The 55975-nt window shown below is 48.4% G+C and carries 57 protein-coding genes (2 of these 57 only partly in view); 32 read left to right on the top strand and 25 right to left on the bottom strand.

Going from position 1 to position 55975, the window contains the following annotated elements; genetic code table 11:
* Nucleotides 1–286, top strand: the 3' portion of a protein-coding gene (locus ACQ4MZ_RS16115; protein ID WP_430846191.1) for a helix-turn-helix domain-containing protein. Its footprint begins 50 nt before the window's first position; the window shows 286 of its 336 coding nt (coding positions 51–336); the start codon falls outside the window, past its left edge; the stop codon is at nucleotides 284–286.
* A 102-nt stretch (nucleotides 287–388) separates the two neighbouring features.
* Nucleotides 389–859 (top strand): hypothetical protein, encoded by a 471-nt coding sequence (locus ACQ4MZ_RS16110; protein WP_430846189.1) that lies wholly within the window; start codon nucleotides 389–391, stop codon nucleotides 857–859.
* 8 nt (nucleotides 860–867) lie between these two features.
* Here ACQ4MZ_RS16110 and ACQ4MZ_RS16105 read toward each other — a convergent pair whose 3' ends face one another.
* Nucleotides 868–1482: a deoxynucleoside kinase gene (locus ACQ4MZ_RS16105; protein WP_430846187.1), complete on the bottom strand. Its 615-nt coding sequence runs from the start codon at nucleotides 1480–1482 to the stop codon at nucleotides 868–870.
* 196 nt (nucleotides 1483–1678) lie between these two features.
* Here ACQ4MZ_RS16105 and ACQ4MZ_RS16100 point away from each other — a divergent pair, with 196 nt between their 5' ends.
* On the top strand, nucleotides 1679–2665 hold the full coding sequence (locus tag ACQ4MZ_RS16100) for a rhodanese-related sulfurtransferase (protein ID WP_430846185.1): 987 nt from the start codon (nucleotides 1679–1681) through the stop codon (nucleotides 2663–2665).
* A 5-nt stretch (nucleotides 2666–2670) separates the two neighbouring features.
* Here ACQ4MZ_RS16100 and ACQ4MZ_RS16095 read toward each other — a convergent pair whose 3' ends face one another.
* Nucleotides 2671–3165 carry a GNAT family N-acetyltransferase gene (locus ACQ4MZ_RS16095; RefSeq protein ID WP_430846183.1) on the bottom strand — a complete coding sequence of 165 codons (495 nt, stop codon included), beginning with the start codon at nucleotides 3163–3165 and terminating at the stop codon, nucleotides 2671–2673.
* Nucleotides 3166–3284: 119 nt separating this feature from the next.
* Between ACQ4MZ_RS16095 and surE the strand changes: the two genes are divergently transcribed.
* Nucleotides 3285–4052 (top strand): 5'/3'-nucleotidase SurE, encoded by a 768-nt coding sequence (gene surE, locus ACQ4MZ_RS16090; protein WP_430846181.1) that lies wholly within the window; start codon nucleotides 3285–3287, stop codon nucleotides 4050–4052.
* A 14-nt stretch (nucleotides 4053–4066) separates the two neighbouring features.
* A complete protein-coding gene (locus tag ACQ4MZ_RS16085; protein ID WP_430846179.1) occupies nucleotides 4067–5635 on the top strand; it encodes a GH3 family domain-containing protein in 1569 nt (522 codons plus the stop codon).
* 4 nt (nucleotides 5636–5639) lie between these two features.
* On the opposite strand, the gene ACQ4MZ_RS16080 is transcribed toward ACQ4MZ_RS16085, so the two are convergent.
* Together ACQ4MZ_RS16080 and ACQ4MZ_RS16075 are read right to left on the bottom strand one after the other, a co-directional pair.
* Nucleotides 5640–6254 carry a LysE family translocator gene (locus ACQ4MZ_RS16080; protein ID WP_430846177.1) on the bottom strand — a complete coding sequence of 205 codons (615 nt, stop codon included), beginning with the start codon at nucleotides 6252–6254 and terminating at the stop codon, nucleotides 5640–5642.
* 1 nt (nucleotide 6255) lies between these two features.
* Nucleotides 6256–6810, bottom strand: a complete 555-nt coding sequence (locus tag ACQ4MZ_RS16075) for an NUDIX domain-containing protein (RefSeq protein ID WP_430846175.1) — start codon at nucleotides 6808–6810, stop codon at nucleotides 6256–6258.
* 38 nt (nucleotides 6811–6848) lie between these two features.
* Between ACQ4MZ_RS16075 and ACQ4MZ_RS16070 the strand changes: the two genes are divergently transcribed.
* Together ACQ4MZ_RS16070 and ACQ4MZ_RS16065 are read left to right on the top strand one after the other, a co-directional pair.
* Complete coding sequence (locus tag ACQ4MZ_RS16070; RefSeq protein WP_430846173.1) at nucleotides 6849–7862, top strand: cation diffusion facilitator family transporter; 1014 nt, start codon at nucleotides 6849–6851, stop codon at nucleotides 7860–7862.
* Nucleotides 7863–7888: 26 nt separating this feature from the next.
* Nucleotides 7889–8812 carry a sugar phosphate isomerase/epimerase family protein gene (locus ACQ4MZ_RS16065; RefSeq protein ID WP_430846171.1) on the top strand — a complete coding sequence of 308 codons (924 nt, stop codon included), beginning with the start codon at nucleotides 7889–7891 and terminating at the stop codon, nucleotides 8810–8812.
* 109 nt (nucleotides 8813–8921) lie between these two features.
* On the opposite strand, the gene folE is transcribed toward ACQ4MZ_RS16065, so the two are convergent.
* Nucleotides 8922–9611 carry a GTP cyclohydrolase I FolE gene (folE, locus tag ACQ4MZ_RS16060; RefSeq protein WP_430846169.1) on the bottom strand — a complete coding sequence of 230 codons (690 nt, stop codon included), beginning with the start codon at nucleotides 9609–9611 and terminating at the stop codon, nucleotides 8922–8924.
* Nucleotides 9571–9987 carry a 6-pyruvoyl trahydropterin synthase family protein gene (locus ACQ4MZ_RS16055; protein WP_430846167.1) on the bottom strand — a complete coding sequence of 139 codons (417 nt, stop codon included), beginning with the start codon at nucleotides 9985–9987 and terminating at the stop codon, nucleotides 9571–9573. Before ACQ4MZ_RS16055 ends, folE begins: the two co-directional genes overlap by 41 nt.
* Nucleotides 9988–10349: 362 nt before the next feature.
* Here ACQ4MZ_RS16055 and ACQ4MZ_RS16050 point away from each other — a divergent pair, with 362 nt between their 5' ends.
* The 3 genes from ACQ4MZ_RS16050 to ACQ4MZ_RS16040 are packed head-to-tail and all read left to right on the top strand — an operon-like array spanning nucleotide 10350 to nucleotide 14017.
* Entirely contained in the window at nucleotides 10350–11645 is a 1296-nt protein-coding gene (locus ACQ4MZ_RS16050) for a Gfo/Idh/MocA family protein (RefSeq protein WP_430846415.1), read from the top strand.
* A gap of 58 nt (nucleotides 11646–11703) precedes the next feature.
* Nucleotides 11704–12927 carry a sugar MFS transporter gene (locus ACQ4MZ_RS16045; RefSeq protein WP_430846165.1) on the top strand — a complete coding sequence of 408 codons (1224 nt, stop codon included), beginning with the start codon at nucleotides 11704–11706 and terminating at the stop codon, nucleotides 12925–12927.
* 7 nt (nucleotides 12928–12934) lie between these two features.
* On the top strand, nucleotides 12935–14017 hold the full coding sequence (locus ACQ4MZ_RS16040) for a galactokinase family protein (RefSeq protein ID WP_430846163.1): 1083 nt from the start codon (nucleotides 12935–12937) through the stop codon (nucleotides 14015–14017).
* A 24-nt stretch (nucleotides 14018–14041) separates the two neighbouring features.
* Here the strand turns inward: ACQ4MZ_RS16040 and ACQ4MZ_RS16035 are convergent, their stop codons facing one another.
* Genes ACQ4MZ_RS16035 through ACQ4MZ_RS16025 form a run of 3 tightly spaced genes read right to left on the bottom strand, consistent with a single transcriptional unit; the run spans nucleotide 14042 to nucleotide 16287 of the window.
* Nucleotides 14042–15127 (bottom strand): T9SS type A sorting domain-containing protein, encoded by a 1086-nt coding sequence (locus ACQ4MZ_RS16035; RefSeq protein WP_430846161.1) that lies wholly within the window; start codon nucleotides 15125–15127, stop codon nucleotides 14042–14044.
* 4 nt (nucleotides 15128–15131) lie between these two features.
* Nucleotides 15132–15536 (bottom strand): hypothetical protein, encoded by a 405-nt coding sequence (locus tag ACQ4MZ_RS16030; protein ID WP_430846159.1) that lies wholly within the window; start codon nucleotides 15534–15536, stop codon nucleotides 15132–15134.
* A gap of 22 nt (nucleotides 15537–15558) precedes the next feature.
* Entirely contained in the window at nucleotides 15559–16287 is a 729-nt protein-coding gene (locus ACQ4MZ_RS16025) for a hypothetical protein (protein WP_430846157.1), read from the bottom strand.
* A 317-nt stretch (nucleotides 16288–16604) separates the two neighbouring features.
* On the opposite strand from ACQ4MZ_RS16025, the gene ispG reads away from it, so the two are divergent.
* From ispG to ACQ4MZ_RS16010, 3 genes are read left to right on the top strand one after another with little or no spacing between them, the layout of a single operon-like run.
* Complete coding sequence (ispG, locus tag ACQ4MZ_RS16020; protein WP_430846155.1) at nucleotides 16605–18608, top strand: (E)-4-hydroxy-3-methylbut-2-enyl-diphosphate synthase; 2004 nt, start codon at nucleotides 16605–16607, stop codon at nucleotides 18606–18608.
* A gap of 8 nt (nucleotides 18609–18616) precedes the next feature.
* Nucleotides 18617–18796: a DUF6728 family protein gene (locus tag ACQ4MZ_RS16015; protein ID WP_090379576.1), complete on the top strand. Its 180-nt coding sequence runs from the start codon at nucleotides 18617–18619 to the stop codon at nucleotides 18794–18796.
* Nucleotides 18793–19152 carry an MmcQ/YjbR family DNA-binding protein gene (locus tag ACQ4MZ_RS16010; RefSeq protein ID WP_430846152.1) on the top strand — a complete coding sequence of 120 codons (360 nt, stop codon included), beginning with the start codon at nucleotides 18793–18795 and terminating at the stop codon, nucleotides 19150–19152. Before ACQ4MZ_RS16015 ends, ACQ4MZ_RS16010 begins: the two co-directional genes overlap by 4 nt.
* A gap of 50 nt (nucleotides 19153–19202) precedes the next feature.
* Here the strand turns inward: ACQ4MZ_RS16010 and gldC are convergent, their stop codons facing one another.
* Nucleotides 19203–19544 carry a gliding motility protein GldC gene (gene gldC / locus ACQ4MZ_RS16005; protein WP_106595357.1) on the bottom strand — a complete coding sequence of 114 codons (342 nt, stop codon included), beginning with the start codon at nucleotides 19542–19544 and terminating at the stop codon, nucleotides 19203–19205.
* 35 nt (nucleotides 19545–19579) lie between these two features.
* Nucleotides 19580–20305 carry a DUF4197 domain-containing protein gene (locus tag ACQ4MZ_RS16000; RefSeq protein WP_430846150.1) on the bottom strand — a complete coding sequence of 242 codons (726 nt, stop codon included), beginning with the start codon at nucleotides 20303–20305 and terminating at the stop codon, nucleotides 19580–19582.
* Between the two features lie 107 nt (nucleotides 20306–20412).
* On the opposite strand from ACQ4MZ_RS16000, the gene ACQ4MZ_RS15995 reads away from it, so the two are divergent.
* The 5 genes from ACQ4MZ_RS15995 to ACQ4MZ_RS15975 all read left to right on the top strand — a co-directional run bounded on the left by ACQ4MZ_RS15995 (nucleotide 20413) and on the right by ACQ4MZ_RS15975 (nucleotide 25643).
* On the top strand, nucleotides 20413–21684 hold the full coding sequence (locus ACQ4MZ_RS15995) for a competence/damage-inducible protein A (RefSeq protein WP_430846148.1): 1272 nt from the start codon (nucleotides 20413–20415) through the stop codon (nucleotides 21682–21684).
* A 64-nt stretch (nucleotides 21685–21748) separates the two neighbouring features.
* Nucleotides 21749–23050: a dihydrolipoamide acetyltransferase family protein gene (locus ACQ4MZ_RS15990; RefSeq protein ID WP_430846146.1), complete on the top strand. Its 1302-nt coding sequence runs from the start codon at nucleotides 21749–21751 to the stop codon at nucleotides 23048–23050.
* Nucleotides 23050–23583, top strand: coding sequence for a 5' nucleotidase, NT5C type (locus ACQ4MZ_RS15985; protein WP_430846144.1), 534 nt, complete (start codon nucleotides 23050–23052; stop codon nucleotides 23581–23583). The genes ACQ4MZ_RS15990 and ACQ4MZ_RS15985 overlap by 1 nt, the downstream gene beginning before the upstream one ends.
* Nucleotides 23580–24257 carry a response regulator gene (locus ACQ4MZ_RS15980; RefSeq protein ID WP_291202765.1) on the top strand — a complete coding sequence of 226 codons (678 nt, stop codon included), beginning with the start codon at nucleotides 23580–23582 and terminating at the stop codon, nucleotides 24255–24257. Before ACQ4MZ_RS15985 ends, ACQ4MZ_RS15980 begins: the two co-directional genes overlap by 4 nt.
* Before the next feature lie 3 nt (nucleotides 24258–24260).
* Nucleotides 24261–25643, top strand: coding sequence for a sensor histidine kinase (locus tag ACQ4MZ_RS15975; RefSeq protein ID WP_430846142.1), 1383 nt, complete (start codon nucleotides 24261–24263; stop codon nucleotides 25641–25643).
* A gap of 376 nt (nucleotides 25644–26019) precedes the next feature.
* Here ACQ4MZ_RS15975 and ACQ4MZ_RS15970 read toward each other — a convergent pair whose 3' ends face one another.
* From ACQ4MZ_RS15970 to ACQ4MZ_RS15960, 3 genes are all read right to left on the bottom strand, one after another.
* Complete coding sequence (locus ACQ4MZ_RS15970) at nucleotides 26020–26766, bottom strand: acyl-CoA desaturase (RefSeq protein WP_430846140.1); 747 nt, start codon at nucleotides 26764–26766, stop codon at nucleotides 26020–26022.
* A gap of 130 nt (nucleotides 26767–26896) precedes the next feature.
* Nucleotides 26897–27556 carry a DUF4159 domain-containing protein gene (locus tag ACQ4MZ_RS15965; protein WP_430846138.1) on the bottom strand — a complete coding sequence of 220 codons (660 nt, stop codon included), beginning with the start codon at nucleotides 27554–27556 and terminating at the stop codon, nucleotides 26897–26899.
* A gap of 165 nt (nucleotides 27557–27721) precedes the next feature.
* Nucleotides 27722–28429, bottom strand: a complete 708-nt coding sequence (locus ACQ4MZ_RS15960) for an RsmE family RNA methyltransferase (protein ID WP_430846136.1) — start codon at nucleotides 28427–28429, stop codon at nucleotides 27722–27724.
* Between the two features lie 394 nt (nucleotides 28430–28823).
* Between ACQ4MZ_RS15960 and ACQ4MZ_RS15955 the strand changes: the two genes are divergently transcribed.
* Entirely contained in the window at nucleotides 28824–29837 is a 1014-nt protein-coding gene (locus tag ACQ4MZ_RS15955; protein ID WP_430846134.1) for a glutamine synthetase beta-grasp domain-containing protein, read from the top strand.
* 114 nt (nucleotides 29838–29951) lie between these two features.
* Here the strand turns inward: ACQ4MZ_RS15955 and ACQ4MZ_RS15950 are convergent, their stop codons facing one another.
* Nucleotides 29952–30503: a hypothetical protein gene (locus ACQ4MZ_RS15950; RefSeq protein ID WP_430846132.1), complete on the bottom strand. Its 552-nt coding sequence runs from the start codon at nucleotides 30501–30503 to the stop codon at nucleotides 29952–29954.
* Nucleotides 30504–30533: 30 nt separating this feature from the next.
* The gene (locus ACQ4MZ_RS15945; RefSeq protein WP_430846130.1) at nucleotides 30534–32720 is read right to left on the bottom strand and encodes a glutamine synthetase III; all 2187 of its coding nucleotides are present in this window, start codon (nucleotides 32718–32720) and stop codon (nucleotides 30534–30536) included.
* Between the two features lie 148 nt (nucleotides 32721–32868).
* Between ACQ4MZ_RS15945 and ACQ4MZ_RS15940 the strand changes: the two genes are divergently transcribed.
* Nucleotides 32869–34704 carry an LTA synthase family protein gene (locus ACQ4MZ_RS15940; RefSeq protein WP_430846128.1) on the top strand — a complete coding sequence of 612 codons (1836 nt, stop codon included), beginning with the start codon at nucleotides 32869–32871 and terminating at the stop codon, nucleotides 34702–34704.
* 36 nt (nucleotides 34705–34740) lie between these two features.
* Nucleotides 34741–36069 carry a tRNA (N(6)-L-threonylcarbamoyladenosine(37)-C(2))-methylthiotransferase MtaB gene (gene mtaB, locus ACQ4MZ_RS15935; RefSeq protein ID WP_430846126.1) on the top strand — a complete coding sequence of 443 codons (1329 nt, stop codon included), beginning with the start codon at nucleotides 34741–34743 and terminating at the stop codon, nucleotides 36067–36069.
* A 204-nt stretch (nucleotides 36070–36273) separates the two neighbouring features.
* On the opposite strand, the gene ACQ4MZ_RS15930 is transcribed toward mtaB, so the two are convergent.
* The 3 genes from ACQ4MZ_RS15930 to ACQ4MZ_RS15920 all read right to left on the bottom strand — a co-directional run bounded on the left by ACQ4MZ_RS15930 (nucleotide 36274) and on the right by ACQ4MZ_RS15920 (nucleotide 39544).
* On the bottom strand, nucleotides 36274–37593 hold the full coding sequence (locus ACQ4MZ_RS15930; protein WP_309985261.1) for an ammonium transporter: 1320 nt from the start codon (nucleotides 37591–37593) through the stop codon (nucleotides 36274–36276).
* Between the two features lie 60 nt (nucleotides 37594–37653).
* Nucleotides 37654–38850, bottom strand: a complete 1197-nt coding sequence (locus tag ACQ4MZ_RS15925) for a porin (protein ID WP_430846124.1) — start codon at nucleotides 38848–38850, stop codon at nucleotides 37654–37656.
* A 346-nt stretch (nucleotides 38851–39196) separates the two neighbouring features.
* Nucleotides 39197–39544, bottom strand: coding sequence for a 4Fe-4S binding protein (locus ACQ4MZ_RS15920; protein ID WP_083769031.1), 348 nt, complete (start codon nucleotides 39542–39544; stop codon nucleotides 39197–39199).
* A gap of 129 nt (nucleotides 39545–39673) precedes the next feature.
* Here ACQ4MZ_RS15920 and ACQ4MZ_RS15915 point away from each other — a divergent pair, with 129 nt between their 5' ends.
* On the top strand, nucleotides 39674–40699 hold the full coding sequence (locus ACQ4MZ_RS15915) for an acyl-CoA reductase (RefSeq protein WP_430846122.1): 1026 nt from the start codon (nucleotides 39674–39676) through the stop codon (nucleotides 40697–40699).
* On the opposite strand, the gene ACQ4MZ_RS15910 is transcribed toward ACQ4MZ_RS15915, so the two are convergent.
* Nucleotides 40696–41466, bottom strand: a complete 771-nt coding sequence (locus ACQ4MZ_RS15910) for an alpha/beta hydrolase (RefSeq protein WP_430846120.1) — start codon at nucleotides 41464–41466, stop codon at nucleotides 40696–40698. The genes ACQ4MZ_RS15915 and ACQ4MZ_RS15910 overlap by 4 nt on opposite strands.
* Before the next feature lie 151 nt (nucleotides 41467–41617).
* Here ACQ4MZ_RS15910 and ACQ4MZ_RS15905 point away from each other — a divergent pair, with 151 nt between their 5' ends.
* The 7 genes from ACQ4MZ_RS15905 to ACQ4MZ_RS15875 all read left to right on the top strand — a co-directional run bounded on the left by ACQ4MZ_RS15905 (nucleotide 41618) and on the right by ACQ4MZ_RS15875 (nucleotide 49084).
* Nucleotides 41618–42331 (top strand): esterase family protein, encoded by a 714-nt coding sequence (locus ACQ4MZ_RS15905; RefSeq protein WP_430846118.1) that lies wholly within the window; start codon nucleotides 41618–41620, stop codon nucleotides 42329–42331.
* A gap of 26 nt (nucleotides 42332–42357) precedes the next feature.
* A complete protein-coding gene (locus tag ACQ4MZ_RS15900) occupies nucleotides 42358–43689 on the top strand; it encodes an ATP-grasp domain-containing protein (protein WP_430846116.1) in 1332 nt (443 codons plus the stop codon).
* A gap of 28 nt (nucleotides 43690–43717) precedes the next feature.
* On the top strand, nucleotides 43718–44818 hold the full coding sequence (locus ACQ4MZ_RS15895) for a carboxylate-amine ligase (protein WP_430846114.1): 1101 nt from the start codon (nucleotides 43718–43720) through the stop codon (nucleotides 44816–44818).
* Nucleotides 44819–44940: 122 nt separating this feature from the next.
* Nucleotides 44941–45783, top strand: a complete 843-nt coding sequence (locus ACQ4MZ_RS15890; protein ID WP_430846112.1) for a type 1 glutamine amidotransferase — start codon at nucleotides 44941–44943, stop codon at nucleotides 45781–45783.
* Complete coding sequence (locus tag ACQ4MZ_RS15885) at nucleotides 45776–46969, top strand: hypothetical protein (RefSeq protein WP_430846110.1); 1194 nt, start codon at nucleotides 45776–45778, stop codon at nucleotides 46967–46969. Before ACQ4MZ_RS15890 ends, ACQ4MZ_RS15885 begins: the two co-directional genes overlap by 8 nt.
* Before the next feature lies 1 nt (nucleotide 46970).
* Nucleotides 46971–48200, top strand: a complete 1230-nt coding sequence (locus tag ACQ4MZ_RS15880) for an aspartate aminotransferase family protein (protein WP_430846108.1) — start codon at nucleotides 46971–46973, stop codon at nucleotides 48198–48200.
* A 5-nt stretch (nucleotides 48201–48205) separates the two neighbouring features.
* Nucleotides 48206–49084 (top strand): aldose 1-epimerase family protein, encoded by an 879-nt coding sequence (locus ACQ4MZ_RS15875; protein WP_430846106.1) that lies wholly within the window; start codon nucleotides 48206–48208, stop codon nucleotides 49082–49084.
* Between the two features lie 115 nt (nucleotides 49085–49199).
* Here ACQ4MZ_RS15875 and ACQ4MZ_RS15870 read toward each other — a convergent pair whose 3' ends face one another.
* The 5 genes from ACQ4MZ_RS15870 to ACQ4MZ_RS15850 all read right to left on the bottom strand — a co-directional run bounded on the left by ACQ4MZ_RS15870 (nucleotide 49200) and on the right by ACQ4MZ_RS15850 (nucleotide 54692).
* Complete coding sequence (locus ACQ4MZ_RS15870) at nucleotides 49200–49595, bottom strand: type II toxin-antitoxin system HicB family antitoxin (RefSeq protein ID WP_430846104.1); 396 nt, start codon at nucleotides 49593–49595, stop codon at nucleotides 49200–49202.
* A 4-nt stretch (nucleotides 49596–49599) separates the two neighbouring features.
* Complete coding sequence (locus ACQ4MZ_RS15865; protein WP_430846102.1) at nucleotides 49600–49785, bottom strand: type II toxin-antitoxin system HicA family toxin; 186 nt, start codon at nucleotides 49783–49785, stop codon at nucleotides 49600–49602.
* Nucleotides 49786–49894: 109 nt separating this feature from the next.
* Nucleotides 49895–50227, bottom strand: coding sequence for a thioredoxin (gene trxA / locus ACQ4MZ_RS15860; RefSeq protein ID WP_090157505.1), 333 nt, complete (start codon nucleotides 50225–50227; stop codon nucleotides 49895–49897).
* Between the two features lie 85 nt (nucleotides 50228–50312).
* Nucleotides 50313–53963, bottom strand: coding sequence for a DNA polymerase III subunit alpha (dnaE, locus tag ACQ4MZ_RS15855; protein WP_430846099.1), 3651 nt, complete (start codon nucleotides 53961–53963; stop codon nucleotides 50313–50315).
* A 57-nt stretch (nucleotides 53964–54020) separates the two neighbouring features.
* Nucleotides 54021–54692, bottom strand: a complete 672-nt coding sequence (locus ACQ4MZ_RS15850; RefSeq protein ID WP_430846097.1) for a DUF2461 domain-containing protein — start codon at nucleotides 54690–54692, stop codon at nucleotides 54021–54023.
* 116 nt (nucleotides 54693–54808) lie between these two features.
* Here ACQ4MZ_RS15850 and ACQ4MZ_RS15845 point away from each other — a divergent pair, with 116 nt between their 5' ends.
* The 3 genes in view from ACQ4MZ_RS15845 to trpS are tightly spaced (at most 14 nt apart) and all read left to right on the top strand, a layout consistent with a single transcriptional unit that may run on beyond the window.
* The gene (locus ACQ4MZ_RS15845) at nucleotides 54809–55030 is read left to right on the top strand and encodes a hypothetical protein (protein WP_430846095.1); all 222 of its coding nucleotides are present in this window, start codon (nucleotides 54809–54811) and stop codon (nucleotides 55028–55030) included.
* The gene (locus tag ACQ4MZ_RS15840) at nucleotides 55027–55320 is read left to right on the top strand and encodes a type II toxin-antitoxin system RelE/ParE family toxin (protein WP_430846093.1); all 294 of its coding nucleotides are present in this window, start codon (nucleotides 55027–55029) and stop codon (nucleotides 55318–55320) included. The genes ACQ4MZ_RS15845 and ACQ4MZ_RS15840 overlap by 4 nt, the downstream gene beginning before the upstream one ends.
* A gap of 14 nt (nucleotides 55321–55334) precedes the next feature.
* Nucleotides 55335–55975 carry the 5' portion of a tryptophan--tRNA ligase gene (trpS, locus tag ACQ4MZ_RS15835; RefSeq protein WP_430846091.1) on the top strand. The gene runs 337 nt beyond the window's last position, so only the first 641 of its 978 coding nucleotides appear in the window; it begins with the start codon at nucleotides 55335–55337; its stop codon lies off the right edge, out of view.

Below are 55975 nucleotides of genomic sequence, written 5' to 3'. Positions count from 1 at the left end.
TACCAGTGAACTTGCTGAGATTGTGCACCTATCCCCATCCAAAATTTCTAAAGTTCTCGCGGGAGATCAAAAACTCACTTCTGACGCAGTAGGTATATTAATTAAAGAACTGGAAATTCATCCTAATTGGCTATTTGGCTTTGAAGGCGAGCCAAACGTTGTGATGTATATAAAAGACCTCGTTCACAAAAGTGAAGTAGAAAAGCTGGAAGCGAAAATCCGGGAACTCAAAGATGAACTCGGAGAGGTATACAAGCAACTGGCAGAGGAACGGAGAGTAAAGTAGTCATTTCCCATTATCCTATTGCATTCTTCTTATCAGGCGATTATCTTTACAAACGTTTGAATAACCCTGAAATCTCGAAAAGTGTTGAATTACGCCCTCTGCATGAAGCCCACTTTCCTGCTTGGTGTGGTCGGCTTATTGATGGCTGACATGGGTATATCTTTCGCCCAATGCAAGGAAAAGATCAGCCCATCGAATCATAAGATCGTCCACTATCACATCGTGCAGCTCTCCGGGCCGAAAGAATACCTGACCCTCGCTAAAACCGGTGAAGAGCGGATTCTCAATTACCATAATGACGAATTCGGGCAGGTTTACCACGTCCAGATGTTCACCGAAATCAAGTTTTCATCGGTGAAAGGGAATTTCTCCCTCTACACGACGATCAGTTCCACCGACCGCAGCAACTGGCAGAGCGAGTTCGTCCTCTCCACTCCTATCGAACCGAAAGAACTCGAAAAAATGAAAGGAACGGTGCAGATTGAGATACTACTGCCCGACGATAAGCGGACGTTCAAGGTCGATGCCAAAAAGAATCAGCTGCTTCACAAGGCCATCGCCTGCATGTATTAGGCGCACGATCAGACGTAAAACAATTCCTTGTTCAGTAATGCCACGATTTTGTTGAAGTCTTCGGGATTCGACGCAAAGTCCATATTGTTCACATCGATTTCGATGATCTTCCCGTCTTCGTAGTTTTGCACAAAATCCTCGTAATAGCGGTTAAGATTGGCGAGATACTCCGTTGAAATGTCGGCTTCGAACTCACGGCCACGCTTTTTGATCTGCGACACCAGCTTGGGTATGTCCGCTTTGAGATAAATCATCAAATCGGGTTGGGAAACGGTGCGGATAATGGATTCGAAGAGCAGCAGGTAAGTCTGGTAATCGCGATCGGTGAGCACGCCGGATTCATAGAGATTGCGGGCAAAAATGTAAGCGTCTTCAAAAATAGTACGGTCCTGAACGATGGTCGAATAGGTCGTTTCGCGGATTTTCTGAACCTGTGCGAAGCGGTTGTTCAAAAAATAAATTTGCAGATTGAACGCCCAGCGCTCCATATCCATATAAAAATCAGCCAGATAGGGATTTCCTTCTACCGCCTCATACATCACCTCCCACTTGAAATAATCCCCCAGCATTTGGGTCAATGTAGTTTTACCTGCGCCGATGTTACCAATGATAGCGATGTGCATAAGGAGATAGGATGAAGTTGAGTAATTGAACGAGTGCCCACAAAAATATGTATTTCAACGGATAACCGGTCAGCTACAAAACTGATTTTCGGCATTTTCTTAAAACTTGCATTATTCGTATATTTGCGGCTGATTTGGAGAAACGAGCATGGCCGATTGCGCCCTTTTGCTCATTGAAATACTTAATCGAAAACCGATGAAACCTTACCGGGTTATTCTATATTATTATTACACGCCCATCGCCGACCCCGACACTTATCGCGATGAGCATCACCTCTTTTGCGTGGAAAACAACCTCCTGGGCCGCATTATCGTAGCGCCGGAGGGCCTTAACGGCACCGTGTCGGGTACACCCGAGCAATGCGAGGCCTATATGAACTACGTCCGTTCGGATGCCCGTTTCGCAGGTGTGCAATTCAAAGTGGAAGAATCGGATCATATCGCATTCCAGAAGCTGCACGTACGCGTGAAGGACGAGATCGTCAACTCCGACCTGCCCGTTGACCCGCTGGTACGCACAGGGAAGCACCTTGAACCGGCCGATTTCAAAGCGATGCTGAACGACCCGGACGTAGTACTGGTGGATATGCGCTCGGATTACGAGCATGAAGTAGGCAAGTTCAAAGGCGCGATCACGTTCGATATGCACAACCTGCGCGAGCTGCCCGACCACGTACATGAGATCGCCCATTTGAAAGATAAAAAGGTGATTACCTATTGCACCGGAGGTATCAAATGCGAAAAAGCGAGCGCTTACCTACTCGACCAGGGCTTTACCGACGTTTATCAGTTGCACGGAGGCATTATACGCTACGGTCTGGAAGAAGGCGGAGAGAATTTCGACGGTAAATGTTACGTGTTCGACAACCGCATTACTGTGGACGTAAACAAGGTCAATCCAACCGTGATCTCCAAATGCTACATCTGCGAAGAACCCTGCGACCGCATGGTGAACTGTGCCAATGCCGAATGCAATAATCACGTCCCCATTTGCGAGAAATGCGGCTGGGAAATGGAAGGCGCCTGTTCGGCCGAATGCAAAACGCACCCTGCCAAACGCGCTTACGACGGTACGGGCTATTATGTTGTGAACAGCAATCATTACCATCCGCTGCAAGGCCTGAAAAGCCAGCAGAAGAATATCAAGAAGATGAAACTGGCATTGAAAACTGAATCGGCCTAGCCGGTTCAGTTCAATGGTTTTTCGAGCACGTAATCGTTCATCCAGTAAGGCCCAATGGGAATATCCTGCTCGTCCACAACGCGGAAGCCCATTTTCTCATAGAACGTTTTGGCCTTGTTGTAGCGGTTCACGTTCAGCGACAGCACCGTTCCTCCCTGCGACTTCACGTAATTTTCAGTTTCGTATAAAAGATGTTTGCCCGCGCCGGTCCCCTGCGTGGCCGGAAGCACATATATTTTATGTAATTTAAACTTCCCGGGCTTTTCTTTCGATACTGACGAAAAGCCGACGGGTGTTTCGTCGCTCAATAGGATCATGAATTGCTGCCCGGATTCCATCTGGTCCGCGAGGGATTCGGGAGAATATATTTTTTCGAACATAAAATCGATCTGTTCCTTGCTAAGGATGTCACGGTAAGTGGGTTCCCATGTTTTTTCCTGGATTTCGATGATGGTCGGAATGTCCGTGACGGTAGCTTGTAGTGTTGCGAATGAAGGCATATTGCTTAAATTTGGCAGCTTGAAAAGCGCAATTAAATATTTATTCACTTAAAAACCATGTTACTGAGCCGGCAGACGAGATCGCATGAAGCACCTAAGCACCCGATCAGTAGAAATATATGAAACCCCTCATTTTAGTTACAAATGACGATGGAATAACGTCAAAAGGAATCCGAACACTGGTTGAAATCATGCAGACGCTGGGCGAAGTGATCGTGGTCGCTCCCAACAGCCCGCAATCCGGAATGGGCCATGCCATTACCATCGGTGAACCGCTCAGGCTTTATTCCACCCATATTTTTGATGATGTAACGGAATACGAATGCTCGGGAACGCCTGCCGACTGTGTAAAACTGGCTAAAAACTATGTATTGCAAGACCGCAAGCCCGACCTCGTCGTGAGTGGGATCAACCACGGCAGCAACAGTTCGATCAGCGTGTTGTACTCGGGCACCATGTCGGCGGCCATCGAAGCGGCGATCGAAGGCATACCGGCAATCGGCTTTTCGCTTTGCGATTTCAGGGAGGATGCTGATTTCAGTCATGCCGTTCCTTACATCAAGTCGATTACAGAGGAAGCTTTGAAGAACGGTATTCCAAACGGCATTGCATTGAATGTAAATATTCCCGCCAAAACAGACCTGGCACTAAAAGGCATCAAAGTGTGCCGCCAGGCGCATGCCAAATGGCAGGAAAAATTCGACTACCGCGTCGATCCTAACGGTCGCGGCTACCTGTGGATGGCCGGCGAATTTGTCAATTTTGATACGGAAAAAGAAGACACCGATGTCTGGGCACTGGATAATAACTATATCTCGGTGGTGCCATGTCAATATGATCTGACAGAGTATGAAGCGTTGAAAAAGCTATCGACCTGGGATTTGTAATTTAACCAACAGCTATGGCATTAGTAGGCAGTTTATTAAAAAAAGGCATCCATTTCAGCAACATCGTTGCCAATCGCCGTAAGGCAAGTTTACACCAACAGCAAAAGAAAACTTTGGCCAAACTCCTGGCCAAGGCCAGATATACCGAATTCGGCGAGAAATACAATTTCGACGAGCTGCTTTCCTCCATTCTTTTCGGAGAAAAAGGCGCATTTTACGAGCTCTACAAGCGTACGGTGCCCGTTTACGATTACAATAAGATATTCAACGAGTGGTGGCATAAATCGCTCGAAGGCGACAAGGATGTTTGCTGGCCTGGCACTGTGAAATATTACGCGTTGAGCTCGGGAACATCGGAGGCGGCATCGAAGCAGATCCCTGTGACGAAAGCAATGACGAAGGCGATTCAGAAGACGAGTATCCGCCAGATTCTGTCATTAGGGCATTACAAAGACCTCCCGCCTGACTTGTATGAAAAGGGCTTCCTGATGCTCAGCGGCAGTACCAACCTGAACCCGCATGATACCGGAAGTTTAGCTGGTGATTTGAGTGGTATTCAAATCCAGCAAATCCCGCGCTGGTTCCGGCCTTATTACAAACCGGGTCAGAAAATTGCCGCACAACGCGACTGGGGCTTAAAACTGGAAGAGATCACCCGCGTTGCGAGCGAATGGGACATTGGCTTCGTAGTAGGCGTGCCTGCGTGGATCCAACTGCTTTTTGAAAAGATCATTGCGCATTATAATGTAAAGAATATCCACGAAATCTGGCCGAATTTGCAGGTTTTCGCGCATGGCGGCGTTTCGTTTGAGCCTTATCGCAAAGGTTTCGAGAAACTGCTGGGCAAGCCGATGATCTATATCAACACTTATCTGGCGTCGGAAGGTTTTATCGCGTATCAGTCGCGGCCGGGCGCGGTAGGAATGGAATTGGTTTGCGATAATGGCCTTTTCTTTGAATTTATCCCTTTCACCCCTCGAAACTTCGATTCCGACGGCGCTATGCTCGATAATCCCGAGACGCTGATGATCGACCAGGTAGAAGAAGGGAAAGAATATGCATTGCTGCTATCGACCTGCTCAGGGGCCTGGCGTTACCTGATCGGCGATACGCTGAAATTCGTCGACAAATCGCGTGGCGAGATCGTCATCACCGGTCGCACGAAGCATTACCTGAGCCTTTGCGGCGAGCACCTTTCGGTCGATAATATGAACAAGGCAATCGACCTTGTTTCGGGTGAAATGGGTATTACCGTGAAAGAATTTACTGTTTGCGGCATCGAGCACGGCAGCCTGTTCGCGCACGACTGGTACGTGGGCGTGGAAGAGTCCCATGTGGATGCCGAAGTTTTAAAACAAAAACTCGACGCCAAACTCGCGGAACTCAACGATGACTACGCCGTTGAGCGCCGTCACGCGTTGAAAGAGATTTTTGTCACCGTATTGCCCAACCAGGCGTTTTACGGCTGGATGGAGTCCAAAGGCAAGCTGGGCGGACAGAACAAATTCCCCCGCGTTTTCAAGAAAGACCTGATCGAAGATTGGAAGAATTTCCTTAAAACAGAGGGGTACATAGCTCCCTGACGTCCTACTTCAAAAAATTAGTATAAGCAATCTGACAGGCGATGAGAATAAAAACCACGCCTGTCACTTTGTTAAATACGGTTACCACTTTCGGCGTGAATAGCTTTTTGAGCCTGTGTGCGAAAACGGCGATGGCACTTTCCACCAAAAATACCGCAATCACACTCGCAGTGAAAAACAGAATCACCTGGTTGAGGTTGTAATGCAAATTCGTGCGGATGTACGAAGCGATGGTCACCCAGCTGATAAAATTAACAGGATTCAACCCATTCAGCAGAAAGCCGGTAGTGAAATAGTAAAGGAAGTTTCCAAAACGTGTTTGCGGCTCCGCAATCTGAGGCTGGCCTTTAATGATATTGCTCAAACCCAACGCAACCAGAAAGACTACGCCGGCTCCGGCCATCCATTTCTGAAAGTTAGGAATATCGGGTAACAACGCCGTTCCGAAAATGGCGAAGAATACGAAGATAATGTCGCAGATAAACACGCCGAAAGCGATCTTGATACCCGTGCGATAGCCATTATCGACGCTGTTTTGGACCAGGGAAAAGAATACGGTCCCGAAAGTAAGACACAATGCGACGCCCGTCAGCGTCCCGTACAATAGCGCTTGCAGCATATTAAATACCTTTCAATCTGGCAGTCATCAATATGGCAGCAACCGAAAGTGAATCGGTGATTTCGGAGCGCATAACCATTTCTACTGCTTCTTTCAAAGGCAATTTCCACACCTGCAAATCTTCGGTATCCTCCGGCTCGGCTTCATCTTGCGTGAGTTCTTCGGCAATGAAGAGGAATCCTTCTTCGTTAGTTGCCGAGTTGGAGGTGTGAATACGGGAGAGTTTCGTCCATTTCCCCGCCAGAAGACCGGTTTCCTCTTTCAGTTCGCGCTTAGCGGCGTCGAGCGGATCGGCACCGAGTGCGCCGCCGCCTTCCGGAATTTCCCAGGAATATTCGTCGATCGCGTAGCGGTACTGGCCCACGAGGTAAACATTGTTGTCGCTGTCCACCGGGATTACGCCTATCGCCTGATTTTTGAATTTTACCAACCCATAAATGCCTTTGTTGCCTGAGGGGTTAATCACGTCACGGTGACTGAGTTCCAGCCAGGCATTCTCATAAACGGTTTCAGACGATAGTGTTTTCCAGTTATTTTCAGTGGATATAACCCGCATTTTCTTAGTATTTTTGGCCTTTCATTGACAAATATCAAATGCAAATAAACCAAAATAAGCTTAAACAACGTCTCATCATGCTGTCTTTTGTAGCCAGCATTCTGTTGACAGCATTGAAGTTTTTTGCATTCTATCTCACGTCTTCGAACGCCATTCTGAGCGACGCCCTGGAATCGATTATCAACGTAATCGCCAGCGGTTTTGCATTTTACAGCGTTTATCTTTCCTCCCAGCCCAAAGACCGGAACCACCCGTACGGACACGGCAAAGTCGAGTTTTTCTCGGCTGGTTTTGAAGGTGCATTGATCATCATCGCCTCGATATTCATCGTCGTAGAAGCGGTAAAAAGGCTGATAAATCCGGCACCGATCGAAAACCTCGCGCAAGGCTCTCTCTTTATCGTTTTTACCATTTTTGTAAACACAGCTATCGGTTATAAACTGCTCACCGAAGGGCGCCGGGCAAATTCCCTCGCATTGGTCGCCGATGGTAAGCATTTAATGTCGGACAGCATTAGCAGCGTGGTGCTTATTTTGAGTGTCGGATTGATTATGCTGACAGGTTATGTCTGGATCGACAGCGTAGCCTCGCTGTTTTTCGGGCTATTTCTGGCTTACAGCGGCTCACAACTGGTCAGTAAATCCGTGGCCGGCTTAATGGACGCCAGCGACGAACTGCTGCTCGATAAGGTGATCCATACCCTAAACGAAAATAAAAAAGACGAATGGATAGACGTCCATAATCTGCGTGCCCAGCAATACGGCTCCGATCTGCATATTGACTGCCATTTGACATTACCCTATTACTGGGAACTCCAAAAAGTACACGAAACGATCCACGATTTCGAGAACATTCTGAAAGCGCAGCAGCCGGGCGAAACGGAAATTTTTGTCCACGCCGATCCGTGCGTATACCAATGTTGCTACTTTTGCAGGATCGACAATTGTCCCGTCCGCCAGCATGCGTTCGTGCAGGACATCGAATGGGACGCAGCTAAACTCACCAAAAACGAGAAGCTATACCGCGAAGCCAGAATCAATATTCAGGAATAATAATCAAATCTAAATTCTAACCAATCATGGACTTTTCTCGTCGCGATTTCCTTAAAAAGGCCGGAGCCACTGCGCTTGCAGCCTCTGCATTCACTGATTTATTCGCCGAACCGGCTGCCAAAAAGCTTTGGTTTGACATTTCACTGGCCGAATGGTCGTTGCACAAGGCTCTTTTCGCGAAAAAACTCACCAACCTCGATTTCCCTGAACTCGCTAAAAAAGAGTTCGGTATCTCGATCGTAGAATACGTAAACCAGTTCTTCAAAGACAAAGCAGAAGATAAAACTTACCTCGCCGAATTGCTGAAAAGAGCGAAAGATAATGGCGTGAGCAACCACCTGATCATGATCGACGGGGAAGGCGGCCTGGGCGAACTTGACGCGGCGGTACGTAACAAAGCGGTTGAAAACCACTACAAATGGGTTGAAGCCGCGAAATACCTTGGCTGCAAAACCATCCGCGTGAATGCACACGGAAAAGGCTCGGACGAAGAAATCGCGAAAGCGGCAGTAGACGGCCTGGGTAAGCTAGGCGAATTCGCTGCAAAGACCGGCATTAACGTAATCGTTGAAAATCACGGCGGTTCTTCTTCAAACGGCAAATGGTTGTCGGGCGTGATGAAGCAGGTGAATATGAAGAACGTAGGTACCCTGCCTGATTTCGGCAATTTCTGTATCAAACGTTCGGCGAACGGTTGCGAAGAATCCTACGACCGCTATCAGGGCACGCAGGAGCTAATGCCATTCGCAAAAGGTGTGAGCGCCAAAACGTACGATTTCGACGAAAAAGGAAACTGTATTGAGACAGACTACGCGAAAATTTTGAAAGTAGTAAAAGCAAGCGGTTTCAAAGGCATTGCAGGGATCGAATATGAAGGAAGCAAGCTTTCGGAATATGACGGTATCAAGGCTACCAAGGCGCTGTTGGAACGTGTAGGACCAACCGTGTAATCGCATCCGCAACAACAAGTGACAACACTTGACCATAAATGACAACACCTGACAAGCTATTTGTCAGGTGTTGTCATTTATGGTCAGATATAGTCAGATGCTGTTCGAATTACATCCCGAGATAGGCGAGAAACTCCTTCTTAGTCGTCTCCTCCTCGAACTTACCGCCATAATAGGCAGTAACCGTCGAGCTACCCGAGTCGCGGATCCCGCGTGACTGTACACACATGTGCTGTGCGTCGATTACCACGGCTACGTCCTCGGTTTGTAACGCCTCTTTCAGTTCATTGGCGATCTGCACTGTAAGCCGCTCCTGTACCTGCGGACGTTTCGAATAGTATTCTACAATGCGGTTCAATTTCGACAAGCCGATTACCTTCCCGCTTGAAATGTAGGCAACGTGCGCCTTGCCGTAAATCGGTACGAAATGATGCTCGCAGTTCGAGAATACCGAAATATCCTTCTCGACGAGCATTTGGTTATATTTATATTTATTGTCAAAAAGGGCGATAGAAGGCTTGTTTTTGGGGTCGAGGCCGCTGAAAACCTCCTTGATGTACATTTTCGCAACCCTTTTCGGCGTGCCTTTCAGGCTATCGTCCGTAAGATCGAGGCCCATGATCTCCATAATGTGGCGGAAATGCTTCTCGATCAACTCCATTTTAAGCTCGTCCTCCATCGCGAACGCGTCCTTGCGGAGGGGAGTCTCTATTCCTGAAAACAAATGATCGTCACCAACCTCTTCGATGTCCAAAGCTTCACTGGACTGGATACTCGACAAAATTCCGTTCTGTTTCATATAATCTGATTTTCAGGTCGAGACCTGCTTCAATTTTGGGTCTTATAATTGAATAAATAACGATCGCAATATTCTCTGCGGTCGGATTGAGGGTTTTGAATTCTTCAACGTCGAGATTAAGGTTCCGGTGATCGAACCGGTCGATAACAGATTCCTTCAATATGGCGCTCAACACTTTCATGTCGATCACATAGCCGGTTTCGGGATCAACAGGGCCCGTCACCTGCACGATCAGCTCATAATTATGCCCGTGAAAGTTGGGATTATTGCATTTTCCAAAAACTTCCCTGTTCTTTTCCTCCGGCCATTCCGGATTATGAAGACGATGAGCTGCATTGAAGTGCTCCTTCCGGAACACCGCCACCTTTTGCACCATATTTTAAACCACTTAAAATTTTCGTTTGCCTTAAATGTCGTTACAAAGTTTGTGTCCAACACATTTAAGGGTTCGAGCATGCTGTGAGTCGCTCTCAGAAGTCTCTTGCTTTGGGTAAACGCTGTAAGCTAACAAATTGTTCACGGCAATCCTATTTAGTGTTACCTGGATGCGTCCGCATTGTCAATTTTTAATTAATAAAAAAATTTAAAAATCTGGCATTTGCATGTAAATTGCAGCCCGGGATTAAGTAAGACCAAATAATCTTTTACCAACTGTGTCGGTAACATTCAACGGATTTTGATATGGATAGACGTGATTTTCTGCAAAAAACAGCACTGGCCGCGCCCGTCGCGGGGATGATGCCATCGCTTCATCTGAAAAAGGAAAAACCGGCAGGAAATGTACGTTTAGGATTTATCGGCGTCGGGCTGCGGGGCCGCAACCATGTGGAGCAGGCCCTCTTCCGCCCGGATGTAGAGATCAACGCGATTTGCGACATCGATCCTGAGGCCGTCAATATCACCCTCGATAAAATCAAAAAGGCCGGTCGTAAAGCACCGGTGGTATACTCCAAAGGTGAGGAGGATTTTATGAACCTTGTCAAGCGCGACGATCTCGACGGTGTACTCATTGCTACGCCCTGGCAATGGCACGTACCAATGGCACTGGCTTCGATGAATGCAGGAAAATATACCGCTGTGGAGGTTTCTGCGACCGTAACATTGCAGGAATCGTGGGATTTGGTCAATACTTTCGAAAAGACCGGCTCGCATTGCATGATCCTCGAAAACGTGTGCTACCGCCGCGATGTGATGGCCATCCTGAAAATGATCCGGGCAGGTATGTTCGGCGAAATGACCTACGCGCATTGCGGGTACCAGCACGATTTGCGGGGCATCAAGTTCAACACGGGTAAAAGCAATGAAGGCCACGGTGTCGAATTCGGTACAAAAGGGTTTTCGGAAGCTAAATGGCGTACCCAGCACTCGGTTGACCGCAACGGCGACCTCTACCCTACCCACGGCCTCGGCCCGGTAGCGCATTGGCTAGATATCAACCGGGGTAACTGTTTTACATACCTGACATCCATGGCCACCAAATCGCGAGGTTTGCATAAATATATCGTAGATCACGGCGGGAAGGATCATCCCAATGCGAAAGTAAATTTCAAACTGGGCGACATTGTAACCACGATGATCCAATGCTACAACGGCGAAAACATCGTGCTCATTCACGATACCAATTCGCCTCGTCCCTACTCCCTCGCATTCCGCGCACAGGGTACCGAGGGGATCTGGATGAACGACGGCCACACGATTTACCTCGAAGGCATATCACCCAAAGAGCATATCGGCGAACCCGATAAGCCATATCTGGACAAAAACGACCACCCGCTTTGGGCAAAATATGCCAAAGAAGCGGAGAATGCCGGTCACGGAGGAATCGATTACTTCGTACTACGCGGATTTGTAGAGGCCATCAAGCGCAAAACCGCCCCGCCGATCGACGTTTACGATGCAGCCGTATGGAGCGCCATTAGTCCGCTTTCCGAACTCTCCATCGCCCGCGGAAGCTCGCCCGTTGAGATCCCGGACTTTACGCGGGGAAAATGGCGAACAAACAAGCGGATATTTGGCCTGAATGATGAATATTGAGTATTATAACAAACCAAATACAGAATAACCTGAACAACCTTTTCCAAATACGACTTAAATGAGCAAAAAGAACAGTTACCTGGGTCCCCTCTTCATTATCGGCATTCTATTCTTTGTGATGGGTTTCGTCACATGGGTTAACGGAACACTGATCACCTTCTTCAAAAAAGCATTCTCCCTCGACAACACCAGTTCCTACCTGGTAACGTTCGCGTTTTTCATTTCCTACACCGTCATGGCGATCCCGTGTTCGATGGTTTTGAAAAAAACCGGTTTCAAAAACGGTATGTCGCTGGCGCTCGGCGTGATGGCAGTAGGTACGCTGATATTCATTCCGGCTGCGGAAATGGCTTCTTATCCATTGTTCCTGGTGGGGCTTTTCACGATCGGGATCGGTCTTACCGTGCTGCAAACCGCCTCTAACCCTTACGCAACGATCCTCGGCCCGCGCGAAAGCGCCGCACAGCGGATCAGCATAATGGGTATTGCCAATAAATCGGCCGGTATTTTCAGCCAGATTATTTTTGGTAAACTGCTCCTCGCAGGCGCGTCTACGGGCGATCCCAAATCGGAGCTTGACAAAGTTGCGATGCCGTATCTGGTATTGACAGCAGTACTTATTGCATTGGCACTCATTATCAGAATGTCGAAAGGGCTTGTGGAAGTAAGTGAAGAAGAGGACGATGCGCCAGTCGCGGCTCAGCAGGCGACAGCCCAGAAAACCAGCGTTTTGCAATTTCCTAACCTTGTGTTGGGCGTACTCGCATTGTTCTGCTATGTAGGTGCAGAGGTGATCGCGGGTGACACGATCATCAGCTATGGTGTTTCGCTCGGCTTTCCTGAGGAAGAGGCCCGTTTGTTCGGGACTTTTACATTGTATGGTATGATGGCAGGCTATTTGCTTGGTATCGTGTTGATACCTAAGTATGTATCGCAACAAGCTTATTTGAAATTCTCGGCTATTCTTGGTTTGGTAGTTACTGTAATCGCGGTCAACTCTACCGGCTTCACTTCCGTGCTTTGCATCGCGATCCTTGGTTTTGCCAACGCGGTAATCTGGCCCGCATTATGGCCATTGGCGTTGAGCGGGCTGGGTAAATTCACAAAAATCGCTTCTGCATTGCTCGTAATGGGTATTTCCGGCGGCGCAGTATTACCTTTGGTGTACGGAAGCATCGCCGACTCGATCGGCAGTACGCAGAAAGCTTACTGGATTTTGGTTCCACTTTACATTTATATGCTGTATTTCGGCTACATAGGCCACAAAAAGAAAAGCTGGTAGTTTAACAATGAGGATTTCGACTCCCGGCCGCATTTGCTTTTTCGGGGAACACCAGGATTATCTGGGGCTCCCCGTAATTGCAGCGGCCATATCGCGTAGGATTAGCGTTGACGGCGGTTATCGCGATGATCAAAAAATAGTATTGCATTTGCGCGATCTGGGCACTCAAGAAGCGTTTTCTCTCGACACAACTTTCCCTTACGTCAAGCCGCGCGACTATTTCCGCAGTACGATCAATGTGGTCAAAAGACGGGGATTAACATTCTCGAAAGGCTTTGAAGCGACTATTCACGGCAATATTCCCATCAATTCGGGCACATCCAGCTCCTCAGCGCTGATTGTTTCGTGGGCGAAGTTTTTGGATCAGTTGAGCGATAATCCGCTCAATTTTTCTAAAAAAGAACTCGGAGAAATCGCCAACGCGGCCGAAGTATTGGAATTCGGCGAACCAGGCGGCATGATGGATAACTATTCAACCGCCATCGGTAATGTCATTTACCTCGAATCGACGCCGGTCATCAAGGTAGAAGCTCTGACACCCAAGCTCGGCACCTTCGTCCTCGGCGATTCTTTGGAACCGAAGGACACTCTAGGCATTATCGCCCGCTGCCGTTACGGAATGGAAGATGTGATCAAAATCGTCACCGATTACGACCCGTCCTTTTCCATCTTCACAACACCGATCGAAAAGGTAAGCGATTACAAATCAATACTTTCTACTGACCAGCTGGGGCTACTGAAAGCCAACATCGAAGACCGGGACATCCTGGTTGAAGGTAAAGCCCTGCTGATCGACAGCGCAGAAGACCACGCAAGCCAGAATTTCGATAAGCATTTCGGCAGCCTGCTCTACAAGCACTACCAAAATCTCCGCGACCACAAACGCACCTCCACCCCAAAAATCGAACGCATGATGAACGCCGCACTCGGTGCCGGCGCATTAGGCGGCAAGATCAACGGCTCAGGCGGAGGGGGCTGCATGTTCGCCTACGCACCCACGCACGCGGAAGAAGTGGCCGAAGCCATCGAACGCGAAGGCGGCAAGAGTTATATTATTACAGTTGACGAAGGCACCCGGGTCGAAGGATAACCGACCCGGGGCGCCTTGGTCGCCTTATTTCTCAATCAGTACTCGCTTCGTTTGCACCGTTCCGTCCTCGAAAGCTGCCTTCAAGTAGTATGTTCCTTTCAACCCCGCATTCAATTTGACGGTTGTCAGGTTTCCTTCCCCATTTGGTAAATAGTCGTGTAAAACCCGCTGCTGATTATCCAGAAGGCTAATTTTCGTTATCCGGTTGACCTGATTATCCAGATTCACGGCTTGAATATCCTCCGGAGCTTCCGATGAAATTGTGATGACTTCTTCGACCTCAGCCGGGTTGGGATAAACCTGCATTTTAGCACTGCTTGGTTTGAAGAATGTAAACGAATGCCGCGGTGCTCCGCAAAATGCAATTGAAAGACCGCCATTGTTGGAAGGGCCATTGAATGTAAAATTCACTGTACCTGAATTTTGATTGTTGATGATTGTACTCGCGGCCGTTGAAGTAAATGTTGGCCCGGTATCAGGGTCAAGCCCCCAGAATATCTGCATATTATGTGCGCCCCAGGTGGTATTTTGGAAACTTCCGGAAATTAGGTTTCCGTCGAGGTAGACGCTTGTTAATGGCGGAGCGTATTTGCAGGTCCAGTAACTGGATGGGACGCCATAACCGGGCATTACATCGTTTGCATTATGCTTGACGAGCGGTCCCGCCCCCCATTTCGAAATATATTTACCTAAATCATAAGTAGTTACGGCGGAGTGGTCTCCAGAATATCGAACTCGCAGTTTACCCTGAGTTCCACTATAAATGGTCTGAGTATAGCTCGGATTTACACCAGATATATAGGGAGTAACTCCTCCATGTGTTACCTGATCGATACCAATTTTGTTTCCACCTGTTGAAACGTGCCATGCGTAACCATGGCAGTTGTACTGCCGGGTATAGTCATTCAACACCACACAACTCGGCCCATAAAATCCGTTTTTAATATCATTTTGAAACGATTGTAGCTGAGCATTGGTGTTTGGCCAGGCGTCGAGGTATGCGAATAATGCGCTGGTTGGCACTTGTACGCCGTTGGGAGTATTGACTTGTCCCCGGGTTTCTGCTGAGATGATCCCGAGAAGTAAAACATAGGCTGTAAAGTATTTCATTTGATCAATATTTAGCTTCCAATAACACTGTCATCAATTTATTCTGCCCATAGAACTCGTTATAGTGAATGCTCACTTCACCAATCGTTTTCCCATCACAATTAAATATGTAAGACATGGGCGATGAAAGCGACGGATTTTCAAAAGCGAGGTAATACTTATCTCGATACTGATATACCGCGACCCGTAACGGCCCCTGCTTGGGAACCTGGAAAAAGGCCAGTTGATCTTTTATCCAAGGCTCTGTTTCAAGCGACTCCTTTGTGAAGCACGATTCACCCGTCTCGAATTCCTTAATTTCAGTTTCTGTACAAGACGCGCCGATCAACAGAAGTGCAATCTTTATGAAGGCCACCGGCCTAATTATTAACGCATTCCGCCATATTTCAAATAGTCCTAATGCTTTCATAACTTTTGATTTTTAGTGTAGCTTAATGGTTTTTAAGATACTCCGTTAACTTACTCAGCAACAGTTCGATGAGATGCGGTTCCCGCGTAATCAGTCTTTCCCGAAACGCATTAATACGGTCCGCATCATAACTGCTTTCCAATATGTCAACACCTAATGAAAGCATCACCTTATCAAAGATGTAAGCACTAACCGCATCCGAAATGCCGCCAAATACATCCCGATACCGTTGCTTAATGGCCAACTGAGCATACAGTCGCTTCAAAAAGTCAATCCTCTCTTGTGTAGACAGTTGATTCAAAAGCGCATTATCGCTTATCATAATCTCTAAACCAATCCATTTCAGGGAATACGCACCCATTTCCGCGCTATCCGCAAAGGCCTCCATCTTGCTAAAATCTTCCCTGAAATAGATTTCGCAAGCGGCCTTCATCGCATCAGGCCGCTTCCTAAACTCCTCGAACCCATTAAATCCTTCCAACGCGAACCCCAACCCTTCCAACGGACTATCATGCGCGACATAACTCCGAAAAAACGGATGCTCCATCGTAATCAGCAGCAATTCCTCCGTACTCAGCGTTTTCAGGTCGATTCCTGCGATCTGGCAGGCATTCTGCCGTTCGGCGACAGACGTAAGCGCATTCCAGCATTCGGTTCCCGGCTTGCAGGGATAATTCCATCGCAAAGGTGTTTGCGCGGCGAGAGTGAATGAAATCAAAATAATGATCAGGCATAAACTGATTTTTTCCATATAGCTCTGGTTTACATGAGGAATAATACATGCGAGTGTCGCCCTCATTGGGGCGGGAAAACCGGAAAGTTGAGCTATTGATTTGCCGTGAACTGGCGGTGACAGGCGATGCAAATATTTACCTTTTCAAATACAAAACATAATTATTTTATTACATATGTGTGTCTGGCCGGAACTAGTGTACAAGCGGTTGTTGTGTAGAAGGATTATGACTCCAACAAGCAACGGTTACAAAGCCATCAGCGAAAATCGAAAAATGCACCATTGGCATTCCAATTGTGTTTTAGTTTTAAGACCTTTGTCGATATGACCATTCAATGACCGTGATTACACCTTCTGAACAAAAAACCAATATTTACTGCCCATCGCTGACGGCCTATGAACGGCGCAAGACGATCTCCATTCATATCGGCGATATCCCGATGGGCTCCGATTACCCGATCCGCGTGCAGTCGATGACGACAGTGGATACGATGGACACGCAAGGCTCCATCGACGAGGTGATCCGGATGGTGGAATCGGGTTGCGAGTATGTACGCATCACGGCGCCGAGCGTGAAAGAGGCCCAGAATCTGGAAAATATCCGCAACGGACTGCGTAAGCTGGGCATTCAGGTGCCGCTCATCGCCGATATACATTTCACGCCCAATGCCGCCGAACTGGCCGCCCGCATCGTCGAAAAGGTGCGCATTAACCCGGGTAACTATGCCGACCGCAAGCGTTTCGAGGTGATCGATTATACCGATGCTTCGTATGCCGCCGAGCTGGAAAGAATCCGGGAGAAGTTTATTCCCCTGGTCAAAATCTGCAAGGAATATGGCACTGCCATGCGCATTGGAACGAACCATGGATCGCTTTCGGACCGTATTTTGAGCCGTTACGGCGATACGCCGCTGGGCATGGTGGAATCGGCGCTGGAATTTTTGCGGATTTGTGAAGAATTCCATTATTACAATATCGCGTTGTCGATGAAGTCGAGCAACACGCAGGTAATGGTGGAAGCCTACCGCTTGCTGGTACAAAGGCTCGACGAGGAGGGTTTGAAGCCTTACCCGCTGCACTTGGGCGTTACCGAGGCTGGCGAGGCGGAAGATGGCCGCATTAAGTCGGCGGTCGGGATCGGGACTTTGCTGGAAGATGGCCTGGGCGATACGGTACGCGTTTCACTGACCGAAGCACCGGAAAAAGAGGCTCCCGTGGCCCGTGCGTTAATCGAACGGTATACAACGCGTGCGACGCACGCGCCCATAGAGCCGATCGACCATTGCCCGATCAACCCATTCCAGTATACGCGCCGTGATACCGGGGAAGTTTACAATATCGGTCATTTGAATGTGCCACGTGTGATTGCCGACTATTCCAATATCGAGGTCCAGCAATTGGATGACCTCAAAAGCATTGGCCACTTCTTCCTTCCGGTCCCTGATAAATGGGCCATGAACGACCAGGGGGCCGACTTCATTTACACAGGCCGAAAACCGGTGCCTTTCATGCTACCCAATGGCCTGCGCGAAATTCTTGACTATCCCCAGTGGCAGGTACACGTTGAAAAGCACATTAAATTCCCACTATTCGATGCAGCGGAATGGAATTCGGCAACGGAAGTTTCTTCCGAACTCAATTTTATTAAAGGAGATATCCACGCATTCGACGAAGCATTTCTAAATGCTATTTCAGACAAAAACAACATTGTACTCGTGCTTCACACGCATAATGCGCATGCGATGCCGGAAATGCGGAGGTTCTTCTATAAACTGACAGAGCTTCGCATTAAAACGCCGGTAATCATTAACCGGAGCTATGAAACAGACCTTGGCGACAAACTGACATTATATTCCGCAACAGACATCGGTGGTTTGCTCGTGGACGGTTTCGGTGATGGAACGTTACTTTCGCCTGAGTTTGCGGAAGGCACGGAGCACGCCGATAAACTGAAAGCCGCCGCTTCCTATAACAGCATTGCATTCGGTATTTTGCAGGCGGCGCGCACGCGGATGTCAAAAACGGAATACATTTCCTGCCCTTCCTGCGGACGTACCTTGTTCGATTTGCAGGAGACTACGGCGATGATCCGCAAGCATACGGAGCATTTGAAAGGTGTGAAAATCGGTATAATGGGCTGTATTGTAAACGGCCCGGGCGAAATGGCCGATGCAGACTACGGTTACGTAGGTATGGGCAAGGACAAAATTGCGTTGTACCGCGGGCAGGAAGTGATCAAGCGGTCGGTGCATTCGTCCAAAGCGGTGGAAGAGCTGATCGGGCTAATCCGGGAAGATGGCCGGTGGATTGAGCCGGAGGAACGTGAAATTTTGGTTTAAACAATACAATGAAAAAATACTTTCAACTGGGCGAAGTGTTTTCCTACTTCATTCGCGTCTTCAAAAAACGCGATCCGAATAACCCCGATTCGTTCAACCTGCGCATGATGCACGGGATTAACCGTATCTCGATCGTCATGTTCCTGATTTGTGTCATTATCATGATTGTCAGAGCTTTAACACGATGAACCTTGAAACGCTGCGGGACTACTGCCTGAAATTACCCGGCGTAACGGAAGAACTGCCGTTCGGTCCGGACACACTGGTTTTTAAAGTAATGGGAAAGGTCTTCCTGCTCACACCGCTCGATACGCCGCAGCATCAGTTCAATGCGAAATGCGACCCGGAAAAGGCCGAAGAACTAAGAGAAAAATATCCCGACGTGAAGCCGGGATATCATATGAATAAAAAGCATTGGAATACCGTGTATGTGACGGGCAGCATTCCGAGTGATGAGCTGTTCAGCTGGGTGAAAGATTCCTATGACCTGGTAGCGGCCAGTTTGCCCAAGAAAACGCAGGAAGAATTGAAAAACATTGGCTGACAAACCTTTCCTACGGTGCGGAGCACCGCAATAATTGTGGTTGCAATTATCTATTTCGCCGCCTTCATCTCCTCATCCAGGCGCTTGCTCAAAGTATCGCAAACCCCTTCGATCATGTCAGCCATGCCGCGGTCGTTGGTAGCCGTCAGCAAAGTGTCCGCGATACCGCTCATAAGTTCGATATAGAAGCGCTTCATTTCAAAAACTTCCATATCCTTGGTCCAGAGGTCGATTTTCAGTGTTCCGCGGTGGTAATGGTCCCACACACCGATCGCGATGGCGCGCGTGTCGTTGATACCCTCGTTCGGGTTGTCGGTCGCGTCCCAAAAGATCTTCTCCGGTATATTTTTTTCGTCAAGTTCAACGGTGAAATGTATTTCTGACTTTTTCATATTGAGGTGTTAATTTTTACAAAAGTAAGCAAAACTCATTTGCCTGCCTGCTTGAACACTTTTTTCAGCAAATCGGTCACCCGGGCACCCGGATTTTCGCGGATTTTCTTTTCTTCCTGCGCAATCAGCACGTAAAGGCCGTCGATCGTCTTTTGTGTAGCATACTGTTTCAAATCAGGATTTACCTTTTTGACCAATGGGATCTGGTTGTAAGTTTTGACTATGTCGGCGTAGTATTCAGTGGCCTTATTGAGGTTCAAAGTACTGTCGACAACCGGAAAGAACGTTTTGAAAAGCTCATCGTTGGTCGATTTCTTCAAATACTGCGTGGCAGCATCGTCCTGGCCTTTCAAAATGCTCAGCGCGTCGGGTACCGTCATCGAAGTAATCGCTTTCACGAAAATCGGTTTGGATTTCTTGGCGGCATCTTCGGCAGCACGGTTGAGCGACAATGTAAATTTATCGACCTCGGCACCGAGGCCCATTTTGCGCAATGCATCCGCAACTTTCTGCGCTTCCGGCGGTACCGCGATTTTGATCAGCTCGTTTTTAAAGAAGCCATCCACTTTTGAAGCCGACTCCGAACCGTTGCTGATGCCTACATTCAATGCCTCTTTCAAGCCCAGAACGATCTCATTCTCACTGAGTCCGCCACTCTTTCCACTACCCTTTCCAAGCAGCTTACCGAGGTTGAACTGCGCCTGCGAAGTGTGTCCTAAAATGAGCCAAAACAGCGTTAACGAAAGGATTTTGTATTTCATTACAATAGAGTTTGTTAATATTTCACTACGGTTCAAACGTACTCAATAACGATTAATTTTACTTATTTTTGGGAAAATAACGGTTCCATTTAACCTGCTTTCAACCTATGATTTCCTCTGCCAGGGCTGAAATAATCACGATCGGTGACGAGATTCTTTTTGGTCAGATCGTCGACACGAATACACAATGGATTGGCACCCAACTCACTGACATCGGCATCCGTCCGGCAAGAAAAACATCCGTTGGCGACAATAAGCAGGATATTCTAGACGCGCTCAAGCAGGCGAGCCAGCGGGTGAACGTGGTGATCGTGACAGGCGGCCTCGGACCCACGCGTGACGATATTACCAAGCACACCTTCTGCGAATATTTCGGGACGGAGCTGGAAATCTACCAGGATGCCCTTACGTTGGTCACCGAGTTCTTCGCGAAACGCGGCCGCGCTATGACCGAAATGAACACCCAGCAGGCAGCACTCCCCAAAAATGCTACCTACATCCCTAACCTCTGGGGTACCGCCCCGGGCATGTGGTTCGAAAAGGATGGGGTCATTTACGTTTCGCTGCCTGGTGTGCCTTATGAAATGAAGAATTTAATGGAGTTTGAGATTCTGCCAAGACTGAAAGCGCGGTTTTCGACCCATATTATTCAGCACAAGCAAATCCGCACGATTGGCATTGGCGAATCCTTCCTCGCTGAGAAAATTTCGAACTGGGAAGACGCATTGCCCGAACATATTAAGCTGGCCTATCTGCCCCATTTCGGCCAGGTAAAGCTCCGGCTTACCGGCACCGGAACAGACCAGGCCGTTTTGGAAAAGCAGCTGGACGAACAAGTAGCATTGGTACTCCCGCTGATCGAAGAATATGTTTTCGGCTATGATTCGGATGAACTGGAAACGGTGATCGGAACACTACTGATGAGCAACAATGCAACCATCGGTACGGCGGAAAGCTGCACGGGCGGATATGTGGCCAATCAGATCACGAGCGTTCCGGGCTCATCGCGCTACTACGAAGGCTCGGTGGTAAGTTACAGCAATGATGTAAAAATAAGTGTACTCGGCGTCTCGCGCGAAACGCTGGAAGCCTATGGAGCAGTGAGCGAACAAACTGCCCGTGAAATGGCCGAAGGTGCAAGGCGTGTGCTCAATACTACGTTCGCCATTTCTACAACCGGTATCGCAGGTCCCGACGGCGGCACGCCGGAAAAGCCGGTAGGTACCGTATGGATCGCATGTGCGACGCCGGAGGAAACATTTACCCAACTGCTTACATTACGGAACAACAGAAAAATCAATATAGAACTAACCTGTTCTTACGCGCTCAACCTGCTGAGAAAAACGATTTTAAAAACTTCTCTGGCGGTAAAAGGGTAAACGAAGATCAGGACCATAGAGGTAACGAAAGCATGTTTTCATTACCTTCGAAAAAACACCATTTATGAAAATAGTTGAAATGGTAATGCCTCCGATGGGGGAAAGCATCATGGAATGCACCGTGCTACACCTGCTTGCAGAAGAAGGTGCAAAGGTGCGCATCGATGACTCCATCCTGGAAGTGGCTACCGATAAAGTAGATACCGAAGTCCCCTGCCCTTACGAGGGAACACTCACCAAATGGCTTGTCAAAGTCGACGACGTGGTGCCGATCGGCAGCGCTGTAGCACAAATTGAAGTGGCCGATGACGTAGTTGCACAGGATGCAGGCTCACCGGTGCTGGTAGGTGTAGAAGAAGACATTGACGTGGCTGCGACGGTAGCCGCACTTGAAAAAGATTTCCAAACGGCTGTTAGCAGAACCCCAGAGCCGGCTTATGAATATGCCCCAGCCAATTCTGAAGTCAATTCGTTCTATTCTCCACTTGTGCTAAGCATTGCGCGTGAGGAACAGATTCCAGTCGATGAACTGAAGGTAATCAAAGGAACCGGGCTCGAAAACCGCGTTACAAAGGACGATATTCTGTCGTATGTCGAACATCGTCGAAAAAAAGGCCCTGCGATTGCCCCAGCTCCGACCACTTCGCTGAACGGCAGCAATGAGATCATCGAAATGGACCGTATGCGGAAGATGATTTCGCAACGGATGGTGGAGTCGAAACGGATTTCGGCGCACGTTACTTCATTCATCGAAACGGATATGACGCCGGTGGTAGGCTGGCGCGAGCACGTGAAGACCGAGTACCGCAAAAAGACTGGCGATAGCATCACCTTCACTCCTATCCTGATCGAAGCGGTGGTGAAGGCGATTAAGGATTACCCGCTGATCAACATTTCGGTGGAGGGCGACAAGATCATTAAAAAGAAAGACATTAATATAGGAATGGCTGTGGCCTTGCCGGATGGAAACCTCATCGTGCCGGTCATTCACAATGCCGACCGGTACGATCTGCCGGGCCTCGCGCGCAAGGTGAACGACCTCGCGAAGCGTGCACGGGAGAACCGCCTGAAAGCCGACGACCTTGCCGGAGGAACTTACACCGTTTCCAACATCGGTGCGTTCTCGAACCTGATGGGCACGCCGATTATCGTGCAGCCGCAGGTGGCAATAATGGCATTTGGGGCTATTAAAAAGAAACCCGCTGTGATTGAAACACCCCAGGGCGACCTGATCGGTATCCGCAGCATGATGTTCGTCTCGCATTCGTACGACCACCGCGTGGTGGACGGCTCGCTGGGCGGCCTGTTCCTGAAACGCGTGAACGATTACCTCGAAAATTTCGACATTAGCCGAACCATAATCTGATGCTGAGATTGACCCTCGACATGGACGATGTGCTGGCGAACACCCACGAAAAGCTGGTCGACATTGTCCTTGCCGATTTTTCGACCACATTGCACCGCGAGGATTTTCAAACCAAAGGTTTGCGGGAATTGCTGCATCCGAAACAGCTTTCGAAGCTGCATAAGATCATGGATACGCCCGGTTTTTTCGCAGATATCGAGGTAAAGGAAGGGGCTATTGAAACGGTTCACAAGCTTTCAAAGTACTATGAATTGTTCGTGGCGACGGCCTGCATGGAATTTCCGAACTCGTTCCGCGACAAGTTCGATTGGCTCAAAAAACACTTTCCATTTATCCCGTGGACGAATGTGGTTTTTTGTGGGTATAAAAGCATTATCCAGTCGGACTACCTGATAGACGACCATGTACGCAACCTGGCGGCGTTCAAAGGGAAAGGCATTCTTTTTTCATCCCCGCACAACCTCCGTGAAACAGCCTACAAGCGCGTTTCAAACTGGAAGGAAGTGTCGGAATTATTTTTGCACAGCGTATGAAACTGTTACTGATCGAGGACGAGCCAAAAACACTGCAGTCGATACGGCAAGGGCTGGAAGAGAATGGGTATGAAGTCGATATTGCCTACGACGGGCTGATTGGAAAACAGCTCGCGCGCAGCAACGTTTATCAGCTCATTATCAGCGACATTATCATTCCCGGTATTAACGGCATAGAACTTTGCCGCGAAATCCGCAGCTGGGGCGACGAGACGCCGATATTAATGCTCACCGCCCTCGGTACGACCGACGATAAAGTAACGGGCCTCGACGCCGGCGCGGACGATTACCTCGTCAAACCATTTGAATTTAAAGAACTCCTCGCACGCGTACGCGCCCTCACGAAGCGCGGCTCGACCGTTTCTCACACAGCGCAGGTGTTGCGTTTTGCAGACCTGGAAGTTTCGCTGGATGCGAAAACCGTTTATCGCTCGGGGAATAAGATCAATCTGACGGCGCGGGAGTTCAATCTGCTGGTGTATCTCATCCGTAATCAGGGAAGGGTTATCTCAAAGGTCGAGATCGCCGAGCAGGTCTGGGATATCGGTTTCGACACGGGTACCAATGTCATTGAAGTATATGTAAATTACCTTCGCAAGAAGATCGACAAAGATTATCCCGTGAAACTCATCCACACGCAATTTGGAATGGGTTATGTGCTCAAAGTAGAATAAGCTATGCAAATACGCACCCGACTTACGGTTCAGTTTTCCTTGCTGGTAAGCGGTATTTTGCTGGTCACCTTTCTGGCCGTCTACTTTTTTACCTATTATAATGTTACCGAGGACTTTTACGACCGGCTCCGCTCGAAAGCGAAGTCGCAGGCAGAACTTTTGCTAAAAGTACAGGTGCCGCTCATCAATGCGGAAGTACTCAAAGCCCTCGACGAAACCAACCGCGACCTCATTTACGACGAAAACATCTTCATTTTCGACGAAAAGAACCGGCTTATTTACAGTAACTCCACGACCCCGCAGCTCAAAGCACTGCACGTTTCCAATTACTGGCTCGACGAAATCCGCAAAGCCGGCCAGATCCGCTATAATGACGGCGATTATAAAGTGGTAGGACTTTACTACAAATACCCTTTCAACAAAGCCGTGGTTATGCTCGGGGCCAAGGACTTGTACGGGCAGGCGAACCTTTCAAACCTCAAAACGCTGCTTACCGTATTATACCTTGTCGTAACGTTCGTAGTGGCAATCGTGGGATGGATATTCTCCAAACGTGCATTAAGGCCTATTTCAAAGGTAATGAATGCGGTGGAAGGCATTTTGCCCCAAAAACTCGACACCCGCCTCAATGTACCCAACCAGAAAGACGAGATCGGACGGTTGACCATCACTTTCAATAAGCTCCTCGACCGCATTGAAACAGCTTTTCAAATGCAGAAAATCTTTGTCGCGAACGTCTCGCACGAACTGAAAAATCCGTTGACAAAGATTAAATCACAGCTGGAAGTGAGCATGCTCAAAGAGCGAAACCCGGCCGAGTACCAGATGACGATCCGCTCCGTATTGGAAGATATTCAGGAGTTGGGGCAGCTTTCCAATACACTGCTAGAACTTGCAAAAGTCAGCGAAGACCAGCGTGACCTGCTCACGGAGCTCATCCGCGTCGACGACCTCCTTCTCGACTGCCGCATGAACCTCGCCCAGGCTAACCCGACCTACAACATCCAGCTCAATTTCGACGAACTTCCGGAAGACGATACCTGGCTCGAAATCACCGGCAATTCAACGCTGCTTAAAACCGCGTTCCTGAACCTGATGGACAATGCTTGCAAATTTTCGGACGACAATGCTGTGACCGTCTGCCTGCTACCCTCCCGTGGACAACTGGGGCTTACGTTTTCGGACAGCGGGAAGGGTATTCCCGATAAAGACAAGAGTCTCGTTTTCCAGCCATTCTATCGCAGCGACAACACGGCGAACATCAAAGGCTACGGCATCGGACTTTCACTCGTAGAGCGCATCGTAAAGCTGCACAATGGCAGTATCAGCATTCAATCCAACGTTCCGAAAGGCACGACATTTCGCTTAACTTTTTTGCGCCTCTAAGGAAATTCTAACTTATTATTAACGCCTTTCTAAGTATTGTTGATCTTATTTGTAATGTCGACGGGGCGAAACAACCGCCGGACGACAAACTCAAAGGATTTCATTTTTTGTGGTGTTAATAAGCAAACTTGGCAGGTGTCTCTCACGCCTGCCAATTTTTTTGTCATTTGTGGTCAGGTATGGTCATTGGGAGTCAGGTGTTGTCATTTGTAGTCAGGTGTGGTGATTGATATAAAAAGAGAGGAGAAACTGGCCGACTGACCAAATTCTCCTCCCAACCTTTCAATGACTATTATATGATTATCAATGACAATACATGACTACCAATGACAACACCTGACCACTTCTGACCACAAAACGATCAGAACATCATGCATTAGTGCTTCTTTCGGATTTCGATAATCTTCAACTTGTTCAGCAGCTTGATCACCGGGTAAGTCGGGTCGACTTCGAACCACTTGGAACCGAAGTTGATCGAGTTCGGGCGCTTGTGGTGGTTGTTCTGGAAAAGCTCGCCCATCATCAGGAAGTCGAAGATCAGGGAGTTTTTAGACTTATCGTCGTTATCGAAATTCTGGTAACCATATTTGTGTCCGCTCCAATTGACGATCGCTCCATGGATCGGGCCCATCAGGAAATGGATCGGCAGCAGGAAGAAAAACGCCCAGTGCATATCCAGATAGATGTAAGCCAGCACATAGAACACGATGTACAAAATACCCCAGCCCACTCTCGAAATCCAGGAATCGCCCAGCTTTTCTACAAAATTCCATTCAGGATAATTACGCTCGAAACGGCTCTCGATGGCACGCTTGCGGTTCAATACGGCATTGTAAATGTTTTTGGTCTCCCACATCATCGTGAACACGTTTTTCGTGTGGTGCGGTGAATGCGGGTCTTTATCGGTATCGCTGAACGCATGGTGCATGCGGTGCAGGATCGCATAGGCACGGGGGCTCAGGTAAGAAGAACCTTGTGAAAGATAAGTAAGCAAATAGAAGAACCGTTCCCACGGCTTGCTCATGATGAACATTTTATGAGCGGAATAACGGTGCAGGAAAAAGGTTTGACAGAATAGTGACAAATACCAATGTACAACAAATACAATCAGGACTATATACATGGAATGGCGGAAAATGATAATATGCTAAACTTTGCACAAAAGTAAGTGCCAAAGGTTAGAAAACCGAAATTTCCCAAACTAAATTTGGAATATAACCATAGAACTTGCTCCGTTTGTAACCGTCACGCACCTACTCGACCATAAAAGCGTAACTAAGGAGGTTAGCACCCATTTGCAGTGCCTTGCGGCGCATTTCCTCGGGGTCGTTGTACACGCTCTGATCCTCCCAACCATTACCCAGATCGGTTTCGTAGCTGTAATAGCAAATCAGCCGGCCCTGCCAGATCAATCCGAAGCCCTGTGGCTGTTTGCCGTCATGCTCATGAACTTTCGGCAGACCGTCGGGAAAATTGTACTTCATATGGTAAACCTGGTGATCATACGGAAGCTCTACGAATGACAGTTCGGGAAAGACTTTTTTCATTTCCCGGCGGATAAACTGGTCGAGGCCGTAATTGTCGTCCACATGCAGGAAACCGCCCGAAAGCAGGTAATTCCTCAGGTTTTGTGCCTCCGCGTCGCTGAAAACGACATTCCCATGCCCGGTCATATGAACAAACGGGTAGGAGAAAATATCCGGACTGCCTACTTCGACCACATCCTCTACCGGGTTAATGTTCATTTTCAACTCCGCATTACAGAACTTAATCAGGTTCGGCAGCGAGGTTTTATTGGCATACCAGTCGCCGCCGCCGCCGTATTTCAGCTTCGCGATTTTGAGCGACGACTGCGCAAACGACACACTCGAGGCGCACAGTAATAGGGCAATAACGAGGAGGCGGATGCTCATATCAATGATTGAATGATTGAATGATTGAATGTGTGATAGAAAAGTCAAATGTGGTCAGGAATGGTCAGATATTGTTCAACGATTCCCACGAATTCTATGACTACTTCTGACGCAATGACTATAAAACCTATTCAGTCATTCAGTCATTCAGTCATTCAAAACCCATTATAAAACCTGCGCCAGGTTAATCGCATGGCAACCTGCAACCGCAGCCGTTTCAGTACGGAGCCTTGTTGGACCTAACGACACCGTTTCGAAACCGCTTTCCAGCGCTAATCCCACTTCCTTGGGGCTAAAATCACCTTCCGGACCGATTAGTAGCGTCGTATCGCTGCCCTTTTTTATTTTACTGAAAACGTGTTCCACCATATTTTGTTCCGGAACGTAAGCGATAAGCCGGACTGCGTCGCCCACGTTTTTAATAAACGGCTCGTACCTGTTATTTACTGTAATGACCGGCATATAATATTGCTGCGACTGCTTCATGGCAGCGGCGGCAATACGGTTCAGCCTTGTCAGGTTCACCACGCGGTTCAAAGTTTCGGGGTTGGTATGCTCGGTCACAACGAAATCAATACGCTCCACACCGATTTCGGTCATTTTCTCCACCATCCATTCGTTTCGCTCGGCCTTGCGTGTGGGCGCGATAGCCATATGGACGGCGAAATTTCTCCGGTCCGTCATTTTGGATTCTATCACTTCGTAACCTACTTTTCGTCCGTGAACGTTGAGCCGGCATTTTTGGAGCAATCCCTGGCCATTTGTGACGTAAATCATGTCGCCGGTACCCAGCCTCAAAACCTTCGAACTATGCCTTGCTTCCTCCTCGTCGAGTTCAAAAACGTGAGGGTCAGGCTGGTAAAACAAATGCATTTTTCCAATATTGTGATAATGTGAGCAAATACCGCTGAAGCCTCCAAAAATATACAAAATATCGGCAACGGCACAAAATTTAAAATCCCCGCAGAATTCTATCCAGTCGCGACTCCAAAAATGACAGTTTATTGGATATTCTCGGTATTTTATGTTTTCAAAGGCATATTTTTAACCTGTTTCAGACTTTTTAGCAAAAAAATTTCACAAAACGCCATTTTTTGAATCTCACTCATTTTATTGGAATAGTACATTTTTTACTGACAATACTACCACGAACACAATAATATTTTGTCGATGGCTAATTTTTCCTAACATTTATTTTTTGTAAATACATTTTTGCATTAATATTGTGCCGTTATAATTATTCGTCACCACTTTATCTAGTACTATTATGTCAAAGTCCAAGCTGGAATATATTTGGTTGGATGGCTACAAGCCGACCCAAAGTTTACGCAGCAAAACCAAAATTGAAAACGATTTTAGTGGAAAACTGGAAGATTGCGCAATGTGGTCGTTTGATGGCTCGTCAACTGAGCAGGCTCCTGGCGGTTCTTCCGACTGTTTGCTGAAACCGGTTTACATTATCCCCGATCCACAGCGCAAAAATGGCTACCTGGTAATGTGCGAGGTATTGAACGCTGACGGAACTCCTCACGAATCAAACGGTCGCGCAACTATCGAAGACGACGATAACGACTTCTGGTTCGGATTTGAACAAGAATATTTCCTTTGGGACAACGAAACCAACAAACCGCTTGGCTTCCCTGCCAATGGCTACCCAGCTCCACAAGGACCCTACTATTGCTCAGTAGGCGCGAAAAACGCTTTCGGTCGTGAAATCATCGAAGAGCATTTGGACGCTTGCCTCGATGCCGGCCTGAACGTTGAAGGTATCAACGCTGAGGTGGCAGCAGGACAGTGGGAATTCCAAATCTTTGCAAAAGGTGCGAAAGAAGCTGGTGACCAGATCTGGTTGGGCCGTTACCTTCTCGAAAGAATCGGCGAAAAATACGGTGTATCTATCAACTGGCACTGCAAACCGCTCGGCGCGCTTGACTGGAACGGTTCAGGTATGCATGCAAACTTCTCGAACTCTACTTTGAGAACTGCCGGAAGCAAAGATACTTTCGATAAAATCTGCGAAGCATTCCGCCCGGTAGTGAAAGAGCACATCGAAGTTTACGGTGCTGACAACCACCTGCGTTTGACTGGAAAGCACGAAACTGCTTCTATCCATGATTTCAGCTACGGCGTTTCTGACCGTGGTGCTTCTATTCGTATCCCTGTTGTCGTTCCTGCAAAAGGATGGAGCGGATACCTCGAAGACCGTCGTCCGAACTCTGCTGCTGATCCTTACAAAGTGGCAGCCCGTATCATCAAGACTGTAAAATCTGCTGTTATCTAATCCGCAGAATGTCATAATAAGCAAAACGACCACCCAAAAGGTGGTCGTTTTGCTTATTATGACATTCTGTAACCCAGCCTTTAAAGGCTGGGTAGGCCAGGGCCAGTATCTGCATCAATCTTCGTCCTCGCTGCCCATGAAAGAGTATAAGGTGGGATCAAGCTGCACATTGCCTGATGTATAGGCGTTGATGAAGTCGCTGATCACCTGCTCGTCGATCTCCGTTTTATTCAAACCTACTTCCAGGCCCACGCCGTACTCAAACTGATCGTCTACTTCGATGTGCTCACGGACGGTAATCTCCTCCCCTTCTTCGATTTCTTCGATAAACTCGGTGAGCAGCAATTCGGCTTCGTCCTCCTGCTCGTCGGAGATCTTGTAGTTGGCCGGACGCTCATCCGGCGACAAATAGCCCGGCATTTCCTTTTTCAACCGTTCCAGCGCCTCGTCGTACACGAGCGTTGAATGGTGCAGGCGCAAAGTGTAAATCAAGGCATCATAAATAACCTCCTGATTTTTATAAGTACCGACAAACTGCACGTGTGCGTGCTCGTTATTGTCTCCTTCATCCTCAAATTCGTCCTCTACATATATAAAGTTCGAATTCTCGGCCTTGCATTCGGCTTTGAGCTGCGCGATTTCTTCTGGATCAAATCCGGGATTCATATTCTTCTGTTGTTTGATTCAACTGTAAAACTACTCTAAAAATAGCATTTCGCGGTATTTAGCCAATGGCCAGTCCTCGTCGTCGATCAACAATTCCAGTTTATCGACGTGGTAACGGATCTCGTCAAAATGCCCCTTCACCTCTGAACCATAGCATTTCGCACGCTCGAAAAGCTCCTCGATGTTGTTGGCCTTCTTACGGCTTTCGGTCATTTCGTGCACAAGCTTTTTGATGACTACCACATGCGAAGAAATATCGCGGATAATCTCTTTGATCGGCTCGGCTTCTTCGAGCATTTCCAGATCGGTTAGCGAGCGGGCGGTTTGTGCGAGTTTGAACTGGTATTTTACCACCGTAGAAACAATGTGGTTCAATGCCAGGTCACCGATCACGCGCGATTCGATCTGCAATTTTTTCACATAGTTTTCCAGTTCGATCTCGTAACGCGCGTGCAGTTCGCGCGAGCTCAACACGCCTGTTCTTTCAAAAACAGCAATGGTTTTATCAGTCTTATAGGCATACAACGCATCGAAAGTCTCGCGGATATTACTCAAACCACGCTTGGCCGCTTCCTCGATCCATTCGTCGGAATATCCGTTTCCTTCAAAAAGGATGTTTTTAGATTCGAGATAGTAGCGTTTCAAAATCTCCACGGTCGCCACTTTCTTCTCTTCACCCGCTGCCAGGCGTTCATCCATTTCGCGTTTGAAGTCAATCAACTGATTTGCTACGATCGTATTCAGGATGATCATCGGCGAGGCGCTGTTTTGCGAGCTTCCCACGGCGCGGTATTCGAATTTGTTTCCGGTAAAACAGAATGGCGACGTTCGGTTACGGTCGGTGTTATCGCGTTGAAGGTTCGGAATGCGGGAAATACCGAGTTTATAATAGAAGTTCTCGCCTTTTTCCAGCGTGATCTCTCCCTTGCTTACAAGCTCTTCCAGCATATTAGTAAGGTCCCCCCCTAGGAATACCGACACAATCGACGGCGGCGCCTCGTTCGCGCCCAGGCGATGCTCGTTACCTGCAGACGAAATGGACGCGCGCAGCAAATCGGCGTGGTCATGCACAGCTTTCACAACATTCATCAGGAAAGTGAGGAAGCGCAGGTTTTCTTTCGGTTTTGAGGTCGGTGCGAGGAGGTTAATGCCCGTATCGGTCGACAGCGACCAGTTGTTATGTTTTCCGCTTCCATTAATGCCTGCAAATGGCTTTTCATGGAAAAGAACCTGGAAATTATGCTTGTCGCCGATTTTCTGCATAAGATCCATCAGCAATGCATTGTGATCGATGGCAAGGTTGACTTCTTCAAAAGTCGGGGCACATTCGAACTGGCCGGGTGCTACTTCGTTGTGACGGGTGCGAACCGGAATCCCTAATTTCAACGCTTCAAATTCGAAATCCACCATGAATGCGTTCACACGCGGCGAAATGGATCCGAAGTAATGGTCGTCGAGCTGCTGTCCACGGGCTGGGTTATGCCCAAAAACAGTCCGGCCTGCCATCAGCAAATCGGGACGAGCGTAATACAATGCCTTATCTACCAAAAAATACTCCTGCTCGATCCCGAGCGTAGGTGTAACCTTGGAAACATCCCGGTTGAAAAACTGGCAAACGCCCGTAGCAGCCTTGTCGAGCGTCATGAGCGAGCGCAGGAGTGGCGCTTTGTAATCCAATGCCTCGCCATTGTAGGAAATGAATACGGACGGGATACATAATGTCTTACCCCCTGCCCCATTGTCCATCAAAAACGCCGGCGAGCTTGGGTCCCAGCCTGTATAGCCCCGCGCCTCGAACGTCGCACGCAAGCCTCCGCTCGGGAACGAAGAGGCGTCCGGCTCCTGCTGCACCAATGCGCTGCCCTTGAATTTCTCGACAGCCTTTCCGTCCATGGTGAGGTCAAAAAACGAATCGTGTTTCTCGGCGGTCGTTCCTGTCAACGGCTGGAACCAGTGGGTATAGTGGGTTGCACCTTTGGAAATGGCCCACGATTTCATGGCTGCCGCCACTTCTTCGGCCACTTCCCGGTCAATCGTCAAGCCGGAACGGATCGAATTGGAAATCTTGGCATATGCCTCTGCCGAAAGCAGGGTCTTCATCACATCATCACTGAATGTATTGCTACCATAAAGGTCGGCTACTTTTTCTGTGGGAGGGGTCAAAACAGGCGAGACGCGGCCTTGCGCGATCTCAAAAGCTTTGGAACGAAACGTCATGTATTTACTGATTTATATTAATTCTCCTCAAAATTATCTATTTACCGATACGAACCGCAAATCGTGCGGACATTTTCATATTAGCTGTCCATCGGTTACCACAGGTTAGCGCATTTTTAAGAACTTTGCAAATTGTTCATAGACACCAATGCGTAAAAGACTTGAATTTATCGCCCTGTACGGGCTGGCCTGGGTCGTCATCTTCCAGTTTTTCCGGGTCATTTTCCTGGCATACCATTATAAAAAGGCACTCGAACTTCCCTCTTCGCTATGGGTGGCTAGCGCATCTCACGGGTTACCGATGGACATTTCCTTCGCGGCCTATATCCTGGCGATTCCAACATTATTAATGATGTTCACCGGCCAACGCTGGGACTGGTACCGCAGGACGCTGGCCATCTATACCATTATTATTGTATCCCTCATCACGCTGCTCACCGTTGTTGATCTCGAACTGTTCCGCGCATGGGGCTTCCGCATCGACGCAACCTCCCTGCATTACCTGGAAACACCTGCGGAAGCGATGGCGTCGATGGGTGCGGCACCGGTATGGCAACTGGTTTTGTTACTTATTGTATTGATTTTTTTGGTCAACCGGGTATTGCAAACCATTATCCGCCGTGTTACAGGATCATTTCGGCGATCACCGCTTTTATACACGATACCCGCGTTCCTTATCCTGGCCGGTAGCCTCGTCATTCCTATCCGCGGCGGCTTCCAGCTCGCGCCAATGAACGAAAGCGCAGTGTTTTTCAGCGACAAGAGCTTTGCTAATTACGCTGCAGTGAATGTGCCGTGGAATTACATGCGCTCGGTTTTGAATGCGAGTTATTCCAATAAGAACCCGTTCAAATACACAGAAGATGCGGAAGCAAACCAAACTGTCGCGGATCTGTACAAATCAAATGGCAAGACGGATCAGGTTATTGACACGGTCGGTAAAAAGAATGTGCTGGTGATTATCTGGGAAAGTTTCACAGCAAAGGCGGTGGGCTCACTCGGCGGTTTAAAAAACATCACTCCCCAGTTTGACCAGATTGCCAAAGAAGGGCTGCTCTTTACCAATATATATGCAAGCGGTAACCGCAGCGACAAGGGAATGGTAGCCATTTTGAGCGGTTATCCAGCCCAACCTACCACTTCCATTATTAAAATACCTAAAAAAACCGCATCGCTTCCGTCCCTGCCAACGATTTTCAAAACCAACGGCTGGCAAACATCCTTTTACTACGGAGGCGAAACCGAGTTTGCCAATATGAAATCCTACTTCCTCCAACAGGGTTTCGACCGGATCGTCGATATCAATGATTTCGATTCCAAAGACATGAATTCCAAATGGGGGGCGCACGACCATGTGGTTTTCAAACGATTAATGCACGACCTTGATCAGGAAAAGCAGCCGTTCTTCTCGACGATGTTTACATTAAGCAGCCACGAACCGTTTGAAGTACCCACCAAAACCGTAATCGCCGGCAACGATCCGGAGCATTTGTTCCTGAATGCACTACATTACACTGACGAATCCCTGGGCGCATTCCTCCGCGAGGCCCAAACCAAGCCTTGGTGGAAAAATACGCTCGTCGTCATCATCGCCGACCACGGTCATCCATTGCCCGAAACGCGGAAAGACAAGCCCTCGGAGTTTCATATTCCCATGCTCTGGCTCGGAGGCGCACTCACTGCTGCGCCTGCACGCGTGGACACGCTCGCATCGCAAACCGACCTCGCCGCCACGATTTTGAACCAAATGCACCTTCCTTCCGGAACTTTTGCATGGAGTAACGACATTTTCAAAAAAGGTCACCAGGATTTTGCCTATTTCGCATTCAACAACGGCCTCGGCTGGATGCGCCCGGACGGATTTCTTGTCAGGGACAACATCGGAGGGAATATCACCGAGAAAAGCGGCGCTTTATTACCACAGGAAGAAGACCTTAGCAAGGCTTACCTGCAATCTTCTTTTGGAGATTATTTAAAGCGTTGATAATAAAGGTGTAATTTTGCAGGATATTTAAAAACAATGAAAAGAGTCGCTTTCTATACATTAGGGTGCAAGCTGAATTATTCCGAAAGCTCTTCGATCGGACGGATGTTTGAGGATAAGGGTTATACTAAGGTGGAATTCAACGAAAACCCGGATATTTTTATCATCAACACCTGCTCGGTCACAGAGAATGCGGACAAGAAATGCCGCAAAATCGTGCGCGAGGCCCAGAAGATCAATGCGGACGGCTATGTGGCCATCATTGGTTGCTACGCGCAGCTGAAACCGAAGGAAATCTCCGAAATACCCGGCGTTGACGCCGTTTTAGGCGCTGCCGAGAAATTCCGGTTGGTAGAATTGATCGATACATTTGAAAAAGCGCCGTCAGGCCAGCCCGCACAGGTAATCGCTTCGACGATCGACAATGCGGTTGAGTACCATACCTCCTACTCGCTCAACGACCGCACGCGCACGTTCCTGAAAGTGCAGGACGGCTGCGACTACCCATGCGCGTATTGCACAATCCCGCTCGCACGCGGGAAGAGCCGGTCCGACAGTATTGAAAATATCGTGAAGGCCGCGCGCGACATTGCCGCACGTGATGTGAAGGAAATTGTACTTACCGGTGTAAATATCGGTGATTTCGGCTTGCGCAACGGCGTTCGCGAAGAAACTTTCCTGGATCTGATTAAGGCATTGGACGAAGTGCAAGGCATTGAGCGTTTCCGCATTTCATCCATCGAGCCTAACCTGCTTACCGATGAGATCATCGAGTTTGTAGCGCAATCCAAACGATTTGCCCCCCATTTCCATATTCCATTGCAATCAGGGTCCAACAAGGTGCTTGGCCTGATGAAGCGCCGCTACAAACGCGAACTGTATGCCGAGCGCGTGGCGAAAATCAAATCGCTGATGCCGGATTGCTGCATTGGCGTGGATGTGATCGTAGGTCATGCGGGTGAAACGAAGGAGCTGTTTGAGGAAACTTATCGCTTTTTGAATGAGTTGGAGGTTTCGTATTTACACGTATTTACGTATTCGGAAAGAGAAAATACGACTGCATTAGCCATTCGGCCTGTTGTTCCCAAAGCGGAACGGGCGGAACGCTCTAAAATGCTGCATATTCTTTCGGATAAAAAGAAACGGTTCTTTTATGAAAGCCAGATCGGCAAGGTAGGCAAAGTGCTGTTTGAAGATGAGGTGCAGAACGGGCAGATGCTTGGGTTTACAGGTAACTACGTGCGCGTGGCTGTGAAGTACGATCCATTGCTAATCAATGAAACCAAGGATGTGCGGTATGATCACATTAATGCAGAGGGGTTGATGGAAGTTGCTGAGACTCATGAAGAGATTTTAGTGCATTAGAATAGATTAGAAGCTGGCTCTGAGAAGCAATTTTTAATCTATTACCGTCGACTTAAGTCGACGGCAAGGGACTAAAAAATCCTTTGCCCCCCCGGATTTTAACCAGGGATTTAAAGGGAAAGGAATCTGGAAATTTTAAAATCTGGAAAATAAAGAAAGCCCGACCATTTGGCCGGGCTTCTTCATTTATTCTTATAGTTTAGATTAAGCCTCTACAAGGAACTCGTCGTGCTGGCTCACATCCAGACCTGCTTTCTCATCTTGCTCAGATACACGAAGTGGCAGGATCAGGTCAGTGATTTTCAGCAGCAGGAATGAGCCAACGAATGCGAATACCGATACACCTACCAGGGCAATTACATGGTTGATGAACAGTTTGGTTTCGCCGAATGCCAGACCTTGATCTACTACCAGTGAGTTAACACCGCTGGTTGCGAAGATACCGGTCATAAGCATACCTACCATACCACCTACACCGTGGCAAGGGAATACGTCGAGTGTATCGTCCAATGTCGAACGTGTACGGAGGTGAGCGATATAGTTAGAAGTGATCGCAGCGATAGTACCGATGAACAACGATGCAGGAACCGTTACAAAACCGGCAGCAGGTGTAATGGCAACCAGACCAACTACTGCACCGATACAGAAACCAAGTGCAGATACTTTTTTACCTCTTGCAGCATCGAAAAGGACCCATGCCAAGCCAGCAGCACCGGCAGCAGTGTTAGTAGTAGCGAAAGCTGAAACTGCCAATGGAGAAGCTGTCAGAGCAGAACCGGCGTTGAAACCGAACCATCCGAACCAAAGCAAACCTGTACCCAACAATACGAATGGAATGTTTGCAGGAGGAAGCACGTGATCTTCGAGGAGCGACTTGCGGCGTTTCAGGTACAATGCACCAGCGAATGCAGCCCAACCGGCCGACATGTGAACAACAGTACCACCAGCGAAGTCAAGTACCCCCATTTTGAAAAGGATACCGTCTGCATGCCATGTCATATGACAGAGCGGAGTGTAGATAAACACACAGAAAAGGATAATGAAAAGAACGTAAGAGCGGAAGTTGATACGTTCAGCCATCGAGCCGGTTACAAGCGCAGGAGTAATTACCGCGAACTTCAACTGGAACATTGCGAACAAAGCGAAAGGAATGGTTCCCCAAATCGGACCGTCCAATACGCCTTTGAACATGAAGTGCGTAGTTGGGTTGCCGATGAAACCACCGATATCCTCACCAAACGCAAGACTGAAACCGCAAACTACCCACACCACACTGATTACACCCATCGCAATGAAGCTCTGGAGCATTGTGGAAATGACGTTTTTGGTGTTGACCATTCCTCCGTAGAAGTATGCCAGACCAGGAGTCATGAGCAATACCAGTGCGGATGAAACAAGCATCCACGCTGTGTCGCCCGAATTGATGCCCTCCGTCACGATCTGCGTCGGAACATTGGGGACGAAGGCACCGAGGATGCTGATTACCAGGAGGATAATCAGTGGGATAAAGTTACGTTTTTCCATTGTAGTAAATTATTGTTATTGTATTAGATTAAGAAGGTATTCGTGTGAAATGCTGTTGTGTCAGAATTTATAAATGAATGCGAGTCCGAAAGTGGTTTGACTGTTTTTTGTCCATCCGCCGTCCGAATCCTGGAACTGCTGCGCTTCACCACCTTTTTGTTTAGGATATGCGTCGAGGCGGAATTCAGGTTTAACCAGAATGTGCCCGTCTGCAAGATTGATATTACCGGTCAGTGTGACCGAGTTTACTTTGGTACCTGTACCGGCAGGAGTCAGCAAACCGCGCACACCATTGTCGTTGTTGAAATACTCGTAGCGTGCACCGATTCCGAAGTTATCTGTGATAGCCGTATTGGCATACACTGCAAAACCACCCCATGACTCAGTATCAACCGGACCACCTGCACCCTGATAATCACCTTTTTGAGATCCGTAAGCGGCATTCAGACCCAAGAGGAATTTCTCGGTCACCTGGAAGCTCGTGGTAATATCGAACACCTGGTAGAAACCGTCCGGCTGCTTACCCAGTGAATCCGTATTTGCTTCGTTGCTTCCGATATAGTTCAGGTAAACGTTCCAGTTGTTAACCGGCTTAAAGTACAGCTGGCTGATAATCCCCTTCGCGCGGTTATTGTCGCCAAGACCATCTACGTTGTTCACAACACCCACCATCAACGACGCCTTGTCGGAGAATGCGTAGGTCGCTTTCAAACCGGCATGGTAGAAAGGGCCATTGTTGAACAAGTTGGAAAGCGAGTAGTTGAAGTTGGCCGGTGCGTCGATCACTTCGTACCCGATATGCGTACCGAACTGTCCAGCTGTCATCGAGAACTTGTCGGTGAATTTGTATGTAAAGTATGCTTGCTTAATGGCGAGCGCAGTGCTGAATAGCGAGTTGCCGTAGTTACCGAGGTTGGCGTTAGGTCCGAAAGTAAGGTCGACAACCGCTTCCGACTTGGCATTGGTATAAGCGACTTTCGCCTGAACCAAACCCAGCGAGAACTGGCCCGATTTCTGGTCGAACACCCGTGCGTTGGTGGCGCCCATGTTGGAGCGGGATGCAGGTTTGTTGAAATTAGCCATGTAATAGGAATCCAGATAACCCGAGAAAGCGAACGCTCCTTTGGCCTCCTCCTCGTCCTTAGCCTCTGTTACCACCGCAGTATCGGCTTTCACCGCCTTCTTATCATCTTCCGCCTTCGCAAAACCCAAAAAAGGAACCATCAAAGATAATACTGTGCAATAGACTTTTTTCATAATTATATTCTGTTTAAGTTAATATTACTCTCCGGCTACATTACTGGATCAAATATTGTACTTAAATTATATTTATCAAATAATATAGCCAAGATTTATATCAAAAAATCCAATTTTCTAATTTTTATCATGTTTTTTATCGTTTTTGAAACACAAAATCGACAAAATCCGACTTTTATTAAAAAATTGAAAATTCTGCATATAAACACCAAAACAGAATTTTCTTCAAAAGGCAGTATTGCAGTTATTAAGAAATTTTATTATTATAATGCCATTTCCAGAACCGACAGGGCACAAAAAAAGCCTGCTGTGCAGCAGGCTTTGCATTTTTTATATTCAGCAGGGTCTATTCACCGTGCATCCATGCTTTTTTGGCAAGCAGTGTTTCTTCCTCTTCCTCGTTGTCGGGATCTGGTACACAGCAGTCGACCGGACAAACCGCGGCACACTGGGGTTCTTCGTGGAAGCCGACGCACTCGGTACATTTATCTGTAACTATATAGTAAAATTCGTCGGAAACAGGGGACTGCTTTTCTTTACCACTTACGATGGTGCCATCACCGAAGTCCACTTCATCTAAACTCGTTCCATCCCCCCAAGTCCATTCTACACCTCCCTCATAAATTGCTGTATTCGGGCATTCTGGCTCACACGCCCCACAATTTATGCATTCATCGGTTATCATTATAGCCATAGTCGCCGGATTGTTTATATTTGTTGCTATTCTTCTGTATTGGGTAACAAATATAACTATTTATAGTTTCCCAACAATCAGAAAAATAAAAACGGCACTTGCCATTTAACTTTTTAGAGTCAGAGTAGAATGATATCAAGAATTCGGAGAATAAATGCATTCATCCGTCTGGGCCAGTTCATCAGCGACACGGCAAACGAGGAAACGATCGGGGAATGGGTGGCGGGCGCCAAAAGCAGGAACAACTGGTTTACTCCTGCCAATGTGAGGCTATCACTACATGCGATTGCCGAACATTATTTGAATGAGGAAAAGCTGAAAAGCTGGGCCGGAAGCTACTCCGAACCCTCGCAATCGCGCAAAATAGGCGTAGTAATGGCCGGAAACATCCCGGCAGTAGGCTTCCACGACGCCCTTTGCGTACTCGTGAGCGGTCATACATTACTCGCCAAACCCAGCTCCGACGACCCGCTGCTGATCCGTGCCCTGCTCGCTCAGCTGATGGAAATCGAGCCGGAGTTTAAGGAGTATATTCACTTCGTGGAAAGATTAAACGACTCCGACGCCTACATCGCGACCGGGAGCGACAACACAGCTCGTTATTTCCACTATTATTTCGCCAAAAAGCCTAATATTATACGTAAAAACCGGACTTCGGTGGCCGCGCTTACAGGACATGAAACGCGTGAAGAACTCAGGGCGTTGGCGACTGATATCCTGCAATATTTCGGGCTCGGCTGCCGCAATGTTTCCAAGGTATTTGTTCCGTCGGGATATGATTTTACCGGGTTTTATCAGGCGATCGAAGAAATGACGGACGACTACGTGAACCATCACAAATACTTCAATAATTACGAATACAACAAATCCATTTACCTCGTAAACCGCATCGCGCATTCGGACAACGGCTTTTTGCTCGCGACCGAGAGCGAAGCATTGGTTTCTCCCATCAGTGTGCTGCATTACCAGCCGTACGATTCGATTGAGGAGCTAAAAGCATTATTACAGGAATCGGAGGAGAAAATTCAATGCGTGGTAGCTAGCCCGCAACTGCATTTACCAGGAGCCCTACCATTCGGCGCCGCACAGGCACCCGGCCTTTCGGATTACGCCGACGGTATCGACACAATGGCCTTCCTGGCGGAAATAGCCTAGCACTTCCTTGTCCTTCCTGATGCCCAGATGAGGAAATCAGGAAGGGCTTTTGCCCACGTTTCGGGATTGTGCATCCCTTCTTTTACTTCCAGGTAACGAATCTCCCGGCCCCAGCCATATCCTTTACGTTCCAGCTCCGCAATGCATTCCAGCGTATCCTGAATGGAATCGATAACGCCGTCGCCGTCACGGTCGTCGTACTCGTCCCAGGTACCGCATTGAAACCAGAAGCCGAGCGGGGCAATCTGTTTTCTATCGCGTATTTGGCGGTGCATAATCCGGTCGCTTTCGGAATAGCCTTCGTTCAGCGCTTTCTGCCGCCACCACAGCGAGCCGGAGAATATACCTGCATTTGAAAACACATCGGGATGGTTCCACACGGTGTCCAGCGCCATCAGCCCGCCCAGGGAGCAGCCAGCATAAGTAATGCCAGTGGTAGCCGTATTGTAACGATGCGCCAGATAGGGCACCAATTCTTCCAAAACAAATGCTGTGGTAAGCCCCGCCTTGTCCCCACGGCCTGCATAATCGGGCTGGCGAGCCGTCCCGTACTCGTATATGCGTGCGTCGTTAGCGTGTATGCCCGCAATCACGCACGGGGCGATGCTTCCGGCCGATTGTAACGAAGCCGCCATCTCAGCCATTTTCAAGGCTTCAAAATCCTGGCCATCATTGAAAAGCACCAGCGGGTAAGTTTCCGAAGCCGAAAAACCCTGCGGAAGCAATATCGTCACGGTCACATCCCGTGCCAGGAAAGATGAATGCAAGGCAATTTCAATGGGTGCTATTGGAATGAAGGAATTGATTGGATTCACTGCAAATACTCGGCTACGGACGAAAATAAAACCCGAAAGTTAATAATTTGCTTCCTATGATTTGTTTTGTATATTTCATTTATCAACTATAAACCGTCTTTGTTTGGAAGAGAAGCACATTAAATACTACTCTCATCATCTCGACAAGGACGTGGAGATGCTTGTTTTCGGCAACTGGGGCTATCCTATTCTGCTTTTCCCGACGACGCTTGGCCGGTACTACCAGGCCAAGGATATGGGGCTGATCGAATCCGTACGATGGCTGGTGGAGTCCGGCAAGTACAAGATCTATTGCGTCGATACGATCGACGCCGATTCGTGGTATGGGAAACATCTCAACCCGGAGTACCGCGTCAAGAACCACATCCAATACGACAAGTTCCTGACCAACGAGCTTGTACCTTATATCCGGAATGAATGCAATGTCGGCAAGATCGGCGTGGCAGGTTGCAGTTTCGGCGGTTTTCACGCCGCTAATTTCGCATTCCGCCATCCCGACCAGGTAGCCTACCTCGTAAGTATGAGCGGAGCATTCGATATCCGTGGCTTTCTGAATGGCTTTTATGACGACGCGGTGTATTTCAATAACCCCGTCGACTTTATGCCGAATGAACAAGGCTGGCGTTTCGGACATATGAAAATCGTGCTGGGCACTTCCGACTGGGACATTTGCCTGGATAGCAACCTGCGGATGTCCAACATCCTTAACAACAACGGCATTGAACACTGGCTCGATATCCGCGGCTGGGAAAAGCATGACTGGCCGCTCTGGAACAAAATGTTTCCCGACTACCTGTCGCGCATTGTATTGCAATAGTCAAGAACACAACTCAAAACCTGAATATGAAAAAGATTGGAATCCTGTTTGGAATGGAGAACACCTTCCCGAACGCGTTTATCGAAAGAGTCAACAGTAAAGGTGAAGATGGCATTATCGCAGAAGCCGTTACCATCGACAAAGTCATACAAGCCGCCCCGAACGAATATGCCGTGATCATCGACCGTATTTCGCAGGACGTGCCTTTTTACCGCTCCTTTTTAAAGAATGCAGCGCTGACCGGCACGGCGGTGATCAATAACCCGTTCTGGTGGAGCGCCGATGAGAAGTTCTTCAACAATGCATTGGCGGAAAAATTGGGCGTACCCGTCCCTAAAACGGTACTGTTACCTTCCAAACAACGTCCTGACAATACGACTGAAACTTCCTTCCGCAACCTCGCATTCCCGATGGCCTGGGAAGAGATATTTCAATATGTAGGCTTCCCCGCGTACATGAAACCGCACGACGGCGGCGGCTGGAAGAGCGTCTACCGCGTCGTAAATCCGCAGGATATGTGGATCAAACACGAGGAAACAGGCCAATTGGTAATGATGTTGCAGGAAGAAATTGTGTTCGACGACTATGTGCGCTGCTATTGCATCGGCCAGAAGGACGTGCTGGTAATGCCGTATGAGCCGCGCAACCCGCACCATTTGCGCTACGCCGCCGATTTGAAAGCCCAGGGCGAAGAGCGCGAGAAACTGCTCGAAACGATTAAAGATTATACCTTGAAACTCAATATCGCATTGGGCTATGATTTCAATACGGTAGAATTTGCCGTGCGCGACGGCATTCCTTATGCCATCGACTTCTGCAATCCTGCACCCGATGCCGATATTTACTCGGTAGGCAGGGATAATTTTGAATGGGTAGTGGAAGCAGCAGCCAATATGGCCATCGAAAGGGCGAAATCACAGGTTCCGGGGCAGATTAACCTTACATGGGGCACATTCATTAATCAGGCAGTCAATGGTATTCCAGCAGGAACGCAAGCCGAAGCGGCACCCGAAACCCCGGCGCCCGCTGCCAAACCTGCTGAACCGGCCAAAGCAAAAGCGCCCGCGAAACCTGCCAAAACAGCTGAAAAAGTGCCTGCGGCAGGGAAGGCCCCGGCAAAAACCGTAGCTCCCGCGAAAACGGCAAAACCTACGCCTGCCAAACCCGTAAAAGAAGCGGCGCCTTCCGCCACCGAGGTGAAGGTAAAGGCGGTAGCACCGAAAAAGCCGGCAAAATCCCTGAGTGCCATTGTTACCGAGCCTATCGCCGTTGCCGAACCGACCGAACCCAAAATCCCGACTACCAAGGCAGCCGCGACCAAAGCACCAGCGAAAAACTCGAAGTTGAAGAAATCCTGACGAACTAAAATTCAGCCGCTTTTACACTATGGCAACTTTCACCCTGGGAATTGAAGAAGAATTTCAAACCATCGACCCGGTTACGAGAAACCTCCGGTCGCATATGTCAAAGCTGGTTGAAGATGGAAAAATAACGTTAAAGGAGCGTGTGAAAGCGGAAATGCACCAGGCGGTGGTGGAAGTGGGAACGAATATCTGCCATAACATCCAGGAAGCGCGGGAGGAAGTGACCTACCTGCGCAGAATGATCCTGGATTTGGCTGAAAAACAGGACCTGCAAGTAGCCGCCGCCGGCACACACCCGTTTGCCGACTGGGTGGACCAGCTCATTACCGACGATCCGCGTTACGACCAGATCATCGACGAAATGCGCGACGTGGCGCGCGGCAACCTCATTTTCGGGCTGCATGTGCACGTAGGCATCGAGAGCCGGAACGAGGGAATCCAGATCATGAATGCGGTACGGTACTTCCTGCCGCACATTTATGCATTGTCGACCAACTCGCCATTCTGGTGCGGGCGCAATACGGGTTTCAAATCGTACCGCTCAAAGGTATTCGATAAATTCCCCAGAACCGGCATTCCTGATTTCTTTTCGAGCGCAGCAGAATATGACGAGTACCTAGCCCTGCTGATCAAAACCAATTGCATCGACAATGGCAAGAAAATCTGGTGGGATATCCGCTTGCACCCGTTTTTCAATACCATCGAGTTCCGTATGTGCGACGTGCCCATGCGCACAGATGAGACCATTTGCCTGGCGGCGATTATGCAGGCACTCGTGGCCAAAATCCACAAGCTACACAGCCAGAATCTGAGCTTCCGTCCCTACCGGCGAATGCTCATCAACGAAAACAAGTGGCGTGCCGCGCGATACGGTATCAGCAGCAAACTGATCGATTTCGGAAAGCAGGAGGAAGTGGAGTACAAAATCCTGATCCACGAGCTCCTCGAATTTATCGATGATGTGGTCGACGAGCTCGGCAGCCGGAAGGAGATCGAGTACATTCACCAGATCCTCGAAATGGGCACCGGCGCCGACCGACAACTGGCCGTTTTCGAGGAAACCGGTAGCTTGAATGCAGTAGTAGATTATATTGTTTCGGAGACCAAAATCGGGATTTGTTGAGAATTAAATTAAACTTTTAACCCAAAACCCGAACTAATCAGGAACACATTTGTTAAAAATAGGTTACCCGATTCTATCACTTAAAGGCAGGTTTCACTGACACGAACCGGCCACCTACTAAAATGACCACTCATGAAAAGCATTTCCGGATCGCGATCCTGGACATGTACGACGGCCACCCCAATGAGGGAATGCGATGCATCAAAAAAATCATTGCCGCATTCGGAGAGCTGGAAAGCGTGCCCGTTGAATTCACCATTTTCGATGTAAGACAAAAGCTCGAAGTGCCGGGAATGGACTTCGACGCATACATTTCTACGGGCGGCCCAGGCAACCCGGCACCTGCGGGCGAGGCCTGGGAAAAGAGATTCTTTGGTTTTTTGGATAAAATACTGGCTTACAATGCGAAACGCCAAAACCGCATCAAAAAGCATTTGTTCCTGATCTGCCATTCTTTTCAGATGGCCTGCATTCACTGGGAACTGGCGGCGGTGAGCAAGCGGCGTAAGACTTCGTTCGGTACATTTCCGGTGCATAAAACGTCGGCTGGTCGCAAAGACCCGCTGCTGAATGCATTGACCGACCCGTTCTGGATCGTCGATTCGCGTGATTTCCAGGTTACCCAGCCTAACCAGTTTGCCTTCGATGCATTGGGGGCCAAACTACTTTGTCTCGAAAAAATCCGCCCACATGTGCCGCTTGAACGCGCGGTAATGGCTATCCGGTTCTCCAACGAGATCGTGGGGACGCAGTTTCACCCGGAAGCCGACGCGGAAGGAATGCTGCGGTATTTTTTGAAAGAAGAGAAAAAAGAAGCCATTATCAAAGCGCACGGCGAGCAGAAATACAATGATATGATCGGGCATTTGAACGATCCGGACAAGATTTCTATGACAGAGGCCGTCATTATCCCCACATTTTTGAAAAACGCATTTAACAAAACTTTCCAGCCAGCCTATGCATAAGCAAGCCCGGGAAGCGTTCAACAATTCCTTCACGGAGAAAGGATACGAGGAATTCGTCGAATCACTCAGTTCGGCGTTTCCCGGCCAACTGGATTTCAGAGTTGCCGAAACACCTGTTTTTGTTCCCAGGGAACTGACGGAAAAAATCCTGCGGGCGTCGGATGAAATCATCGGCACATTATTATCGCCCGATTTTCGTACAAAAACCGACCGCGCCGTGCCATCGAACCAACATGTGCCCGGCGAGAATGCACATACTTCCTTTCTCGCTATCGATTACGCAATTTGCCGGAATGCAGCCGGTGAGCTCGTTCCGCAGCTAATTGAATTACAGGGTTTCCCGTCGATATTTGGTTATCAGGCGTTTTTATCCGAGACGTTCAGAAAGTTTTTTAATGTTCAGTCAAACTTTGGATACCTGTTTGGCACGAACTCGTTGGATGAATATGTATCAAAACTAAAATCACTGATCCTCGGCGACGAGCAGCCGGAGAATGTGGTTTTACTTGAAATCTTCCCTGAAAAGCAGAAAACGCGGATCGATTTTGCAGTAACGGAGCAAATGCTGGGCGTCCAGGCCATTTGCTACACCAAACTGATCCGCGAAGGCAGACAGTTATACTACGAAAAAGAAGGCCGGAAAATCCGGGTCAAGCGCATTTACAACCGCCTGATTTTCGACGACCTGCTCAACTACCCCGACTTACAGACCAGCTACCATTTCACCGACGACGTCGATGTGCAATGGGTGGGACATCCTAACTGGTTTTTCAGGATCAGCAAATTCGCCATGCCCTTTCTAAACGGGGAATTTGTACCCGAAACACGTTTTCTGAGCGACTACCAGGGTAATTTCCCGTCGGATCTTCAAAATTATGTATTGAAACCGCTATTCTCGTTCGCGGGCTCTGGTGTGCAGCTGCACCTCACAAATGCGGACCTGGAAGCCATTACCGACCCGGAAAATTATATATTGCAGCGAAAAGTCGCCTATGAACCGGTGATCCAGGCACCCGACGGCCTCGTGAAATGCGAAATCCGCATGATGTACGGCTGGCCCGACCATGCCGAAAAGCCGGAACTGCTGATCAGTCTCAGCCGGTTAAGTCGCGGCGAAATGATCGGGGTCCGGTACAACAAGGATTTTACCTGGGTAGGCGGCAGTGCCAGTTTTTTTGAAAAATAGAATGCATATTTCACACCGCCAGCACTTTTTCGACCATCTGGCGCAAACTTCCGATTTCCCGCTTGCCCTTGAAATTGAAAAGGCAGAGGGCGTTTACATGTTCGGTCCGGACGGGAAGTCGTACATGGACCTGATTTCCGGCATCGGTGTGAGCAGCGTCGGCCACCGGCATCCAAAAGTCCTCGAAGCCATTCACGCACAGCTCGGCAAGCACATGCACCTGCTCGTGTACGGCGAATACGTGCAAAGCGCACAGGTGCAACTCGCGAAAGCGCTTGCGGATACGCTACGCCTCGATGCCCCCTACCCCTCTCCTTTCGGGCTGATCGATAACATCTATTTCACGAACTCTGGTACCGAAGCTGTGGAGGGGGCCATGAAACTGGCGAAGCGATTTACCAAACGCCGTGAATTCATTTCCTGCTATAACGCTTATCATGGTGCTACTCAGGGCGCATTAAGTCTGGCCGGTGCGGAGTTTTTCAAACGAAATTTCCGTCCGCTGCTGCCTGGTGTAAAGCATATCCGGCATGGACATTTGCCTGATTTGGATAAAATTACATACCAAACTGCCGCTGTGATCATTGAAGTAATCGGCGGAGAGTCGGGCGTACGCGTGCCTGCGGCAGATTACCTGGTTGCGTTGCGCCGTAAATGCACCGAAACCGGCACTTTGCTCATTTTGGATGAAATTCAAACAGGCTTCGGGCGTACCGGGAGTTTCTGGGCATTTGAGCAGTATGGCATTTACCCGGATATTTTGTTGAGTGCCAAAGGAATGGGTGGCGGCATGCCGATCGGGGCTTTTATGGCATCGCAAAAAATCATGAAAGTACTGAAAACCAACCCGATACTGGGGCATATTACTACTTTTGGTGGCCATCCGGTAAGCTGTGCAGCCTCCTTGGCAGCATTACGTGTAACGATTGACGAGCGCCTCTCCGAAGCCGCCATCGCGAAAGGTGAGCTGTTTAAGACACTGTTAATTCACCCTGAAATCAAGGAAATCCGCGGAAAAGGCCTTATGCTTGCAGCGGAAATGGAATCGTTCGATAAACTGAAGGCGACCATCGATCAATGCATCGAGCTGGGCGTAGTAACCGACTGGTTCCTGTTTTGCGATAATTCCATGCGCATTGCGCCTCCGCTTACCATTACTGATGATCAAATTCGCGAAGCCTGCTCCATCATCCTTAAAGTGTTGAATTCCCGAACGATATTGAATTCTTGAACGATATGAACTACTCCATTCAAAACGACCATTTGAAAATCGCCGTGCAGGAAACCGGCGCCGAACTCTGCCAGATCCAGTCGACGATAACCGGCAAGGATTTCCTTTGGAACGCCGATCCGGCCGTTTGGGGTAGTTATGCACCGGTGCTTTTCCCAGTGATCGGGGCGGTTAAAAACGGGTTTGTAAAATATAATGGCAATGAATATGCGGTGCCACGCCACGGCATGGTCCGTAACAATGCCAATGTAAAACTGACAAGTCAGACGACTGATAGTCTTACATTTACATTGAAATATAGCGGAGAAACGCTGGTCATTTACCCTTTTGAGTTTGAATTTCAGGTTACCTACCGGCTGAATGGCAAGAAGGTGATGATCGATCATAAAATCATCAACCACGGAGGTTCCGAAATGCTTTTTTCCCTCGGCGGCCACCCCGCATTCAAATGTCCTCTACATGAGGACGAAGTTTACGAGGATTACTATCTTGAATTCGAGGCCATTGAAAACGATTCAACCTGGCTGCTCGAAAAGAACGGGCTCGTGAGTAACACCACCAAACCGGTGCTCGAACATACCAATGTGCTGCACCTGAACAGCCACTTGTTTGATAACGACGCGCTGATATTCAAGCATTTGATTTCGAAACAGGTAAGCCTGAGAAGTACCAAATCCGGGCAGGTAGTCACGGTTTACTACAAAGATTTTCCCTACTTAGGCATCTGGGCCAAGCCGGGCGGCCATTTCGTTTGCATTGAACCTTGGCTAGGTATAGCCGACGCCGCCGATTCGGACCAGAACTTCGAAACGAAAGAAGGAATTTTGAAACTGGAAGCGGGCGGGACTTTCGATGCGGGTTTTGCGATTGAAATCAATGAATAGCCTGTCGCAGGGGTTTGCTACCAATGTTACATCGCTACGCGACTTGGCCTGGCAACATCGAATTCCTCAATTTGCGTTTTAAAACAAAAGAACTCAAATGCCGCCAGGCATTGCGCTACAACTCGATAGCCAGCAATTCCCCACCGAGCTTGTGCAAAGCATTCTCAATTTTTTTTGCCTGCGCGGGGCGCGGCTTTTTAAGCCCGGACGCGTAGTGATTCAATTGCTTTTCATTGATACCAGTCAGCCGGGCAATGCCGGTTTGGCTGAAAATGCCTTTATAATACTCCAAAAGACTTTCAACATCGAATTTCCAGACGATCTCATACTCGCCTTTCAACGCCGCCGGGATATTTTTGTCGTCAAATGATTTGACGATTTCGATACATTCGAGCACGTTCTTCTTTACGTCTTGCACTGTATCGCCAATCCCATAAATTTTCCTGGCATTCTCCGCGTAAGCACTATACCCGTCTTTCCCTCTTTCAATCAATACCCTGATTCGTTTCATTTCTCTACCGATTAGTCAACTTCATTTCTTTAATAATTGTCCTTCTCAAACCCTCATTCATTTCCTTGGAAGAATGGTACGGCACACAATAGGTTACGCCGTTTTTACTGTACATATAGTGGCTACCTCGTGTACGAGCCAGAATCCACCCGTTACGCCGGATGACACGATGAAATTCCGAATATTTCATAGCGTGAATATAGTGATAAATAGTATATAATTATATACCCTAACAGAGGGCATATAAATAAAAAAGCCCCGTCACCGGGGCTTTTAACTCTTTTACAAATCAGCGATTATCAAACGGTCGCTTCGATCTGCGCATTCAATTTATCTTCAAGGGTTGTTTTGGGAACAACGCCTACTACTTTATCTACCAGTTGGCCGCCTTTGAAAATCATCAGCGTAGGGATACTGCGGATACCGAATTTTGCAGGTACCGAAGAGTTCATATCCACATCCATTTTACCGATAACTGCTTTGCCATCGTATTCACCGGCGAGTTGTTCAACAACCGGACCGATCATTTTACAAGGCCCACACCACTCAGCCCAGAAGTCAACCAGTACTGGCTTATCGCCCTGGATCAGTTCGTCGAAGGTGCTATCGGTAATTTCAAGTGCTTTTCCCATGTTTTAAGTGTCTAAATGTTATTTATCAATCTGGGTTAATAAGGAATATTACTATCTAAAAGTTCCTTGTTTAATTTAATACAAATCAGTTTAGGGAGAATTTAACGCCCAGAGAGCCCCTCAGCACCTTAAATAGCTCATTACTAGGCGCTACGCGGTAACCGCGCGACAGCATTTCTACTTCCAGATGGGTCTCCGGATCCTTCACCGTCATGCTTACCTGGCATCCGCCGGGATAGCTTCCGAAGGTATCATTAAGCACATGGATGAATTGTGCGTCGATCTGATCGAGCGTAAGGTTAATTTTAATTTTCTTACACATTTTCTCCATGATCTCCGGCAGCAGTTGTATTTGCGAGATTTTGAATTCGAATTGATCTTCCTGCTTCCAGCGGTTCTGCACTTTGCCTTTAATGTACAGGAACTGCCCCACTTGCAGGTAATTTTTAAAGCGGATGTAATCCTCTCCGCCGATCAGCATTTCCATGGCACCCTGGTAGTCTTCAATTTTAAAGATCATAAACAAGCTGCCATTTTTCGACATCCGTTCCTGTGCGCTGGTGACTATACCTGCGACGTTGATTTCCTTCCCGTAATACTTCGGTGCGCGCTCCCCTTCCTGTATTTCCATCACCTTATCGAGGGTACAGTTGCAGAAGTTGTCCAATTCCGCACGGAAGGTATCGAGCGGGTGGCCTGAGATATAAAAACCTACCACTTCCTGCTCATACCGTAGCTTTGCGAGATCATCCCACGGTGCTATGTCGGCAGCTTTCGGCTTCGCCAACGTGGAACCGGCGTCGCCTAACATGCCGAAAAGCGAAGCTTGTGCAGATGATTTCTCCGCGTGGTAATTGTTGGCGTAACGGATCAACTTTTCAATAAATGTCCCGGTTTCTCCGGCCTCGGCGGTAAAATACTGTGCGCGATGGTAATCGGTGAAACAATCGAAGGCCCCGGCGTAAGCAAGGCTCTCCAATGTCTTTTTATTCACGGTACGGAGGTTCACCCGCGTCATAAAGTCGAACACGTCCTGGAACGGGCCGCCTTTTGCACGTTCTTCTATAATTGATTCGACCGCCGCATCACCGCTACCTTTAACACCCGCAAGCCCGAAACGGATTTCACCTTTCTTATTTACACTAAATTGGCGCTCCGATTCATTGATATCCGGGCCAAGAACCGGCAGACCGAGGTTTTTACATTCCTCCATGAAGAAAGTAATCTTATCGATACTGCCCAGCGAGCTTGTCAAAACCGCCGCCATGTATTCGGCGGGATAATGTGCTTTGAGATAGGCAGTCTGATAGGCCACGAAAGCATAGCAGGTCGAATGGGACTTGTTAAATGCATAAGATGCAAATGCCTCCCAGTCGGTCCATATTTTTTCCAGCTTTTTCGCGTCGAGGCCCTTTTCTGTACCGCCTTTCATGAAGTCGCCTTTCAGCTTGTTCAGCGTTTCGATCTGCTTCTTACCCATCGCTTTCCGCAGTGTATCCGCCTGACCTTTCGTAAAGCCGGCCAGCTTCTGCGACAAAAGCATTACCTGCTCCTGATACACCGTAATACCATAAGTATCAGCCAGGTATTCTTCTAATTCAGGTAAATCGTACGTCACTTCCTCCTGCCCGTTCTTCCTGCGGATGAAGTTGGGGATGTACGCGATCGGCCCGGGGCGGTACAAGGCGTTCATCGCGATCAAGTGCTCGAAACGGTCAGGGATGAGGTCGCGCATATACTTCTTCATCCCGTCGGATTCGAACTGGAATATTGCGTTGGTTTCACCGCGCTGGAACAGCTCAAACACTTTCGGATCATCCAGCGGCACATCGTCGATCACAATATCAACCCCGTAGTTATTCTTGATCATCCTGAGGGCTTCCTTAATAATCGAAAGGTTTCGAAGCCCTAAAAAGTCCATTTTGATAACACCCGCGTCTTCGATGATCTTTCCCTGGTATTGGGTAATCAAAAAGTCGGAGTCTTTGGAGGTACTGACCGGAATGATTTCCGTCAGGTCGCTCGGAGCGATGATGATACCGGCCGCGTGAATACCGGTGTTCCTTACGGTACCTTCCAATCTTCGCGCCTCCTGCAACACACTGGCTTGCAAATCATTACCCATTGCAATGGCGCGCATCCGCTTCACATTTTCCAATTCATCCGGCGAGATACCCTCCTTTTTCATGAGGCTCCCCTCTCCTTCCAATGGCGCCGTGAAAATGCGGTTCAGCGTCATATTATAAGTAGGCTTGTCCGGAACGAGCTTTGCCAATGCATTCGCCTCGGGTAATGGCAGGTCCATTACCCTCGCCACGTCTTTAATCGCCGATTTGGCAGCCATCGTACCATAGGTTACGATCTGCGCAACCTGGTTGTAGCCATATTTTTTTACCACATAATCGATCACCTTCTGACGGCCGTCGTCGTCGAAGTCGGTATCGATATCGGGCATGGAAATACGGTCGGGGTTTAGGAAACGCTCAAAAAGGAGGTCATATTTGACCGGGTCGATGTTGGTGATCCCTATCGCGTATGCCACCGCGGAACCCGCGGCCGAGCCACGTCCCGGACCAATGAAAACGCCCATTTTACGTCCTGCGTCAATAAAATCTGCCACAATAAGGAAGTAGCCCGGAAAACCCATATTCCGGATCGTTTGCAGCTCGAAATTAAGCCGCTCCTCGATTTCCGGCGTTACCACTTCATATTTCTTCCGCGCGCCCTCGAATGTAAGGTGCCGCAAGTATTCCCATTGGTTCAGAACATCGGCGGTAAGCTCCTTTTTACCTACCATCTCCGACAAGGTATGCGTCTTAAACTCGTCGGGGATCGGGAAGTTGGGGAGTAGAATGTCCTTCCGGAGATCAAGGGTTTTGATTTTGTCTACGATCTCATTGGTATTGTCCAACGACTCAGGCAGGTCGTTGAACAGTTGCAGCATTTCGCTGGTGTTTTTGAAATAGAACTGATCATTATAGAATGCGAAACGAGAGCCCTTCGGGATACCTTTTTCGTCGTCGAAATCTTTGGCAGAAGGCGTGCTCTGCTTATCTCCGGTATTGATACACAGCAAGATATCGTGCGCATTCCAGTCCTCGCGATCCACATAATGGGAGTCGTTTGAGCAAATGATCTTTACATTATATTTGCGTGCGAACTTTACAAGCACCTCATTCACAATGTACTGATCGCGAATGTCGTGGCGCTGCAATTCCACATAAAAGTCGTCGCCGAACAAATCCAGCCACCAACGGAATTCCTTTTCCGCCGCCTCTTCGCCCTGGCGCAGGATCGTTTTCGGGATCATCGCACCGATGCAACAGGTGGTTGCGATCAGGCCCTGGTGATATTGAACGATAAGCTCCTTATCGATCCGCGGATATTTACCATACATCCCCTCAATAAAGCCCAGTGAACACATTTTCACCAGATTCTTATAGCCAATTTCGTCTTTGGCTAGCAGCAACTGGTGAAAACGGACGTCCTTTTTGTCTTTGGTAAACTGCCGCACATGCCGATCTTCCACGACATAAAACTCGCAGCCGACGATCGGCTTGATACCTTGCTTGTTCCCCTCGGCCACAAACTCAAACACCCCGAACATATTACCGTGGTCGGTAATGGCGACGGCAGGCATATTGTCTTCCTTAGCCTTTTTGAACAGTTTTTTAATATCGGCAGCACCATCCAGCAGCGAAAACTGGGTGTGACAGTGCAAATGTGAAAATTGCATATTTAATGGGTTGTAATGGCTATTACAGTCTCGCCAAGCGGTACGCAGCGTATCAGATCAATGCTCCTCCGCTTCTTCGTATAATACATAATTCATATAATCGGTAAAGGGTTTCAGCAATTGAATGCCTTTCAGAACCCGGTCTCCAAAGTCTTTGGAAGCCACCTCCTTATCGGTGTAGCGGTGCATGAAAAAAAGTTGCTTACGTTTCAAAAGCTCGATTTCCGGATGGTCTTTGGAATAACCCTTAGGAACGGTTTTCAGGCTTTCCCCATGAATTTCAGGGAAATAGCTGCGAAATTCCTTTTCTTCAATGATCGATTTCAGCTCATGCGCATTGTAATCGATTTCCTGCCGGAAGCGGGCCAACTGCTCGGCGGTCACCTCCCACATCCCACCGCCAAGGAAGGTCTGGTCGCCTGGCTGTACTTGCAGGTAATAGTCGATTTTCCCCGAGCTCTTCCCGCCCGGGCCAATACCCGCCGCCAGATTTTTTTTGTAGGGATCCTTGTTTTTTGAAAATCGGACGTCCCGGTAAATTCGCAGCATACAATCCTTCACTTGCACATTTCCCAGGTCTTCAAACTTCCCGACCTCGGTGATCAGGTAACCGACCAGCTTTTCCATATCCGCTTTCGCGGCTTCATAAAGTTTCTTATTTTCCTGAAACCACTCCCTGTTATTGTTTTCGGCTAATTGACTGAGAAAGTGCAGCGTTTTAGAATCCATGTCGTGTTGGTGAAGGTATAAAATTCAAATTTACTACGTTTTCTGGTTCAATTTAACGAATTTTGGGATTAAGAAAAGGCTAATGCCCACCGGAAAACGCTAACCTGTTGATAGCTATGAATGTGCAGTATTTGTCGAATGAAAACGGAGAGAGAACTGGTGTTTACATCTCCATGAAGGACTGGGAAGAAATACAGAAGAAGCTGGAATACACCGATTTTTGGGATGACCTCCCTGATCATGTGAAAGATAGCATCGACGAAGGTTTGAAGCAATCTGAGGCAGGTCAGACCAAATCTCACGAAGAGGTAATGCAAAAATTCAGCAGGTATCTATGAACATGCCTATTCGCTGGACGGCGAAGGCAGAAAAAAGCTTTACCGACATTATCGCACACTTGGAAACCGATTGGTCCGAAAAAGAAGTCAGAAAGTTTATCAGGAAAACCAGAGATGTCCTGAAACAGATAGCGGTATTTCCGCTTATGTACGAGGCCTCTCGATCGAAGCCCGGCTTGCGGAAAGGTTTTGTTACCAAGCAATGTTCATTGTTTTACAAAGTGAAGAAAGATCATATTGTTTTGCTTTCATTTTGGGACAATCGCCGTAAACCAACATCACGTAACTAAGTATCAACTAATAAATGGCCAGAATCCTAACAGGCATTCAAAGCAGCGGGCGACCTCACCTGGGTAACATCCTGGGAGCCATCAAACCTGCGATCGAACTCTCTAAAAATCCCCAGAACGAATCTTTCTTCTTCATTGCCGACCTCCATTCGCTGACGACGCTGAAAAACGGTATCGAACGCGGCGAATATGTCCGCGCCATTGCAGCTACCTGGCTCGCATTCGGATTCGATTACAAAAAAAATGTTTTCTGGCGCCAGTCGCGGGTGCAGGAGCATGCTGAGCTTAACTGGTACCTGAACTGCTTCACGCCGTTCCCGATGCTGGCCAATGCGACTTCTTTTAAAGATAAGTCGGAGAAACTGGCGGATGTGAATGCAGGGCTTTTTACCTACCCTGTGTTGCAAGCAGCTGATATTCTGCTGTATAATGCCAATATCATCCCGGTGGGCAAAGATCAGAAACAGCATCTTGAAATGACCAAGGACATTGCTAACCGGTTCAATATACTGGCCGGTGAAGATATCCTGGTACTCCCTGAGCCTAAGATCGACGAACGCATCATGACGATTCCCGGGCTCGACGGGCAGAAAATGAGCAAGTCCTACCACAATTATATCGACATTTTCCTACCGGAGAATGAGCTGAAAAAGGT

The organism is Dyadobacter sp. BHUBP1, assembly GCF_050587785.1.
In the GTDB taxonomy this organism is placed as follows: Bacteria; Bacteroidota; Bacteroidia; order Cytophagales; family Spirosomataceae; genus Dyadobacter.
The sequence above is the reverse complement of the archived record's forward strand: the minus strand, read 5'-3'. Positions and strand labels throughout refer to the sequence as shown.

Excerpts from the sequence above, each read along its gene's own strand:
- ACQ4MZ_RS16055 (WP_430846167.1), bottom strand. The coding sequence starts at position 9,987 with ATGGTGCAAAAGGTGGCGGTGTTCCGGAAGGAGCACTTCAATGCAGCT.
- ACQ4MZ_RS15970 (WP_430846140.1), bottom strand. The coding sequence starts at position 26,766 with ATGTATATAGTCCTGATTGTATTTGTTGTACATTGGTATTTGTCACTA.
- ACQ4MZ_RS15890 (WP_430846112.1), top strand. The coding sequence starts at position 44,941 with ATGACCACTCATGAAAAGCATTTCCGGATCGCGATCCTGGACATGTAC.
- ACQ4MZ_RS15885 (WP_430846110.1), top strand. The coding sequence starts at position 45,776 with ATGCATAAGCAAGCCCGGGAAGCGTTCAACAATTCCTTCACGGAGAAA.
- ACQ4MZ_RS15870 (WP_430846104.1), bottom strand. The coding sequence starts at position 49,595 with ATGAAACGAATCAGGGTATTGATTGAAAGAGGGAAAGACGGGTATAGT.
- ACQ4MZ_RS15955 (WP_430846134.1), top strand. The coding sequence starts at position 28,824 with ATGTCAAAGTCCAAGCTGGAATATATTTGGTTGGATGGCTACAAGCCG.
- ACQ4MZ_RS15845 (WP_430846095.1), top strand. The coding sequence starts at position 54,809 with ATGAATGTGCAGTATTTGTCGAATGAAAACGGAGAGAGAACTGGTGTT.
- ACQ4MZ_RS16015 (WP_090379576.1), top strand. The coding sequence starts at position 18,617 with ATGAAAAAATACTTTCAACTGGGCGAAGTGTTTTCCTACTTCATTCGC.
- ACQ4MZ_RS16035 (WP_430846161.1), bottom strand. The coding sequence starts at position 15,127 with ATGAAATACTTTACAGCCTATGTTTTACTTCTCGGGATCATCTCAGCA.
- dnaE (WP_430846099.1), bottom strand. The coding sequence starts at position 53,963 with ATGCAATTTTCACATTTGCACTGTCACACCCAGTTTTCGCTGCTGGAT.
- ACQ4MZ_RS15945 (WP_430846130.1), bottom strand. The coding sequence starts at position 32,720 with ATGACGTTTCGTTCCAAAGCTTTTGAGATCGCGCAAGGCCGCGTCTCG.
- ispG (WP_430846155.1), top strand. The coding sequence starts at position 16,605 with ATGACCGTGATTACACCTTCTGAACAAAAAACCAATATTTACTGCCCA.
- surE (WP_430846181.1), top strand. The coding sequence starts at position 3,285 with ATGAAACCCCTCATTTTAGTTACAAATGACGATGGAATAACGTCAAAA.
- ACQ4MZ_RS15960 (WP_430846136.1), bottom strand. The coding sequence starts at position 28,429 with ATGCATTTGTTTTACCAGCCTGACCCTCACGTTTTTGAACTCGACGAG.
- ACQ4MZ_RS16100 (WP_430846185.1), top strand. The coding sequence starts at position 1,679 with ATGAAACCTTACCGGGTTATTCTATATTATTATTACACGCCCATCGCC.
- ACQ4MZ_RS16010 (WP_430846152.1), top strand. The coding sequence starts at position 18,793 with ATGAACCTTGAAACGCTGCGGGACTACTGCCTGAAATTACCCGGCGTA.
- ACQ4MZ_RS16085 (WP_430846179.1), top strand. The coding sequence starts at position 4,067 with ATGGCATTAGTAGGCAGTTTATTAAAAAAAGGCATCCATTTCAGCAAC.
- ACQ4MZ_RS16105 (WP_430846187.1), bottom strand. The coding sequence starts at position 1,482 with ATGCACATCGCTATCATTGGTAACATCGGCGCAGGTAAAACTACATTG.
- ACQ4MZ_RS15940 (WP_430846128.1), top strand. The coding sequence starts at position 32,869 with ATGCGTAAAAGACTTGAATTTATCGCCCTGTACGGGCTGGCCTGGGTC.
- ACQ4MZ_RS15915 (WP_430846122.1), top strand. The coding sequence starts at position 39,674 with ATGATATCAAGAATTCGGAGAATAAATGCATTCATCCGTCTGGGCCAG.
- ACQ4MZ_RS16050 (WP_430846415.1), top strand. The coding sequence starts at position 10,350 with ATGCCATCGCTTCATCTGAAAAAGGAAAAACCGGCAGGAAATGTACGT.
- ACQ4MZ_RS15880 (WP_430846108.1), top strand. The coding sequence starts at position 46,971 with ATGCATATTTCACACCGCCAGCACTTTTTCGACCATCTGGCGCAAACT.
- ACQ4MZ_RS16030 (WP_430846159.1), bottom strand. The coding sequence starts at position 15,536 with ATGAAAGCATTAGGACTATTTGAAATATGGCGGAATGCGTTAATAATT.
- ACQ4MZ_RS15980 (WP_291202765.1), top strand. The coding sequence starts at position 23,580 with ATGAAACTGTTACTGATCGAGGACGAGCCAAAAACACTGCAGTCGATA.
- ACQ4MZ_RS16025 (WP_430846157.1), bottom strand. The coding sequence starts at position 16,287 with ATGGAAAAAATCAGTTTATGCCTGATCATTATTTTGATTTCATTCACT.
- ACQ4MZ_RS15950 (WP_430846132.1), bottom strand. The coding sequence starts at position 30,503 with ATGAATCCCGGATTTGATCCAGAAGAAATCGCGCAGCTCAAAGCCGAA.
- ACQ4MZ_RS16095 (WP_430846183.1), bottom strand. The coding sequence starts at position 3,165 with ATGCCTTCATTCGCAACACTACAAGCTACCGTCACGGACATTCCGACC.
- ACQ4MZ_RS16080 (WP_430846177.1), bottom strand. The coding sequence starts at position 6,254 with ATGCTGCAAGCGCTATTGTACGGGACGCTGACGGGCGTCGCATTGTGT.
- ACQ4MZ_RS15990 (WP_430846146.1), top strand. The coding sequence starts at position 21,749 with ATGAAAATAGTTGAAATGGTAATGCCTCCGATGGGGGAAAGCATCATG.
- ACQ4MZ_RS15850 (WP_430846097.1), bottom strand. The coding sequence starts at position 54,692 with ATGGATTCTAAAACGCTGCACTTTCTCAGTCAATTAGCCGAAAACAAT.
- ACQ4MZ_RS15840 (WP_430846093.1), top strand. The coding sequence starts at position 55,027 with ATGAACATGCCTATTCGCTGGACGGCGAAGGCAGAAAAAAGCTTTACC.
- folE (WP_430846169.1), bottom strand. The coding sequence starts at position 9,611 with ATGAAACAGAACGGAATTTTGTCGAGTATCCAGTCCAGTGAAGCTTTG.
- ACQ4MZ_RS15965 (WP_430846138.1), bottom strand. The coding sequence starts at position 27,556 with ATGAGCATCCGCCTCCTCGTTATTGCCCTATTACTGTGCGCCTCGAGT.
- trxA (WP_090157505.1), bottom strand. The coding sequence starts at position 50,227 with ATGGGAAAAGCACTTGAAATTACCGATAGCACCTTCGACGAACTGATC.
- ACQ4MZ_RS15865 (WP_430846102.1), bottom strand. The coding sequence starts at position 49,785 with ATGAAATATTCGGAATTTCATCGTGTCATCCGGCGTAACGGGTGGATT.
- ACQ4MZ_RS16000 (WP_430846150.1), bottom strand. The coding sequence starts at position 20,305 with ATGAAATACAAAATCCTTTCGTTAACGCTGTTTTGGCTCATTTTAGGA.
- ACQ4MZ_RS15920 (WP_083769031.1), bottom strand. The coding sequence starts at position 39,544 with ATGGCTATAATGATAACCGATGAATGCATAAATTGTGGGGCGTGTGAG.
- ACQ4MZ_RS15995 (WP_430846148.1), top strand. The coding sequence starts at position 20,413 with ATGATTTCCTCTGCCAGGGCTGAAATAATCACGATCGGTGACGAGATT.
- ACQ4MZ_RS16045 (WP_430846165.1), top strand. The coding sequence starts at position 11,704 with ATGAGCAAAAAGAACAGTTACCTGGGTCCCCTCTTCATTATCGGCATT.
- ACQ4MZ_RS16110 (WP_430846189.1), top strand. The coding sequence starts at position 389 with ATGAAGCCCACTTTCCTGCTTGGTGTGGTCGGCTTATTGATGGCTGAC.
- ACQ4MZ_RS16040 (WP_430846163.1), top strand. The coding sequence starts at position 12,935 with ATGAGGATTTCGACTCCCGGCCGCATTTGCTTTTTCGGGGAACACCAG.
- ACQ4MZ_RS16070 (WP_430846173.1), top strand. The coding sequence starts at position 6,849 with ATGCAAATAAACCAAAATAAGCTTAAACAACGTCTCATCATGCTGTCT.
- ACQ4MZ_RS16065 (WP_430846171.1), top strand. The coding sequence starts at position 7,889 with ATGGACTTTTCTCGTCGCGATTTCCTTAAAAAGGCCGGAGCCACTGCG.
- gldC (WP_106595357.1), bottom strand. The coding sequence starts at position 19,544 with ATGAAAAAGTCAGAAATACATTTCACCGTTGAACTTGACGAAAAAAAT.
- mtaB (WP_430846126.1), top strand. The coding sequence starts at position 34,741 with ATGAAAAGAGTCGCTTTCTATACATTAGGGTGCAAGCTGAATTATTCC.
- ACQ4MZ_RS15975 (WP_430846142.1), top strand. The coding sequence starts at position 24,261 with ATGCAAATACGCACCCGACTTACGGTTCAGTTTTCCTTGCTGGTAAGC.
- ACQ4MZ_RS15930 (WP_309985261.1), bottom strand. The coding sequence starts at position 37,593 with ATGGAAAAACGTAACTTTATCCCACTGATTATCCTCCTGGTAATCAGC.
- ACQ4MZ_RS15985 (WP_430846144.1), top strand. The coding sequence starts at position 23,050 with ATGCTGAGATTGACCCTCGACATGGACGATGTGCTGGCGAACACCCAC.
- ACQ4MZ_RS15875 (WP_430846106.1), top strand. The coding sequence starts at position 48,206 with ATGAACTACTCCATTCAAAACGACCATTTGAAAATCGCCGTGCAGGAA.
- ACQ4MZ_RS16075 (WP_430846175.1), bottom strand. The coding sequence starts at position 6,810 with ATGCGGGTTATATCCACTGAAAATAACTGGAAAACACTATCGTCTGAA.
- ACQ4MZ_RS15895 (WP_430846114.1), top strand. The coding sequence starts at position 43,718 with ATGGCAACTTTCACCCTGGGAATTGAAGAAGAATTTCAAACCATCGAC.
- ACQ4MZ_RS15925 (WP_430846124.1), bottom strand. The coding sequence starts at position 38,850 with ATGAAAAAAGTCTATTGCACAGTATTATCTTTGATGGTTCCTTTTTTG.
- ACQ4MZ_RS15900 (WP_430846116.1), top strand. The coding sequence starts at position 42,358 with ATGAAAAAGATTGGAATCCTGTTTGGAATGGAGAACACCTTCCCGAAC.